General features: G+C 67.3%; 55 protein-coding genes (1 of these 55 only partly in view). 18 read left to right on the forward strand and 37 right to left on the reverse strand.

The genetic code is table 11. The features are described from left to right. Nucleotides 1–135 precede the first annotated feature (135 nt). Nucleotides 136–687 carry a dihydrofolate reductase family protein gene (locus U5N23_RS13260; RefSeq protein ID WP_322593278.1) on the reverse strand — a complete coding sequence of 184 codons (552 nt, stop codon included), beginning with the start codon at nt 685–687 and terminating at the stop codon, nt 136–138. 227 nt (nt 688–914) lie between these two features. On the opposite strand from U5N23_RS13260, the gene U5N23_RS13265 reads away from it, so the two are divergent. Continuing rightward, nucleotides 915–5,036 (forward strand): calcium-binding protein, encoded by a 4,122-nt coding sequence (locus tag U5N23_RS13265; protein ID WP_322593279.1) that lies wholly within the window; start codon nt 915–917, stop codon nt 5,034–5,036. A 100-nt stretch (nt 5,037–5,136) separates the two neighbouring features. Here the strand turns inward: U5N23_RS13265 and U5N23_RS13270 are convergent, their stop codons facing one another. Continuing rightward, on the reverse strand, nt 5,137–5,571 hold the full coding sequence (locus U5N23_RS13270; protein WP_322593280.1) for a phasin family protein: 435 nt from the start codon (nt 5,569–5,571) through the stop codon (nt 5,137–5,139). A gap of 111 nt (nt 5,572–5,682) precedes the next feature. Further along, entirely contained in the window at nt 5,683–6,120 is a 438-nt protein-coding gene (locus U5N23_RS13275) for a universal stress protein (RefSeq protein WP_322593281.1), read from the reverse strand. Nucleotides 6,121–6,391: 271 nt separating this feature from the next. Here U5N23_RS13275 and U5N23_RS13280 point away from each other — a divergent pair, with 271 nt between their 5' ends. Then, the gene (locus U5N23_RS13280; RefSeq protein WP_322593282.1) at nt 6,392–7,663 is read left to right on the forward strand and encodes a DUF4010 domain-containing protein; all 1,272 of its coding nucleotides are present in this window, start codon (nt 6,392–6,394) and stop codon (nt 7,661–7,663) included. Between the two features lie 174 nt (nt 7,664–7,837). Here U5N23_RS13280 and U5N23_RS13285 read toward each other — a convergent pair whose 3' ends face one another. Next, nucleotides 7,838–8,041 (reverse strand): DUF2892 domain-containing protein, encoded by a 204-nt coding sequence (locus U5N23_RS13285; RefSeq protein ID WP_322593283.1) that lies wholly within the window; start codon nt 8,039–8,041, stop codon nt 7,838–7,840. 474 nt (nt 8,042–8,515) lie between these two features. On the opposite strand from U5N23_RS13285, the gene U5N23_RS13290 reads away from it, so the two are divergent. Then, a complete protein-coding gene (locus U5N23_RS13290) occupies nt 8,516–9,868 on the forward strand; it encodes an MBL fold metallo-hydrolase (protein ID WP_322593284.1) in 1,353 nt (450 codons plus the stop codon). Nucleotides 9,869–9,988: 120 nt separating this feature from the next. Here the strand turns inward: U5N23_RS13290 and U5N23_RS13295 are convergent, their stop codons facing one another. Continuing rightward, the gene (locus tag U5N23_RS13295; RefSeq protein ID WP_322593285.1) at nt 9,989–10,369 is read right to left on the reverse strand and encodes a hypothetical protein; all 381 of its coding nucleotides are present in this window, start codon (nt 10,367–10,369) and stop codon (nt 9,989–9,991) included. Nucleotides 10,370–10,440: 71 nt separating this feature from the next. Continuing rightward, the gene (locus tag U5N23_RS13300; protein ID WP_322593286.1) at nt 10,441–10,929 is read right to left on the reverse strand and encodes a hypothetical protein; all 489 of its coding nucleotides are present in this window, start codon (nt 10,927–10,929) and stop codon (nt 10,441–10,443) included. Between the two features lie 376 nt (nt 10,930–11,305). On the opposite strand from U5N23_RS13300, the gene U5N23_RS13305 reads away from it, so the two are divergent. Next, complete coding sequence (locus tag U5N23_RS13305) at nt 11,306–13,249, forward strand: hypothetical protein (RefSeq protein ID WP_322593287.1); 1,944 nt, start codon at nt 11,306–11,308, stop codon at nt 13,247–13,249. Nucleotides 13,250–13,278: 29 nt separating this feature from the next. Here the strand turns inward: U5N23_RS13305 and U5N23_RS13310 are convergent, their stop codons facing one another. From U5N23_RS13310 to U5N23_RS13330, 5 genes are all read right to left on the reverse strand, one after another. Next, a complete protein-coding gene (locus U5N23_RS13310; RefSeq protein WP_322593288.1) occupies nt 13,279–14,223 on the reverse strand; it encodes a hypothetical protein in 945 nt (314 codons plus the stop codon). 69 nt (nt 14,224–14,292) lie between these two features. Continuing rightward, a complete protein-coding gene (locus tag U5N23_RS13315; RefSeq protein ID WP_322593289.1) occupies nt 14,293–14,604 on the reverse strand; it encodes a hypothetical protein in 312 nt (103 codons plus the stop codon). 150 nt (nt 14,605–14,754) lie between these two features. Beyond that, nucleotides 14,755–15,474 carry a glutathione binding-like protein gene (locus U5N23_RS13320; RefSeq protein WP_322593330.1) on the reverse strand — a complete coding sequence of 240 codons (720 nt, stop codon included), beginning with the start codon at nt 15,472–15,474 and terminating at the stop codon, nt 14,755–14,757. 115 nt (nt 15,475–15,589) lie between these two features. After that, entirely contained in the window at nt 15,590–16,234 is a 645-nt protein-coding gene (locus U5N23_RS13325) for a hypothetical protein (RefSeq protein ID WP_322593290.1), read from the reverse strand. A 240-nt stretch (nt 16,235–16,474) separates the two neighbouring features. Beyond that, nucleotides 16,475–17,581 (reverse strand): alkene reductase, encoded by a 1,107-nt coding sequence (locus U5N23_RS13330; protein ID WP_322593291.1) that lies wholly within the window; start codon nt 17,579–17,581, stop codon nt 16,475–16,477. A gap of 123 nt (nt 17,582–17,704) precedes the next feature. On the opposite strand from U5N23_RS13330, the gene U5N23_RS13335 reads away from it, so the two are divergent. Then, the gene (locus tag U5N23_RS13335) at nt 17,705–18,670 is read left to right on the forward strand and encodes a LysR family transcriptional regulator (RefSeq protein WP_322593292.1); all 966 of its coding nucleotides are present in this window, start codon (nt 17,705–17,707) and stop codon (nt 18,668–18,670) included. Between the two features lie 114 nt (nt 18,671–18,784). Here the strand turns inward: U5N23_RS13335 and U5N23_RS13340 are convergent, their stop codons facing one another. The 3 genes from U5N23_RS13340 to U5N23_RS13350 are packed head-to-tail and all read right to left on the reverse strand — an operon-like array spanning nt 18,785 to nt 20,045. Next, nucleotides 18,785–19,195 carry a GNAT family N-acetyltransferase gene (locus U5N23_RS13340; RefSeq protein ID WP_322593293.1) on the reverse strand — a complete coding sequence of 137 codons (411 nt, stop codon included), beginning with the start codon at nt 19,193–19,195 and terminating at the stop codon, nt 18,785–18,787. After that, entirely contained in the window at nt 19,165–19,407 is a 243-nt protein-coding gene (locus U5N23_RS13345) for a hypothetical protein (protein ID WP_322593294.1), read from the reverse strand. The genes U5N23_RS13340 and U5N23_RS13345 overlap by 31 nt, the downstream gene beginning before the upstream one ends. Further along, nucleotides 19,404–20,045 carry a TonB family protein gene (locus U5N23_RS13350; RefSeq protein WP_322593295.1) on the reverse strand — a complete coding sequence of 214 codons (642 nt, stop codon included), beginning with the start codon at nt 20,043–20,045 and terminating at the stop codon, nt 19,404–19,406. The genes U5N23_RS13345 and U5N23_RS13350 overlap by 4 nt, the downstream gene beginning before the upstream one ends. A 221-nt stretch (nt 20,046–20,266) precedes the next feature. On the opposite strand from U5N23_RS13350, the gene U5N23_RS13355 reads away from it, so the two are divergent. Next, a complete protein-coding gene (locus tag U5N23_RS13355; RefSeq protein ID WP_322593296.1) occupies nt 20,267–21,901 on the forward strand; it encodes a TonB family protein in 1,635 nt (544 codons plus the stop codon). 86 nt (nt 21,902–21,987) lie between these two features. Here the strand turns inward: U5N23_RS13355 and U5N23_RS13360 are convergent, their stop codons facing one another. The 5 genes from U5N23_RS13360 to U5N23_RS13380 all read right to left on the reverse strand — a co-directional run bounded on the left by U5N23_RS13360 (nt 21,988) and on the right by U5N23_RS13380 (nt 26,833). Further along, on the reverse strand, nt 21,988–22,434 hold the full coding sequence (locus tag U5N23_RS13360) for a GFA family protein (RefSeq protein WP_322593297.1): 447 nt from the start codon (nt 22,432–22,434) through the stop codon (nt 21,988–21,990). Nucleotides 22,435–22,634: 200 nt separating this feature from the next. After that, nucleotides 22,635–23,027: an immunity 22 family protein gene (locus U5N23_RS13365; protein WP_322593298.1), complete on the reverse strand. Its 393-nt coding sequence runs from the start codon at nt 23,025–23,027 to the stop codon at nt 22,635–22,637. Between the two features lie 26 nt (nt 23,028–23,053). After that, on the reverse strand, nt 23,054–24,937 hold the full coding sequence (locus U5N23_RS13370) for a M14 family metallocarboxypeptidase (protein ID WP_322593299.1): 1,884 nt from the start codon (nt 24,935–24,937) through the stop codon (nt 23,054–23,056). Nucleotides 24,938–25,105: 168 nt separating this feature from the next. Continuing rightward, entirely contained in the window at nt 25,106–25,654 is a 549-nt protein-coding gene (locus tag U5N23_RS13375) for a DUF4124 domain-containing protein (protein WP_322593300.1), read from the reverse strand. 99 nt (nt 25,655–25,753) lie between these two features. Further along, the gene (locus U5N23_RS13380) at nt 25,754–26,833 is read right to left on the reverse strand and encodes an endonuclease/exonuclease/phosphatase family protein (RefSeq protein WP_322593301.1); all 1,080 of its coding nucleotides are present in this window, start codon (nt 26,831–26,833) and stop codon (nt 25,754–25,756) included. A 253-nt stretch (nt 26,834–27,086) separates the two neighbouring features. On the opposite strand from U5N23_RS13380, the gene U5N23_RS13385 reads away from it, so the two are divergent. The 5 genes from U5N23_RS13385 (at nt 27,087) to U5N23_RS13405 (ending at nt 34,254) form a co-directional block, all read left to right on the forward strand. Next, nucleotides 27,087–28,124, forward strand: a complete 1,038-nt coding sequence (locus U5N23_RS13385) for a zinc-dependent alcohol dehydrogenase family protein (RefSeq protein WP_322593302.1) — start codon at nt 27,087–27,089, stop codon at nt 28,122–28,124. Nucleotides 28,125–28,168: 44 nt separating this feature from the next. After that, entirely contained in the window at nt 28,169–28,762 is a 594-nt protein-coding gene (locus tag U5N23_RS13390; protein ID WP_322593303.1) for an NAD(P)H-dependent oxidoreductase, read from the forward strand. A gap of 94 nt (nt 28,763–28,856) precedes the next feature. Further along, nucleotides 28,857–29,927: an Acg family FMN-binding oxidoreductase gene (locus U5N23_RS13395; RefSeq protein WP_322593304.1), complete on the forward strand. Its 1,071-nt coding sequence runs from the start codon at nt 28,857–28,859 to the stop codon at nt 29,925–29,927. Beyond that, on the forward strand, nt 29,924–32,710 hold the full coding sequence (locus tag U5N23_RS13400; protein WP_322593305.1) for a cation-translocating P-type ATPase: 2,787 nt from the start codon (nt 29,924–29,926) through the stop codon (nt 32,708–32,710). Before U5N23_RS13395 ends, U5N23_RS13400 begins: the two co-directional genes overlap by 4 nt. Next, nucleotides 32,707–34,254 carry a DASS family sodium-coupled anion symporter gene (locus U5N23_RS13405; protein WP_322593306.1) on the forward strand — a complete coding sequence of 516 codons (1,548 nt, stop codon included), beginning with the start codon at nt 32,707–32,709 and terminating at the stop codon, nt 34,252–34,254. Before U5N23_RS13400 ends, U5N23_RS13405 begins: the two co-directional genes overlap by 4 nt. A gap of 15 nt (nt 34,255–34,269) precedes the next feature. Here U5N23_RS13405 and U5N23_RS13410 read toward each other — a convergent pair whose 3' ends face one another. The 7 genes from U5N23_RS13410 to U5N23_RS13440 all read right to left on the reverse strand — a co-directional run bounded on the left by U5N23_RS13410 (nt 34,270) and on the right by U5N23_RS13440 (nt 40,454). Continuing rightward, nucleotides 34,270–34,653, reverse strand: coding sequence for a chaperone modulator CbpM (locus U5N23_RS13410; protein ID WP_322593307.1), 384 nt, complete (start codon nt 34,651–34,653; stop codon nt 34,270–34,272). Further along, nucleotides 34,634–35,563, reverse strand: coding sequence for a J domain-containing protein (locus U5N23_RS13415; protein ID WP_322593308.1), 930 nt, complete (start codon nt 35,561–35,563; stop codon nt 34,634–34,636). The genes U5N23_RS13410 and U5N23_RS13415 overlap by 20 nt, the downstream gene beginning before the upstream one ends. A 196-nt stretch (nt 35,564–35,759) precedes the next feature. After that, on the reverse strand, nt 35,760–35,924 hold the full coding sequence (locus U5N23_RS13420; protein ID WP_322593309.1) for a DUF2474 family protein: 165 nt from the start codon (nt 35,922–35,924) through the stop codon (nt 35,760–35,762). Beyond that, entirely contained in the window at nt 35,921–36,925 is a 1,005-nt protein-coding gene (gene cydB / locus U5N23_RS13425; RefSeq protein WP_322593310.1) for a cytochrome d ubiquinol oxidase subunit II, read from the reverse strand. Before cydB ends, U5N23_RS13420 begins: the two co-directional genes overlap by 4 nt. 10 nt (nt 36,926–36,935) lie before the next feature. Beyond that, entirely contained in the window at nt 36,936–38,348 is a 1,413-nt protein-coding gene (locus U5N23_RS13430) for a cytochrome ubiquinol oxidase subunit I (protein WP_322593311.1), read from the reverse strand. Nucleotides 38,349–38,496: 148 nt separating this feature from the next. After that, a complete protein-coding gene (locus U5N23_RS13435) occupies nt 38,497–39,150 on the reverse strand; it encodes a BON domain-containing protein (protein WP_322593312.1) in 654 nt (217 codons plus the stop codon). 179 nt (nt 39,151–39,329) lie between these two features. Beyond that, on the reverse strand, nt 39,330–40,454 hold the full coding sequence (locus U5N23_RS13440; RefSeq protein ID WP_322593313.1) for a HAMP domain-containing sensor histidine kinase: 1,125 nt from the start codon (nt 40,452–40,454) through the stop codon (nt 39,330–39,332). A gap of 465 nt (nt 40,455–40,919) precedes the next feature. On the opposite strand from U5N23_RS13440, the gene U5N23_RS13445 reads away from it, so the two are divergent. Then, complete coding sequence (locus tag U5N23_RS13445; protein WP_322593314.1) at nt 40,920–41,606, forward strand: PRC-barrel domain-containing protein; 687 nt, start codon at nt 40,920–40,922, stop codon at nt 41,604–41,606. Nucleotides 41,607–41,663: 57 nt separating this feature from the next. Continuing rightward, on the forward strand, nt 41,664–42,464 hold the full coding sequence (locus tag U5N23_RS13450) for a DUF1269 domain-containing protein (protein ID WP_322593315.1): 801 nt from the start codon (nt 41,664–41,666) through the stop codon (nt 42,462–42,464). 127 nt (nt 42,465–42,591) lie between these two features. Here U5N23_RS13450 and U5N23_RS13455 read toward each other — a convergent pair whose 3' ends face one another. The 4 genes from U5N23_RS13455 to U5N23_RS13470 form a co-directional block, all read right to left on the reverse strand. After that, a complete protein-coding gene (locus U5N23_RS13455; protein WP_322593316.1) occupies nt 42,592–43,245 on the reverse strand; it encodes a BON domain-containing protein in 654 nt (217 codons plus the stop codon). A gap of 145 nt (nt 43,246–43,390) precedes the next feature. After that, a complete protein-coding gene (locus tag U5N23_RS13460) occupies nt 43,391–44,206 on the reverse strand; it encodes a GGDEF domain-containing protein (protein ID WP_322593317.1) in 816 nt (271 codons plus the stop codon). Then, entirely contained in the window at nt 44,206–45,693 is a 1,488-nt protein-coding gene (locus tag U5N23_RS13465; RefSeq protein WP_322593318.1) for an ATPase domain-containing protein, read from the reverse strand. The genes U5N23_RS13460 and U5N23_RS13465 overlap by 1 nt, the downstream gene beginning before the upstream one ends. Further along, nucleotides 45,690–46,088: a hypothetical protein gene (locus U5N23_RS13470; protein ID WP_322593319.1), complete on the reverse strand. Its 399-nt coding sequence runs from the start codon at nt 46,086–46,088 to the stop codon at nt 45,690–45,692. The genes U5N23_RS13465 and U5N23_RS13470 overlap by 4 nt, the downstream gene beginning before the upstream one ends. Nucleotides 46,089–46,446: 358 nt before the next feature. Between U5N23_RS13470 and U5N23_RS13475 the strand changes: the two genes are divergently transcribed. After that, nucleotides 46,447–47,166: a Crp/Fnr family transcriptional regulator gene (locus U5N23_RS13475; protein WP_416208607.1), complete on the forward strand. Its 720-nt coding sequence runs from the start codon at nt 46,447–46,449 to the stop codon at nt 47,164–47,166. Nucleotides 47,167–47,323: 157 nt separating this feature from the next. After that, entirely contained in the window at nt 47,324–48,025 is a 702-nt protein-coding gene (locus tag U5N23_RS13480; protein ID WP_322593321.1) for a Crp/Fnr family transcriptional regulator, read from the forward strand. A gap of 28 nt (nt 48,026–48,053) precedes the next feature. On the opposite strand, the gene U5N23_RS13485 is transcribed toward U5N23_RS13480, so the two are convergent. Beyond that, entirely contained in the window at nt 48,054–48,695 is a 642-nt protein-coding gene (locus U5N23_RS13485; protein ID WP_322593322.1) for a BON domain-containing protein, read from the reverse strand. 126 nt (nt 48,696–48,821) lie between these two features. Continuing rightward, nucleotides 48,822–50,171, reverse strand: a complete 1,350-nt coding sequence (locus U5N23_RS13490) for a DUF2142 domain-containing protein (protein ID WP_322593323.1) — start codon at nt 50,169–50,171, stop codon at nt 48,822–48,824. 197 nt (nt 50,172–50,368) lie between these two features. Here U5N23_RS13490 and U5N23_RS13495 point away from each other — a divergent pair, with 197 nt between their 5' ends. Continuing rightward, nucleotides 50,369–50,551, forward strand: coding sequence for a hypothetical protein (locus U5N23_RS13495; RefSeq protein WP_322593324.1), 183 nt, complete (start codon nt 50,369–50,371; stop codon nt 50,549–50,551). Nucleotides 50,552–50,882: 331 nt separating this feature from the next. On the opposite strand, the gene U5N23_RS13500 is transcribed toward U5N23_RS13495, so the two are convergent. Genes U5N23_RS13500 through U5N23_RS13515 form a run of 4 tightly spaced genes read right to left on the reverse strand, consistent with a single transcriptional unit; the run spans nt 50,883 to nt 52,852 of the window. Further along, the gene (locus tag U5N23_RS13500; RefSeq protein WP_322593325.1) at nt 50,883–51,200 is read right to left on the reverse strand and encodes a hypothetical protein; all 318 of its coding nucleotides are present in this window, start codon (nt 51,198–51,200) and stop codon (nt 50,883–50,885) included. 35 nt (nt 51,201–51,235) lie between these two features. Then, nucleotides 51,236–51,628 carry a hypothetical protein gene (locus U5N23_RS13505; protein WP_322593326.1) on the reverse strand — a complete coding sequence of 131 codons (393 nt, stop codon included), beginning with the start codon at nt 51,626–51,628 and terminating at the stop codon, nt 51,236–51,238. A gap of 59 nt (nt 51,629–51,687) precedes the next feature. After that, nucleotides 51,688–51,870 (reverse strand): hypothetical protein, encoded by a 183-nt coding sequence (locus U5N23_RS13510; RefSeq protein WP_322593327.1) that lies wholly within the window; start codon nt 51,868–51,870, stop codon nt 51,688–51,690. 28 nt (nt 51,871–51,898) lie between these two features. Beyond that, nucleotides 51,899–52,852 (reverse strand): alpha/beta hydrolase, encoded by a 954-nt coding sequence (locus tag U5N23_RS13515; protein WP_322593328.1) that lies wholly within the window; start codon nt 52,850–52,852, stop codon nt 51,899–51,901. 477 nt (nt 52,853–53,329) lie between these two features. Between U5N23_RS13515 and U5N23_RS13520 the strand changes: the two genes are divergently transcribed. Beyond that, on the forward strand, nt 53,330–53,479 hold the full coding sequence (locus tag U5N23_RS13520; RefSeq protein WP_322593329.1) for a hypothetical protein: 150 nt from the start codon (nt 53,330–53,332) through the stop codon (nt 53,477–53,479). 45 nt (nt 53,480–53,524) lie between these two features. Then, the gene (locus U5N23_RS13525; RefSeq protein ID WP_322591857.1) at nt 53,525–54,568 is read left to right on the forward strand and encodes an aminoglycoside phosphotransferase family protein; all 1,044 of its coding nucleotides are present in this window, start codon (nt 53,525–53,527) and stop codon (nt 54,566–54,568) included. Between the two features lie 60 nt (nt 54,569–54,628). Here U5N23_RS13525 and U5N23_RS13530 read toward each other — a convergent pair whose 3' ends face one another. Further along, nucleotides 54,629–54,666 carry the 3' portion of a hypothetical protein gene (locus tag U5N23_RS13530; protein ID WP_322591858.1) on the reverse strand. It continues 478 nt past the right edge of the window, so the window shows 38 of its 516 coding nt (coding positions 479–516); its start codon lies beyond the right edge, outside the window; the stop codon is at nt 54,629–54,631.

The raw sequence follows: 54,666 nt of genomic DNA on the forward strand, positions 1-54,666 counted from the left end.
CAAGGGCATAAGCGTCGGACTTTAACGCCCCGCAAAGTTCGCTGCCGGGAGCACGCCGGGCCCGCCGCACGGGACAAGTGGTCCTCCTGATGTCAGCCTTGGCGCGAGGGCGTGGATTTTCGTCCCCGCAGCCCGCTACCTCCTCGGCACATACCGCATCGCCACGGCTCCGGAGCCAAACTCCACCCGGTCCACCAGCGCCAGGTCGACATGCTTCGACAGCCCCGCGAACAGGGTCGGCCCATGGCCCGCCACCCGGGGGTGTACGACAAACTCGTACTCGTCGATCAGCCCTAGCTGCGCCAGCGCCATCGGCAACTGCACGCCCCCGGTGAACAGCCCCTTGCCCGGCTGCTGCTTGAGCTGCTGGACGGCGCTGCCCAGGTCGTCCCCGTGCAGCAACTGCGCGTTCCAGTCGGCCTGGGCCAGGGTGCTCGACACGACGTACTTCCTGGCTGCGTCAATGGTCCGGGCGAAGGGGTCCGTCCAGCCAGGCCGTGGTTCGGTTGATGCCGCAGGCCGGAAGGCGGCCTCCATCATTTGGTAGATCACCCGCCCGAAGAGCAGGGCATCGGCCCGTTCGAGGTTTTCGACCGCGTGGCGGTGCAGCTCCTCGTCCGCAGGCATGGCGCGGTGGTCGCAGCACCCGTCCAGGGTGACGTTGATGGAGTACCGGAGAGGGCGCATCGCAGGGGAGGGGGTAGGAATGGGATCCATTCGCAGTGTATTGCGCCATGCCAGAAATGAGTCTGCCTTTTTTGAAGCCAAGGCAGGGCCGAACCACGATGATCGGGTGTAAAGCCTGCCACTGTTACCTCTTCTGGGGGCATCCAGGGGACATGGCGCCACTATGATCAGAGCACTGTTCCGCATCTCCGCGGCCCATACAACCATAAGCCTGCAGGAGAAGCCCCATGGCGGTCAGTACGCAAGAGCAGAAGCTGCTCATCAAACTCGTCATCAGCATGCTGGGCATCTCCCCCGGCAGTGCCTACATGCCGCTGGTGGAAAAGGTCTACGAAGACCTGGGCCGCAGCCTGCCCGATCTGGCCTCGGCGCTGGCGGGGCTGCCGCAGTTCCAGGCGCGCTACCCGGCCGGCATGGCGGGTGATGCCTTCGCCACCCAGTTCCTGGCCGGCATGGGCCTGGCGGCCGATACAGGGCTGCACCGTCTGGCGGCGGATCTTTTCAATGCCGGCGTGTCGCCGCAGCAGATCATGCTGGCCGCCGTGCAGGCCCTCGACTCGCCCACTTTGCCGGCGCAGTACGCCGCCGCACGCGCGCTGCTGGACAACAAGGCCGAGGTGGCCTACTACCACACCCAGATCGCGGGCCGCACCGAAACCGACTTCGCGGCCCTGGCCAAGGTGCTGGAGAACGTGACGCAGGACCCGGCCTCGGTGGCCGCGGCCAAGCTGGTGCTCGACCAGCCGGCTTCGCCGGGCGCAGGCGGCGGCGGTGGACCACCACCGGTGTTCGCGGTGACCAAGGGCGTGGGCGATATCGCGTCCTTCACCAGTGCAGGCACGCAGGTCGACGTGACCGAGGCGGGCGGCACCTTCACCTTCACCAGCAGCGGCGGCAGCGCGGGCACCGCCACGCTGACGGGCCCGTTGGCCGGCATCATCGTGCCAGGGGGCACGACCGTGGCCATCGCCAGCGCGCTGGCCAATGGCAAGGCATTCTCCGGCGCGGGCACCGCCCTGGTGGTGGCCAATGCCGGTGGGGAAGACCTCACCACCTTCACCGGCACCGGGGTCACCGGCTTTGCCCTCACCAGTGGGCAGAACTACACGCTCACGGCCGCGCAGGCGGCCATCGGGCGCATCGGCACCGGCGGGGCGGCGGGCACGCTGACCGATGCGGGTACCACCAGCGTGCGCGACACGCTGGCCGCCCTGGGCGGGGGCGTCGCCGCCACCTTGAAGGCCAATGGCGCGGACAGCGTGATCGCCACCGCAGCGCCCGCCGACATCTCGGCCATTTCGGTCGCCGGCATCGACAGCATCGTGCTGGCCGCCGGCAACTACACCATGGCGGCGGCGCAGGCCGCGCTGGCCAACGGCACCACCGGCACACAGATCGTGACCGTGACCACCCAGGCCAGCGGCACGCTCGCCGCCAGCATCGAATCCTTCGTGCTGGGCAACTTTGCCAACAGCGTAGTGTTGGGCGCGCCAGCGCAGAACGTGAGCAGCGCCGCAGGCACCGGTACCACGCTGGCCATTGCCGGCGCCACGCCCACCGGCACCTGGGCGCTGGGCCACGCCAGCGACGACACGCTGGTCGCCACCGACGGCGCCGACCTTCGCCTCGTCAACGGCGGTGCCGCCACCACGGCCGACAAGCTCACGCTGACCGGCGGCATCACCATGACCCAGGCGCAGCACGAGGCGCTGGCCAGCATCGCGGCGCCCGGTTCGTCGGACAGCGTGACCATCACCAATACTGGCACCGTCACCGCCCGCGCCGATGTGGAAACCTACAGGGTGGCAAACTCCAGCGTTCCGAACACCATCCTCATCACGCATGGGGCCACCAACGTGACGGGCGGTTCGGGTGAGGCGACACTGGTCGTCGCCCCCGGCCTGGCAGTCACCGGCAACTACATCCTGAACGGCTTCTCCGGCGCGATCAACGCGGGCAACGGCGTGAACCTTTCGGGTGTGAACAGCGGTGGCGCCACCACGGCCAACGACCTCACCATCAACGGTGCGATCAGCATGTCGCAGGCGCAGCACGCGGCGTTTACCTCCGTCAGTGCCACCGGCGGTTCGGACGAGGTGTCCATCACCACGGGCGGGGCCGTCACCGCAAGGTCCGGCATCGAAACCTATGTCCTGTCGGGAGGCGGCGCCAACACGCTGACGGCGCTTGCCGTCGCGACAAAAATCACCGGCTTGGCGGCCCACGCCACGACGGTGGACGTCGGCAACCTCAACGTGCTGGGCAGCACCTGGCTGCTGGGCCACACAGGCGACACCATCGTCGCGTCGGGCACCAATGCCAATGTCTCCGGCGTGAATGCCGGCGCGGCCACCCAGGCAGAAGACCTCACGCTGACCGGCGGGATCACCATGACGCAGGCCCAGCACGAGGCGCTGACCAAGATTTCTGCGGCGGGCTCGACAGACTTCGTGGCAATCGTCACCGGTGGCGCGGTCACGGCCCAGGCAGAGGTGGAAACCTACACCGTGTCGAGTGGCAGCTCGAACTCCGTTACCGTGCTGTCAGGCACCAGCGTCAACGGCATCTTGAGCTACGCCACCACGGTGAACGTGGGTGGCTCCACGGTCACCGGTAACTACCAACTGGGCCACGCTGCCGACGTACTTGTTGCGACCGACGGTGCCAACATCGTGGGCGCCACGACCAGCTCGGTAGAGAAGCTGGAGCTAAGCGGCGCCATCACCATGCGGGCCAACCAGTACAACCAGTTCACCGGCGGCATTGCCGCCACGGGCAACGACGACAGGGTCATCCTCAACAGCGCGCTCGGCAGCGGCGAGACCCTGCACGCGGCGGTGGAGAGCTTCACCCTGGCCGCATTCAACAACTCGGTCACGCTGGGGGCGGCGCAGGCGATCAATGCGCAAGCCCTTACTGCCGGCCAGACACTGGCGCTGGCCGGCGGATTTGCGGCCAGCGTGGCCCTCGTGGGCGGCAACCTGACGGCCAGTGGCGCCACGGGCAACCTCACGGTGACGGGCGGGGCCGGGGCCAACACCATCACGGTGGGCGTCGGCAACGACACCGTCAACGCCGGTGCCGGTGCGGACCTCATCACCGGCGGGGCCGGTGCCGACACCCTCAACGGCGAGGCCGGCAACGACAGCTTCCACTACGAAGCGGCCGCCGACTTCTTCACTGGCGGCGCCGTGGTGGACCGCATCGACGGCGGTGCCGACACGGATTCGGTCAACATCGTCGGCGCCATCGTGCTCGACACAGCCAGCGACCTCACTCGCATGACCACGGTGGAGCAACTCCAGGCGAGGGCGCAGTCGGCGACCGCCAACGCGCACAGCATCGTCGTCAGCTCCCAGGGCTTGCTGGGCGACCTGACCACCATCGACCTGTCTGGTGACACCAACGGCACCTCTACGGGCGTTATCGACATGCGCGGCATCACCCGCGACCTCACGCTCAAGGGCGTGGGCATGGGCCCGAACAGCTTTCATGGCGGCTCGGGTGCGGACACCATCGTCGGCGGCAGCGGCAACGACAGCTTCTTCATCGACAACGTGGCGCATGCCGCCAATGACTCGGTGACCGGCGGCGGCGGCAACGACCGCGTGGTGTTTGCATCCACGGCAGGCGCGACGCTGGTGGTCAACGACAACTTCAGCGGCATCACCTCCTTCTGGACCTCCACGGGCGCTGCGGGTACCAGCACCGGCACGACCAGCGAGAACATCAACGCCAGCACCCGCACGCAGGGCGGGGTCACGCTGAACGGCAACACCGGCGCCAACACGCTCACGGGCACGTCGAGCGCCGACACCCTGGTGGGCAACGGCGGTGCCGACGTGTTGCGCGGCGGCAGCGGCAATGACACCATCACCACCGTCGGCAGCGCCGCCACCTATGTCTTCGAGGCAACGGCTTCCAACAACGGCAATGACACCCTGGACGGCGTGCTCAGCACCGGCAAGTTCGATTTCTCGGGGTTTCTCGGCGCAACGGGCGCTCTACTGAACGCTGCGGTGGACGCGACAGTCCTTGTTGCCGGCCTGGACCTTTCGACTGGGAAGAACATCGGTATACGCTACGGGAGTGCTTCCCTCGGCACGGGCGACATCCGTCTGGCGACCGATAACAGTGTGGCGGGCGAGGTGGCCATAGCCAACGACGGCAAGGCGGTGATCTTCTCGTTCGCAAGTAGCAGTACCGGCAACAACGCCAATGGGACCATCTACTACGTGGAAGACGTCCTTCCAGGTGTTGGCGAGCAATGGGCCGTGTATATGGTGGGCACGATGAGCGGCAGCAACGCCACCATTCTGCAGATGGTGAACGAGGACATGTACCTGTAGGAGTCTGCCGGCCGTCAGGTCTGCGGGCTCTTGTCTCCGTGACGGGCGTTTCTTGGCTGCGCCGCCGATCATCCGGTTGCGGACTGGGATAAATGCGCTCTCAGGAGCGCGTGGTTGCAATTCCCCGTCCGGTCGCGCGATCAATAGCGGATGCTGCTTCCAGCAAGAAATCGGGGTAAGCACACTGATTGCGAAACCCCAGTACCGAGGTTTGCATGTCGAGCGCAAGCAATCCCATCTGTTGCCAGTACCGGGCAGCACTTTCCATCCCGAACTGAAGCCACTCGGTTTGCAGTGCCACGAGATCGCGCGGGGTGCATGGGCCCTTGGACTTTTCGGCAATTGCTGCATGCCGTTGCGCCACTGCCTGAACGGTGTGTGCCTGTGCCTTCCACATGCCGTCAAGGCCGTGGCACAGTGACGTGGCGCAGTCGGCTATGGCTGCAGACTGATGCTGCTGCACAGCGTCCCAGAACCCGCGCAAGGGAGTTGCCGAGGACGGCGCTGACGGGAGGGGGAGGGAGTGGACGGTCATGGTCGTTCGTTCCTTGTTGTCGGCTTGGAGGCTTGGCACCTGCATGGCTGGCCTGCTTCACGTTGGTCAGCATTCACGTGCTGAGGGATGCAAACGTTCGGTGCGAGCGCTCTATTCGCCGCCGCGCACCACGAGCACGGGAACGGGGGCGGTGCGAATGACCTGTTCCGCGCCGCTCCCCAGCAACACCCGTCCCAGGCCCTTGCGCCCATGGGTTCCCACCACGATCAGGTCCGCCTTCCATTCGCGGGCCTGAATGGCGACCGTCTCACCGAGCCGGATGCCCGGGATCTCCGCCAGGAGGGAGTCCGAATCCACCCCCGAAGCACGGGCGGTCACCATCGCATCGGCCAGCAGGCCGTGCGCCTGGTTGCGTGCAACCGAAAGCAGATCGACGCTGTAGTCGTAGCCGGAAATCAGTGCCAGGTCGTCGAGGGCGTGCATGATGCGCACCATGGCGCCGCCTTCCCGCGCCAGCCCGAGCGCGGTGGTGAGTGCCTTGTTGGAGGTCTGGCTGCCATCAACGGGAACAAGAATGCGCTTGAACATGGGGTTCTCCTTGGGGGGACTTCATCATGGATGGCCCGAGTCGCTGCCCCTTTGACCTTGGTCATCCTTGGCCGATACCGCTGGCCATTTTTTTCGCCGTGCTGCCGGGCGTGGCCGGGGGGCGGCAGCGCTGCGGCGATGTGGTGTTTCTTGATCCGGGTCAAGCCCTTGCGCCGCGTGGGGCGCGATGATGGTGTCCTGCGCGCTGCCTCTGGGGACTTGAAGGGTGCTGCGCCTTTTCGCACTGCAAGGCCATGAAGAAAGGTATGCGATGGATTCGACTGCCAGCAGCCAGGCGACGGTGCTCCCGGTGCTGGGTCTGGCCGTGGCGCTGGGTGTCGGCCTTCTCATCGGCACCGAGCGCGAACGGCGCAAGGGGCAAGGCGACGACCGCGAAGTGGCCGGTGTGCGCAGCTTTGCGGTTGCGGCGGTCGGCGGGGCGTTGGCGCAAAGCCTGCCAGTGCCAGGACTGGTGCTGGTGGGTGCGCTGCTGGTCGCCATGCTTGCGGCGATTGCCTATTTCAAAAGCCGCTCGAAAGACCCGGGGCTGACCACCGAGATGGCCCTGTTCGTGACTTACATGATCGGGGTGCAATCGGCCATTTCGCCGCCGCTGGGCGCAGCCTGTGGTGCCGGCCTGGCTGCGCTGCTGGCCGCGCGCAGCCACCTCCACCGGTTCGCGACCGAGCTGCTCAGCGAGCAGGAACTGCATGACGGCTTGCTGTTGATCGCCCTGGCGCTGATCCTGTTGCCGCTGGTTCCATCACGCCCGTTGGACATGCTGGGTGGCATCAATCCGCGCCCGCTGGCCGCGATGGTGCTGCTGATCCTGGCGATGCAGGCGGGCGGCCAGGTCGCGCTGCGCAGGTTGGGGCCGCGCGGCGGGCCGCTGCTGGCGGGGCTGGTGTCGGGCTTTGTATCGAGCACGGCGTTCATTGCATCGCTGGGCAGCCGTGCGCGCCTGCAGCCTCAGCAATGCCCGCTGCTTGCGGGCAGCGGTGCGGTCTCGGCATCCGCCACCTGGCTGCAGGCGCTGATGCTGTCGGCGGCGCTGTCGCCCAGCGCTGCATGGGCGCTGCTGCCCACCGCACTGGCCGGTGCGGTGGGGGCGGCTGCGTGCGGCGTGGCGCTTGCCCGCCATGCCGCTGCACCCCCGCCCGATGCGCTGCCGCAGCGCCAGGGCACGGCCTTGCGCCCGCGCGAAGCGATTTTGGTCGCACTGGTACTCGCCGGTGTGACCTTGCTGGTAGGAAACGCCCAGCGCCATTTGGGCGACACGGCAGGCAGCATCGGCGTGGCGTTGGCAGCGCTGCTCGATGCCCACGCCTCCATCGCTGCGCTCGCCGCCATGCATGCCGCTGGCAGTGTGGCTACCGGTCACTGGATCGCAGGCGTGTTGGTGGCCATCGGCGCCAACACGCTGACCCGCTGCGTGGTGGCCGCCGTTGCGGGCGGCACAGGGTTCGCCGTGCGCATTGCAGGGGCGCTGTTGGCCAGCCTGGCCCTGGCAGCACTGGCCGCGTGGTGGAGCGTGCCGGGATGAAGATCCGCTGCCCGGCCAGGCGTGGTGCGGGGTCAGTCGAAGGTGATCCACGCCACGAACATCCGCACCACCAGCCATAGTGCGGCCGCCGCGCACACCACGCCCAGTGCGCCAATGATCCATAGACGGGGCGTCATCGTGTGGCCCCTCCACCAAGATGGAGCACGGCGCGGGTCATGGCTTTTGGCGCTTGAAGGTGCTGAAGTCGATCAGGGAGTAGATCGGGCAGGTTCCCATGACACCGGTGAGAAGCAGCACCAAACCGATATAGCCCCAGGGGCCAATGGTTCCCATGGCGGCCAGGCTGATCAGCAGCACGCCCGCAGCCAGCCTTAAGGCCCGGTCCAACACCCCGACATTGCTTTGAAGAAATGACATGGCAGCTCCTTGATGGTCATGGCCCATGGTGCGCGTCCTGGCCCTGGCCCCATTGAGGCAGGTCAATCAATAGTCCACTGAAACCGAGGAATCGGCTGTGCGCCGGGGAGGCAGGGGGATGCAGCGCAAGGCGCGGGCTGCGGCCAAGGCTGGCCGCCTTGGCCAAGCCCGCAACGCGGCGATGAGCCCGCTGCCACCCCGGCCCGAAGGGTGAGGGCCTGGCAGGGCCGCACTCGTCGTTGCCGTGCTCGCCGGGTGTGCAACCCGGCTGCGCCCGGCGCCTAGATTGCGGCCCTGCCAGACCCTCACGCACAGCCGATTCCTCGGTTTCAGTGGACTAGCCCAATCCAGGGCCCGTCTGCCATTGACCCAGGTCAATGGTGTCGAGGGCCGATGGGCCTAAGGTGTGTGCACGGCAGGGCTTGGGCGTGCGTCGTCCAAAGCCACGGACCACCACAAGGATCGGAGACAGGCATGCGCATCGACTTTCTGGGCGGAACAGGCACCGTCACCGGCTCGAAGTACCTGCTGACCCACCATGGGCGCCGGCTGTTGGTCGACTGCGGCCTTTTCCAGGGGCTCAAGCAACTGAGGCTGCACAACTGGGATCCGTTGCCGGTGGACGCTGCCAGCATCGACGCCGTTTTGCTCACCCATGCGCACCTGGACCACAGTGGCTATGTGCCGAGGTTGGTGAAATCAGGATTTCGCGGAAAGGTGTATTGCACCGCAGCCACGCGCGAGTTGTGCCAATTGCTGCTGCCCGACTCGGGGTGGCTGCAGGAAGAGGACGCAGAGTACGCCAACCGCCATGGCCATTCCAGGCACAAGCCTTCGCTGCCGCTCTACACCCAGGAGGACGCCCGCGTGGCACTCGAGGCGTTCGAGGTGATCCCCTTCGGCCAAGAATGCTCGCCCTGGAGCGGCTGGTCATGGCGGCTGCAGCGTGCGGGTCACATCCTCGGGGCTGCCAGTGCGCGCATCGCCTGGGACGGGGGGAGTCTGCTGTTTTCGGGAGACGTGGGGCGAAGCGACGACCTGCTCATGCGGCCGCCGCAAACCGTCGAAAAGGCAGACTACCTGGTGGTCGAGTCCACCTACGGCAACCGCCAGCATCCCGAAGAGGACGGGCTCGTCGAGCTCGCTTCGGTCATCAACCGCACGGCAGCCCGGGGCGGCATCGTGGTCGCACCCGCATTTGCCGTGGGTCGGGCGCAGACCTTGATCCATGCCATCCAGTTGCTCAAGGCCGCGCGGCGCATTCCGGACCTTCCCGTCTACCTCAACAGCCCGATGGCGGCGGACGTGACCGGCCTGTACAAGAACCACGCGGACGAGCATCGCCTGGGGGCGATCGAGTGCGAGGCGATGAGCGTGCAGACCACCATCGTCAACACGGTGGAGGAGTCACGCCGGCTCAACAGCCTGAGCTATCCCTCGGTCATCGTCTCCGCCAGCGGCATGGCCACCGGCGGAAGGGTGCTGCACCACCTGAAGGCCTATGCGCCAGACCGAAAGAACGCGATCCTGTTTGCGGGTTTTCAGGCCGCGGGTACCCGGGGCCAGGCGCTGGTGGACGGCGCAGACGCCATCAAGATCCACGGCGCGTACGTGAAGGTGCGGGCGGAGGTCACCAATCTGGCGCAATTTTCTGCGCACGCGGACCGCCGCCAGCTGCTCGACTGGCTCGGTGTGCAGCATTCACCGCGCCGCGTCTTCGTGACCCACGGAGAGCCGGTGGCTGCGGATGCGATGCGCCTGGCCATCGAGGAAACCTACGGCTGGGACTGCACCGTGCCCGAGTACCGGCAGTCCTTTGAGCTTTGATGGGCCACCAACGGCGGCCGGGCAATCTTGCCGCCTGAGCACCGGGACACGCCGCTGCTTGGTCAGAACCCGCTCAAATGGCCGCGAGCGGCAGGAGCCTGCCGCTACGGGTGCCCTGGCTCACCCCGGCACAAACAGCAACTGCCCCTCCTTCGACGGCCGGTAGGTGAAGCGCCCGGTCTGCACCACCTTGCCGCCCATGCGCGCCTGCCAGGTGTAGTTGCCCACACGCGTGCCTGCGTTGCCGAAATCGCTGGGGTAGTGCACGGTGCCCGCACGCTCGCCATCGCTTTCGGGCTCAGCCGTGGCCGTGCTCGTCTTGCCATCGGGCATGGTGACGGTGAACTCCACGGGCACCTGCCGGGCCGCCATCTTGTCGCTCACGCTCAGCCCGATGGCTGGGCGAGCGGAGTAGAGCACCGTCGTCTGCGCCAGGGCCGGGCCCCCCGCGGCGAGGAGCAGCGCGGCGACGACTGCGGTGGAACAAAGGGACCGCTTCATGAAAGCCTCCTTTCCTGTCTGCATGGTTGCTTGCTTGCTTGATCGTTCGTATGTTCGTTCGTTCGCTGCCGTCAATCGCCACACGCCACCGTGCGCAGCTTGGGCACCGAGGCCGGCTCCCACGGGGCGCGGCCAATGGTGTTGCCACCGCCCCAGCCGTATTCGTAGCGCTCGCCACCGGCGAGGGTGCCGAAGGCGCTGATGCGGCCCTTGCCCACGTCGAAACCCCAGGCCTGCTGCAGCCGGTCGATGTTCAACGCAGTGCCCGGGGCCAGCGTGCGCACCAGCTGCGTGCCGTGAAAGCCATCGTTCACCGAATCGCGCGGGTGGGCCGACAGCACCAGCGTCTTGGCGTCGCGCACCGTGTACAGCCCCGCCTCCTGCACCAGCACCACCTGCGCCGGTGCGCGCAGCGGCAGGCAGCCGCTGGCGCTCAGGTCATCCTTGCCCTGGCAGGCGGCCAGCAGTGCCACACAGGGCAGCAGCGCTGCGATCTGCAAGGTCGTGGGGAGGGTAGCCGCTCGTGGGCGGCGTGCGGCAACGTTGGCATCCTTGTCCATGGATGCACTGTGTCCCAACCAGCGACGGCACCGGGTAGGACAACTGCGTCTTGGTGGCCGGGGTCGCCAGCGCATCCAGGGCTGGTAGCAGCTCGCCGCCTGCTTGGCGCTGTCCCGAATGTTCTCTGCCGCCGGCCCGAACAGCAGCTTCTTCTGCTCATCCGCCATGGGTTTGCGCAGGTCTGCGGCGGCGTGCCGATGCGAGTGCCAGCCTCGGCTTTCATACTGCCCTCACACACTTCATCCACCCCTCACAGACGGCCCGGACACTTTCTTCCTTCTGCAGGCGCCGCGGTCCCGTTGCGGCGGCCTGGACTTGCCACCTGAAAAACCAAACCCTGTGAACCTTGCAAACACACCTTCACCCCCTTGCGCTGTGGCCAGCAGCCCTGCCGCCCCTGCGCTGCGCCTGACACGCGGCATCGCGCTGGCCTGGATTCTTGCCAATGCAGCCACGCCGGTCCTGAATGCAGTGGGCTGGACCGTGCTGAACAAGGAGGTTCGGCCATCCGATCCGCTCGCCTCGTGGCTACCGTTCGCGTTGGCTCTGCTGGGGGCCCTGGCATTGGCCGCGCCCATGCTGCTGCACACCTCGGTGCTGCGGCGTGCGCTGCCAGCGTTGCCATGGTGGCGCATCGCCGTGGCCATGTCCCTTGCCTGGATGGCGGGAAAAATCGCCGTGGCGGGCCTGTCGAGCGTGGTGCTCGTCCTCTTGCGCAACGTACTGCCCCTCCTGGGGCAGCACCCGGGCGACTTCAATGGCCGTTTCTGGTTGCCCACGGCCGGCCTGGTTCCCGTTCTGGTGGCGGCTGGGATGGTACTGCCGGCCTGGGTCTTTGCCCGCATGGCGCAGGTTCGCCCCGCGCTGCCGCTGCGGGCGGTGGCGGGGGCAACCCTGGTCACCGCAGTCCTGTGGGTGCTCTGGGTGCAGGCCGGGGTGAGCATCGACCTGCTGTTCCGCAGCGCCATGAATGGCTGGCCGTGGCCCAAGCGCGCCTCTGCGCTGGTCGTCCAGGCGCTGGAGCACGCCATCTGGGCGGCGGTGGCGCTGTGGGTCTTCGCGCGGGGGCTTCCCGCCCCGCAGGGCCCAGTGCTGCAGTCAACAACACCGCAGGGCGGCCGCAGGCTGGGCGCAGCCGTGTTGGCGGGCGCGTTGCTGGTCCCCATGGTGGTGGCCGCGCTGGCGCCGGGCGCGACCGGGCGGCTGCAGTTGGCCGTGCAGCGTGCGCTTTCGCCGCCGCCCGCCCAGGACGAATCTGAAGGCGAGCCACTGCTCCAGTACGCCTACAGCGCCCCGGTGCAGGTGCGCGAAACGCCGCGCAGGGCGTCGGTGTCGCCCGATGGCCGATGGATCATCGCCGTGGCACGCAACCGCCAGGTCATTGTCATCGATGCGGCCACGGGCGCGCTCGCGCACCGGCTGCAGGGTGAGCTGGGCGTGCATGAATCACCCGACTGGGCCTGGAGCCCCGATGCACGGTGGCTGGCGTTGCGCACGCAAGGGGACCGGGTGCAGAGCCAGTTTTCCCGCCACCAGGTCGCCCTGCGGCTGTATGCTGTGCCGGGCTTTGCGCTGGCCGGCGAGTACCGCCACGCGGGGGCGCCGTGCCTTGCCGACTCCCTGTCCATCCAGAACGCAGTGCTGTTCGCGCCGGATGGCCAGGGCCTGTGGTTCGCCTGCGGGTCTGAGCACCCGCCCACGGCCACCAGCCTGCTCGCGGTGGGGTTGGGTGTGCCGTCCTTGCAGGTGCAGGCGCAGCGCCGCTACGGCGATGCGGCGCCATGGCATGTGGGGGGACTCCAGGAGGTGGGCGGCTCGGTCTGGTCCTGGCATACCGACCAGAAGCCTCCCTATGCGCGCTTTCGCGACCTGGGCAGGGACAGCACGCCGACAGTGCTGCAGCCCCCCTCGGACGACCCGGGCCTTGCGCCGGACGGAACATTGCAGGGGTTCGCATTCGACCAGGCGCAGGGTGTGGCCCGCTTCAATGCCTGGACCGAGGGGCGCCAGCGGCTGCGCACATTCGACATGCGCACAGGCACGATGCTGTCGTTGGCGGACGGCCCGCTGCCTTCGGCGCATGCGGCCTACAGCCTCACCTCCGGCGCCAACGGCCTGCGGGTGGAGCGCCGCGCACATCCGGCATCGCGCGCTGGCGAACTGGTCGTCGTCGACGCGGCAAGCGGCCAGGTGCGCCAGCGCGTCCGCACCGTGGCGCAGTACCCCCTGGCCTTCAGCGCCGATGGCCGGCTGCTGGTGACCCACGCGGATGGCGAGCTGCGGGTGTATCGGGTACAGCAGGTACAGAAATCACCCTAGACACCCTGCCGCCTGCATGCTTGTCGGGCTCAGCCGTTCACCAGCAGATGCTTCCAGGCAAAGCCCTCAGGGTTCCAATGGCCCACATAGCAGCCGGGGAAATTGTGCGCCACCTGCAGCGAGGCCTTGGGCCGCAACTGGTGCAACTGCCGGTACTGCGCCTCGGTCAGCTGCGCATTGCGCAGCACCATGGCCCACAGCTGGCCGCCCACGGCCGACTGGAACAGCGCTTCGTAGTCGTCGAAAGGGGTTGCGGGCCAGTCGCCCTCGGGCTGCATGAACGGGCCCAGCACATCGCTGAAGTCGAGTTGGCGCAGGGCAGGGTAGTGCGCGGCATGGCGCGCAAGATGGCCGATGAAGCCATTGGGGTTGTGGCCGGCGCCGATCTTCAGGCGGCGCAGCGCGGGCAGCGGCACGCCAAAGAAGGCCGGGTCGGGCGTCTGGGGCAGCTCCAGCGATTCGAGCGCGGGCATCAGCGCGACCAGTCGCCCCACATCGCCCGCATCGTCCAGGATCTCGCCTTCGCGCACGATGCACACCGCGTTGTGCGCCGTGTTGTCGGCCTGCGGTATGGCCAGGTGGCGCAGGTGGGGGAAGGGCACGCCGCGTTCGATCAGCGGCGTGAACACCCATTCGCGCGTGCCGTTGGCGCCCTCATCCGGCCCGGTGAAGGTCAGCGCGTGCAGCGCCTGGGCAACGGCGGGCTCGGCCAGCGCATCCAGCAGCTCGGCAAAGATGGGCTGCTCCGTATCCCCGGTGCTGGCGGCCAGGCCGTGGTAGTGCACATGCCAGCGCTCGCCGATGGGCGCGAACATCAGCTGGTGGCTGGCCTCCAGGGTGGCGGGGGCAACTTGCACAGCCTCGTCGCTGCCACCATCGCTGTCGTCCGCGTCCGCCTGGCGCTGTTCTGCATCGAGGTCGGCCAGGCGCTGTTGCAGGGCGAGCAGGCGGCGAAGAACGGGGGATGTGGCCATGGTGTTCTGGGTGAAAAGATGCGAAGGCTTGGCAGTCTAAGGGACTGCTGTGCCAGGCCTCAACCCAGTTCAGTCCGCCGCGCCTTGCGGGCTGGCCGCGTCCCGCGTTTGTGCCTTCCTCAATGATCGATTGCCCCAAAAGAACAGGGCCCACGCCACCGGCAGGATGAAGATGAACACCACGCCGCTGCCACAACCGGGCCCGCACTGGGACCATTGGTAGATCAGCAGTGCGGGCAGGCCGGGCGATACCAGCGTGCTGGCGGCGTGGATACACACGCCCTTGGCCAAGTCCTGCCAATCGAACCGAGCGCCCCGCAGGTGCTCTATCCACAGCAGCAACAGCCTTGCGGGCGAGGGACAGAACACCAGAAACAGCATCAAGCCGGAAAAAACGGCTTCCGCGAAGGAGGATGTTGCTGTTTGCATGGTGGTTGACTCTAAGCGATCCAGAGGCTTCCTGCGAAGCCCCCAATCCGCATCACACGGCGCTGCTACGCGAGTGCGCTACCGACCTGCCACCGGGCCCACTTATTGCGCCGCCTGTTTGGCGCTGTCGCGAATGCTCTCCGCCGTCTGCCCGAACAGCACCTTCTTCTGCTCATCCGTCATCGGCTTGCGCAGGTCCCTAAGCAGCTCCAGCCCGCGCTGCACGGCGGGGCGCTCCATCAAGGTGTCGTGCCAGCGCTTGAGGTGGGGAAAATTCTCCAGCGGGATCTCGTAGGCCACATGCAAGCGAATCCAGGGCAGGCTGGCCATGTCGGCAATCGAATACGCGTCGCCGGCCACATAGGCGCCCGTGCGCGCGAGCTGGCCGTCGAGCACGCCGTACAGGCGGTTCACTTCCTTGCCATAGCGGTCGATGGCATAGGGCACCTTCTCGGGCGCATACACCTTGAAGTGACCGTTCTGGCCCGACATGGGGCCCAGGCCCCCCATCTGCCACATCAGCCACTGCATCTGCGCGTAGCGCTGGCGCAGCTCGGTGGACCAGAATTTTCCGGTCTTCTCGGCCAGGTACATCAGGATGGCGCCGCTCTCGAACACCGACACCGGCGCGCCGCCGCCCGGCGGCGCGTGGTCCACGATGGCCGGCATGCGGTTGTTGGGGCTGATGGCCAGGAAGTCGGGCTTGAACTGCTCGCCCTGGCCGATGTTCACGGGCAGGGTGCGGTAGGGCAGGCCGCATTCCTCCAGCATGATGGAGATTTTCCAGCCATTGGGCGTGGGCCAGTAGTGCAGGTCGATCATGGGGCGCTTCATCGGTAGTGGTTGAAGGAAGCGGCAGCGTAGCAGCCTTGGGGGAAGGCTGCAGGGGAGGGCGGCAAGACCGTGCAGTGCTTGCCATTCTTGGTACGTCGGCAGCCTATTTTTTGAATTCGCTGAGCACCTTGTAGGTGATCTCGGTGTTGGTCGCGTCGATGACTTCCAGCCGGGCGCCCTTGTAGCCCAGAATGTTGGACTCCGACAGATCGTATGTCACGTCGTTGCTGAAGCCCAGGCGCGCCTGATTGCCGCTGAACTCTCGATACCCGAGCGTGATGCGGTTACCGATCTTTCCGCTGTAGATGAGCGTCTGCTGGAAATAATTGGCGCTGAGCTGGATGGCCCTGTCGATGGAATGGTCCAGGTCGCTGCAGACGGTGCGCGACAGGCAGACAGTGCGCGAGCCATTGGGCTTGGTAAACACGAACAGGTTTCCGCGGTGGGGGCGCTGCGTCACCGGGTTGTGGAACGCCACGCCGCTGAAGCGGACGTACTCCCTGCTCTGGCTGGTCGCCGTGTACTTGCCCTGGTGGACTATGTAGTCACCCAGCTTCTGGTCGGTGGGGATGACGATGGCCGGCCGGCTCATCCCGGTGGCCTGGGTGAGCAATGGTTCACCGATTTCCTCGGTGGCTGTCACGCCGTTTTCCGGAAACGTGTAGGACCCGAAGGTCGTCGTTGGGGCGGATCTGCAGGAGGCCAGTGCCAGGCAGGCGATTACGAGGGCGGTGGTCGTCGTTTTCATGGGCGGGTTGGAGTGGGGGAGGGCTCCCTCGCGTCGTCATTGCCTGCAAGGCGCGGGCCGGCGGGTGTACCGGCCGTTGAATTTACCGTGCGACTGCAGCAGCCTGGGGCAAGGAAGCTGAGCTCAAAGGGTAGCAGAATCCATGGCGTGGCAACCATGGATGCGGGCAGAGGAGGCACCAACCCCGCCCCGCAGCTCGCGCCAGAAATACGCCGGCGCGAAGCGACTCAGGGTGCTTGCTTATGCCGCCTGCGCGGCCGTGAACTTGGTATAGCCTTCGGCGCCACCGCCAAAATAGCCCGCTGCCGGCGCATTGAACAGCGGCAGCCGGTGCTGCAGCCGCACCACCAGGTCCGGGTTGCCGATGAAGTCGCGGCCAAAGGCCACCATGTCGGCGTGGCCCGAGGCGGTGGCGTCGACCGCTCGCTGGCGGTCATAGCCGTTGTTGGCGATATAGGCACCACCGAAAGCGGTACGCAGCGCCTGGTTGTCGAAGCGGCTGGTGCCGTCTTCGGCATGCATCTGGCCCTCCACCACGTGCAGGTAGGCCAGGCCCATGGCGCCCAGGCGCCGGGCCAAGTAAGCATGCGTTTCCATGGGCGTGCTGTCCAGCGGCGTATCGCCAATGGCGGTGGACAGCGGCGACAGGCGCAGGCCCACGCGGTCCGCACCCCAGACGCCGGCCACGGCCTCGGTCACCTCCAGCGCCAGGCGCGCGCGGTTCTCCATGGAGCCGCCATAGCGGTCCTCGCGCCGGTTGGTGCTGTCGCGCAGGAACTGCTCGAGCAGGTAGCCGTTGGCCGCATGCACCTCCACCCCGTCGAAGCCCGCAGCCTGGGCGCGCAGCGCGGCCTGGCGGTAATCCTCGACGATGGCGGCGATCTCGTGCAGTGTCAACGCGCGCGGCATGCTGGGCGCCTCGAAGCCGGCTTCGGTGAACACGTTGCCGCCTGCCTGCAGTGCCGAGGGCGCAACGGGTGCGGCCCCGTGCTCCTGCAGGCTGGTGTGCGACATGCGGCCCACATGCCACAGCTGCAGCACGATGCGGCCACCGGCCGCATGCACGGCGTTGGTCACCTGCTTCCAGCCGGCCACCTGGGCATCGGTGTAGATGCCGGGCGTCCACGCATAGCCACGCGCCTGGCGCGAGATGTTGGTGGCCTCGGCGATCAGCAGGCCGGCCGAGGCGCGCTGGGCGTAGTAGCGGGCCGCCAGGGGCGAGGGCACGCCGTCCGCACTGGCGCGCGAACGCGTCAGCGGGGCCATGGCAATGCGGTTCTTCACCTCGATGGCACCCAGGCGGGTAGGGGTGAACAGGGTTTCGGTGGTGGCGGAAATCGTGGTCATGGCGGGTCCTTGGATAGACAAAAGTGGATGAAGAAGGGCTTGCACAGGACGAAGGATGCGCGCCACTGACAAATTCATCCAATTTATTTGCTGGATTCCAGATATACGGTTAAAAGCATATCTATGCGCTACGACCTCAACCTCCTGCCCGTCTTTCTGACCCTGATGGAAGAGCGCAGCGTGACCCGTGCTGCCGAGCGCCTGGGCACCACGCAGCCCGCGCTGTCCAACGCGCTCACGCGGCTGCGCACGCTGCTGCAGGACCCGCTGTTCGTGCGCGAGCGCTACGGCATGCAGCCCACCGCGCGGGCCCAGGCCCTGGCGCCGCAGATCGCGCAGGCCCTGGGCGTGCTCGATGGCATCGTGCTGGGCCAGCAGGCCTTCGACCCCGCCAGCGCCGACCAACTGGTGACCATCGCCGCCAACAGCTACATGGAGTTCGCGCTCATGCCGGCCATCGTCGCGCGGCTGCGCGCGCACGCTCCCGGCATCCGCCTGCGCCTGGTGCCGTTCGGCACCGACCTGGCCGAGACCGGGGTGGTCTCCGGCACCACGGCCCTGGTACTGGGCCGCATCGTGGACGCGCCGGACAACCTCGTCGTGCAGCACCTGGGCGATGACGGCCTGGCCTGCGTGGTGCGGGCCGGCCATCCGCAGGTCGTCGGCAACAAGCTGACGAAGAAGCTCTACGAACAGCTGCGCCACGTCAACGTGCTGCCGCCGGGCCGGCTGCGCGCCGGCCTGTTCCAGGCGCTGGAGCGCCAGGGCCTGCAGCGCGATGTGGCCGTCTCGGTCACGCATTTCCTGGCCCTACCGGAGATGGTGGCCATGACCGACTACTGCACCACGCTGCCGCGGCTGATCTGCCGCCGCCTGGCGCACGATGCGCGGCTCCAGGTGCTGCCGGCGCCCGTGGACCTGGGCACCTTTCCGCTGCACATGGGCTGGCATGTGCGCTACCGCGACGACCCGGCGCACTGCTGGCTGCGTGCGCTGGTGGCACTGGTGGCGCAGGAACTGGTGGGGGAGGGCCGGGCCGGGGAAGAGGGCACCGCCGTACCGGCAGCGCGTCGGCGTGCCCGGCGCTGACCAGACTCCTCATACGGATTTGCATTCGATCGTAGAACTAGGCGGGAGCCGCAGACAGTGCTGTAGCACTGCAAGGCGGACCAACTATCGTTTACGGTTGAAGGCAAATCCGTATCAGGCCGCGAACGGCTTGCTCATGTAGACGGTGAACCCGCCCATGAAGGGCTCCTCGCGGTCCACGGCGAATCCATGGTGCAGGTACAGCTGGACATTCGACGCAAACTGCTTGTTGGTATAGAGCCGAAGCCCATCGAGGTGCAGACCCTGTGCAATCCGCTGCGCCTGCTCCAGCAGGATGCGCGCGCACCCACGGCCCTGGAAGGCGGGCGAGACCGCTAGTCCACTGAAACCGAGAAATCGACTGTGCGCCGGGGTAGCAGCGGGATGCAGCGCAAGGCGCGGGCTTTGCCAAGGCTGGCCGCCTTGGCAAAGCCCGCAACGCCGCGATGCGCCCGCTGCCGCCCCGGCCCTCACGCACAGCCGATTTCTCGGTTTCAGTGGACTGGGTTCTCGATCAGCAGCCATTGCGGCTCGGGGACCATCTCGATCAGGCCTGCGAGCACGCCGTCTACGTGCAGCAAATCGACCCAATGCTCCCTGACGGCTGCCGCGTAGTCCACTTTCATCGGCAAGGGCTCCCGCCAGATCACCGGCACCCACTTGGCATAGGCGGCGCGGGTCAGCAAGCCCACACGCGGTGCATCGTCGGTGGTCGCGCGCCGGATCTGAAAGTTCATGGCGCCGCAACCACGAACAGAACCTGCGCCACACCTGCCTCCTGAGCTGCGGCGATCATCCGGGCCACATGCCCGTAGGGAGCGTCTTCATCGGCGTAGATCTTCAAAGAGTTGCGGCCCTCCTGTACCTGTGCCTTCAATTGCCCAGGCATGTCGGCCAGGCCCATCGGCCGGCTGCCCAGGTACACCATGCCTTCGCGCGTGATGCTCACGCGCATCACGGAGGATGGCTCCACCGGCGCTGGCAACAGTGAAATGGCCTCGGTTGCGATGAGCGGCTTGGGCGGGCCTTCGAGCCTGAAGCCCACGGGAAGCCTGGAGCGGATCGCCACTGCAGCGCCACTGCGGCGGGCCGGATGGAACCTAGCCTGCGCGACTGCGCGCAGGGCCTCAGCGTCCAGCAGATTGTGGCCAGAGCTGCTGTACACCTGTGCCCGGGTGACATCGCCTGACGCGCTGGTTTCCACCGCGACGATGGTCACCCCCTCGATCTCGTGTCTGCGGGCTTCTGCAGGGTATTGGAGCTTGAGCGGTTCGGCCAGCCGGGGTGGCTGGATGGACTGGGCGAACGCGCCAGAGCCGAGGCCCCAGGCTGAGATGGCCAGGATGGTGAACAGCCGTGATGGATGCCAGCGCATTGTTTCTCCCTCGTATTGGGTGCGAGCCCGTTGCAATCTGCCTGGCATTGCCGCGGCGCCCTCCTGCTTCGGACTGTATCGCGTGTTGTGCAGAGGCCGTGCATTGCGCCGCCGCCGGGGGCGTTCCCCCGTCATCTGGGCGTGGTACATACTGCGTGGTGGCAGCGCATGAGGCCGCTAAAAAAGCAAGACGGATCAGACTTCGAGGGAGGGTGCAACACATGCACGATTTGGCATATGCCGTGCGTCCGCGCGGGCGCAGGGGGTGGGTGGTTCATTGCGCGATGGCGTTGGCGGGCGTGTTGGCCATGGGGAAGCTCTGTGCCGCATCCGGGGTTCCGGTTCGGGCGTGTTCGCACCAGGATATCGAGGCCCAGGCCACTGTGGATGTTCTGAGAGTTCACCTGGATACCTGCGGCGACCCTGGCCCGCGCTCGTTCGGGATTGCACGGCTCAATGCCAGCGAGCCACCGCAACCCGGTGAGAAGTTTCGGATGCAAACGGACCGCCAGGGGGAGGCGGTGCAGACCCTCTACTCTGCGCGGGTGCTCTTCGCGCCCGACCAGGCCTACCTGACAGATGCCGAGTTCGATAGCCTGGATCAATTCATCCGGGATGCCTCGCAGGCATCGCAGGTGCTTTCCGTGTCGCTGGTTGGCAGGGGCGATCTCATGGAAACCATGCAAAGCTATCCTCGCAACATCGGCCTGCTGCGGGCCAGGCATGTCCTGAAGTACCTGCGCGCTGCAGGTTTGCCGCAGACGGTGCCTGTCACCCTTGTGCAGGGTTTTGCCGAGGCGTCCAAAACGGCTGAGGACCGGGCCAAGGGCCGGCACGTGATCGTGCACCTGAAGGCCCTGAGGGTGCCGCCCTCTGTCGATGCTCCGGCTGTTGCCACCGTCGCCCCAGGCAGGCGCAGGGGGCTGGTGGTGGCGCCGTCCATCGCCCGTGTAGGCAAGGACGTCATGTCTGGGTTGGTCACTGCAACTTCCGCCCGCGAGCGGCTCCACAGCGAGGTCAACTCTACCAATGCGGCAGTGCTGCAGGAGCTGGAGCGCCTGAAGTCGCAGTTGAGCGCGCGGCTTGATGAAGGCATGCATTCAACCCGTGACGCGGCATCGGTGACGCTGCTGACTGAGGTAGACGCCGACGGCAAGGTCCAGCAGGTGTGGGTGGGTCAGTCCCGTGGTGCGTTGACGGCGGCACAGCGGATGATGGAGTTGGCACTGGCCACGCCTGAGCTGGGGCCCGTGTCTGATGCAGCACTGGCGGCCGGTGCGCAACGGTTGCTGGTTCGGGTGGAATGGGAGGGCAACCTGCCCCCGCCTGGGACGCTGGTGTACGAGTCCTTCCGGCCGCCGGTCTATCCCCTGCGCGCAAAGCTGAAGGGCCTGCAGGGCGAGGTGCAGGTCAGGGCGCAGGTGCAGCCAGACGGGTACCCCACAGAGGTGAAGGTGGCGCGAAGCTCCGGCCATGCTGAACTTGACCAGGCCGCCGTTGAGTCGGTCCAGCAAAGCGTGTTCTTTCCCACCCGCATGCCGGGTCCGGTGTCGGACACCATTCCTGTCCGGTTTGCGCTGGAACCCTCGGCCGACAGCTATGCCAGCCGCGTGCAGCGTCTGGTTCGGCCCTACATCGTGGTGCCTGAGAAGATACCGGGCAACCCCATGGCCGAGGTGGAGGTCAGGCTGTCACAGGATGGTGCGATACAGGCGCTGAGACTGGTATCCCCCAGCGGCAACGCCCTGTGGGATACTGCGGTGCTTCGTGCGCTGCGGATGGTACAGCGGGTTCCTGCGGATATGGACGGCAATGTTCCTCCCCGGCTGTCGATAGGCTTCAGGCCCAAGAACTGACAGCGCAGGCGCTGGCGTCAGAGGGAGGGTTTGCTTGAACGCCCTGCGAACAAATTTCGCCGGATGTCATCTTCCACCCCCCGGGCTTACGCGCTACCTGCCGCCCCAGGTCCGTGCGGCCATTCGCCCCCATGCCACGCAGGCACCGAATCCGCATGGATGCTGCGCAACGCCTTCGCCGGCACGAACGGCGTATCCAGCGTCCCCAGCGAGAACGACATCCACGCCGCTGCATCGCCGTGCTCGCTGTGCCAGGTCAGCGGCGAGCCGCATTCCGGGCAGAAGCTGCGCGTGACGCCCGGCGATGACGCGCGGTGCTTCACCAGGTCGGCGCCGCGCGTGAAGGAAAAGCTGCCCACCGGCACATTCCCATAGGATCCGAAGGCCGCGCCATGCGCCTTGCGGCACATGCCGCAGTGGCAATGCGAGGCGCCCTTGATCTCGGCGCGGGCCTCGTAGTGGATGGCGCCGCACAGGCAGCTGCCGCGGTAGCTTGGTTGCGGGTGGGAGGGGGTGGTGTTGTCGGGGCCCATGGGCGCCATTCTGCCCCGACACCACGGATTGCACCGGCTCAGAGGCTGAGAGTTTTTTGGCCGTGCCCGAAAGGTGCGCCACAACGCCTCGGATCTAGGCGCACAGCGCAGCCATAGCTCGGGCTATGGCGAGCATTTGCAACGACGAGCCGGGGTGTTTTGGCGTGCAAGGCGGGCTTGGACGAAAGATTTTCAGCCTCTCAGATGCGGTGTGTGATGGTCCCCAGGTACTTCAGCCACATCCCTTCACCCTGCACCGATCGCGGCTGTTCGATCTGGTCCTGGCGGATGAAGACGAAGAAGTTGGCACCGGCAATGCCTTGTGCCGCGACCCGGTGGGCCAGTTCGTCGGCCCATTGGTCGCTGTACGAACAGCCATCGACCAGTTGCCCGGTGGTGCTCGCCTCACCGTCCCAACCGTACTCCAGAAAGTCATGGTCGTACCAGTTGGCGCCCTGGTCGCGTGCAAAGGCGGAAATGGGGGCGTGGTCGCCCTGGTCTTCGCCGCCAGGGGCCTCGGCGAAATAGCTGTCCACCTGTTCCTGCGAAGCCCGGCCTACCCAGAAGTGGCTGGTCAAGGTGCTGCTTGGCATGCGCGTTCACCGGTGTAGCGTGTGGCTCACTCCGTCTCTTCAAACACCAGCGACGGCGTGGACATGATGCGCACCGTCTGCGACAGGTCTTCCACCAGGCGGTTCGCAAAGTAGCTGTTTTGCGTATCGGGCTCCAGCGCGGCCACGGCCAGGTGGGCCAGGGGCTGGTTCAGGGGCACGTAGTAGCTGCCGGCAGGCACGTCGATGGCGGCGCGCACGGGGGTGACCTGCACGCGGATGATGTCGGCGCTGTCGCTGATGGTGCCCAGCACATCGCGGCGCTCGGACGATTCGCGTGCGGTCTCGCGGTAGGTGTCGGCCAGCAGCGAGCCGCCTTCGCCGATGCGCAGCACCTGCAGGCCCAGCAGCTTCAGGCGCTCGACCACCGGGGCGGCCTGTTGCGACACCCAGTAGCCGCAGGGGCGGGCGCGCGATTTGAGGGTGCGCAGGTTCAGCGACGAATTCCAGTCCACGCGCACGGGGCGGTCCATGCCGGTCTCGGGGTCGATGAAGACCACTTCGCGCTGCGTGGGGGTGGGCCCGGCCTCGACCACCACGTTGTCGCGGCAGGCCTTGGCCGAGATGTCGCGCACCACGAAGGCGCGCACCTGCTCCAGGTTGGCGGCGCGCTCGGCGGTGGAGCGCAGTGCGCTGGCGATGGCCGTGACCTGGGTGTGTACGCGCCGCTGAATGTGCAGCGCGCCGATGCCCACGCCGCGCGTCTCGACCAGCAGGCTCACGGTGTTCTTGAGGCCGTGCACGTTGCGGCCCGTGTCGGGCTGCACGCCGCCCATCGACAGGGTGCGGTCGTCCGCGCCCGTGGCATTGGTGTAGTACCACTCGCTGGACAGGCCCTGGGCCCTGAGCGCGGCCACCATGGGCTGGTGGTACCACTCCTGCGAGGCCTTGGTCAGGAACTCGGGGTAGTTGGCCGTGGTGGTGTACTGCAGCAGTGCGTCGTAGCGCTGCACGGCGTTGAACTTTTCCTTGTAGCGGCCGGCCACGGTGTACTCGTGCGCGTCCACCACCAGGATGGGGCGGTAGTCGCGCACCAGGCGCGCGATGGCCTGGGCCTCGGGCGTCTTGAGCAGCAGGTGGTCGCGGTTCATGTCGATGCCGTTGGCCGTGGCACGCGTGTCGGCCTGCGCGCCATCGGGGTTGGCGCGCGGCACCACGATCACGTTGATGCGTTCGAGCAGCGGCTCCAGCAGGCCCTGGCCCAGCTCGCGGGCGATGACCAGCAGGGCCTCGGCACCGGCCGGCTCATTGCCGTGCTGCTGGCCGATGAGCACCACCGTCGGGCGCTTGCCGGCGTCCACGCTGGCCGGGTCGTCGCCGGCTGCGCGGGTGAGCAGCAGGCCCAGCAGGGGCTCGCCGCGCTGCGAGGTGCCCAGGCGCAGCACGCTGGCGCGCGAGGGGCCGCCTGCCGTGCCCGAGGCCACGGACTGCAGCCACTGCTCCACCTCGGCATTGGTGGTGAAGGCGCGGCGGTCGGGCGCCAGGCCCGGCGTGCTGTAGCGCACCGTGGGGTCCGGGAAGCGGGCCATCACCGCCGGGCCATAGGGCGGGGTGGCCAGGGGCTCGTTGCGGCCCACGATGGGCGCCGTGGGCGGCAACGGAGCGGCGATGACGCCCGTGGCGGCGCTCTGTTGGGGGGCGGGCGCCTGCTGGGCAGAACCCAGGGGCGCGGGCACCACCTTGCCTGGCTGCGCCCGGGGCACCGGGGCCGGGGCATTGGGGCGCTGCGCGGCAGCACCCGGCGCATTCCAGGGCGGTAGCGGCGTGCTGCTGCAGGCCGCCAGCAGCACGGCCACCAGGGCGGCGGCGGCCGTACGGACCGGCCAGCGGCTGGCGCGGGCGTCGGGTTGCTGGGGCGGTGTGGAGGTAGGGGCTCTTCTGGGCATGGTCATATTGGTCTCGTAGCCCGCACGCAATCCGGGGCTTGGTCCGGCATCTTACTGGGCGCCTCGTTACCACTTGTGTCAGCCGGCACGCCGTGTTGCAAAGCCTGGGCTGGCGCGGTGCCCTGGGTGCCGAGGGGTTTCTCGGGTGCAGATCAGGAGAAGGTCAGGTGAAGATCAGGTGCACAGGGTCTGGGCGCCCACGCGCGCGCAGCGCTTTCCGGTGGCCGAATCGACGTAGTCAGGCCCGCTCTTCATGTGCACCCCGCCCTTGTTGTCGTGGCAGACGCCGGCATCGCAGTAGATCAGGACCACGGGCGCAGCTGCCGTCGCGCCAGGCGCCTTGCCGGCCACAGGCGGTGGGTTCGCGCCCGCCGGCTCGGTGCCGCAGGCGGCGGCCACCCGCGTCTCCTGGGCCTGCACGCGGATGCGCTTTTCTTCGGGCGACAGGGTGCGCAGGCCGACGAGGTGGGCCAGCTCGCCCTTGGCTGCGCGGCAGGGGGCGGAGTTGGCTGTACCAGCCCCCTGGGCCCGGTTGCGCGCCTGCTCCCAGGCCACTTCGCGCACGCTCGGGTCGGGCAGGATCACCCCGCCCGTCTGGCTGCGGGTGCAGGGCTGGTCGCTGTAGACCATTTTTCCGTCCGCTTGTTTGCAGCGGTGCACCTGCGCGCCTGCGGACAGGGCCGCAAGGCCCAGGCAGGCCATGGCGATGCTTTTCCAACGCATCTGTCTGTTCCTCTTTTTTCTCGGAGGAATGTAGCACCGGCATCTACCGCCGTGCGCAGGCAAATGGGTGATCTTTGCCCTCTGCGCGAGGGTGCCCTTCTAGCCCGGTGGCTGGGCCGCAGCAACCGGGCCGGGGGCAGGCTGCGCACGCTGCGGCTCCATCTGCAGCCGCAGCAGCGCACGCACGAATCCATGGTCCGAGCGTGTGCGGTCGCGGCCTTCGTGCAGGTGGTCGTTGAAATACTCCACCCGGCGCACGTCGCCCAGGCTGTTGCGCCCGCGCGCCAAAAACTCCTCGCTCACCAGGATCTGGTCCAGCACCGAGGGCGAGCCCTGGTGGATGTGGGAGAAGGCCACGTCCTTCTTGAGCGCCATCTCGCCCTGCAGATCGTAGGCGTTGAACAGCGCCACGTCGCGGGCCGAGCGGTCGTAGGCGATCTCGTTGGTGGCGCAGATCAGCTGCGTGGTCACGCTGTCGGGCGTGTCGTTGAAGTCGCCCATCACCACCAGCGGCACACTGGTGCGCTGCAGCAGGTCGATCACCAGGCAGCGCAGGGCCATGGCCTCGGCGCCGCGCATCACCAGCGAGCGCAGCGAGGCCAGGGCGCCCACCTTGCGGTCGTCCTTGTCCTCCAGCGCATGGCCCTGCGCGTCCTGCAAGAACTTGGGGCGCTTGGATTTCAAGTGCGCCGTGAGCACGTTCACCCGCTGCCCATGCTTCATGCGCAGCGTGGCCACCAGGGGCGGGCGCTCGAAGCGCGTGTGCGGCCCCAGCCCCGGCACGTCGACCTGGAAGGCCGGCGGGAAGTGGGCGAACGACTGTAGCGCCTCCACCTTGAGCCGCGTGGCCAGGCCCACGCGCGGCGTGCCCTCGGCACCATGGCGCGTGGCATCGTTCTCGGCGCCGGGCACCGCCACAAAATCGTAGCGCAGCCCGCTGTGCGCGATGGCCGCCTTCAGCGCCGCCTCGTCCCACACCTCCTGCACGGCCAGCACGTCGGCGTTGAGCGTGCGAAACCGGTCGCCCAGCCAGGCCACCTTGCGCCCGTATTCGGCCTCGGTGTAGGCATCCTGGTTGGGGTAGAACAGGCGCCCGGGGCTGGCCAGGTTGAGCACATTGCAGGTGGCCACCATCAGCGTGTCCAGGGGCGGGGCGGTGTCGGCAGGGGTGGGGCGCATGGGGTGGTGGGGCAGCAGGTGGGGAGTGGGGAGGAGGGCACTTGCCCGGGCGGTGTCTGCAAAGGGCCCATCCTAGCTGGCTTTGGTTGCAATGGCCCTGCAAGCCCTGTGTGCAGCAGGTTTGATCAGGATCAAACGCCGGCGCAATAGAGCAACTCCCTGGGGGATTCGTGCGCCAGCGCACTGACAGCTGTCGGGATGGCGCAGACAGTGGACTGGCACCCTGATGACCACCCCACAAGGACCCCTCACCATGCTCGCCCTCGTGTACCACGGCCCCGGCCAGAAAAAGCTGGACGAACGCCCCAAGCCCACCGTCCAGGATGCCACCGACGCCGTCGTGCGCATCACCCGCACCACCATCTGCGGCACCGACCTGCACATCCTCAAGGGCGACGTGCCCACCTGCCAGCCCGGCACCACCCTGGGCCACGAAGGCGTGGGCGTGATCGACTCGGTGGGCCCCGGCGTCACCACCTTCAAGGCCGGCGACCGGGTGCTCATCTCCTGCATCAGCGCCTGCGGGCGCTGCGAGAACTGCCGCAAGGGCATGTACTCGCACTGCAGCACCGGTGGCTGGGTGCTGGGCCACCGCATCGACGGCACGCAGGCCGAGTTCGTGCGCATCCCGCATGCCGACACCAGCCTGTACCCGATTCCCGACGGCGCGGACGAAGAGGCGCTGGTCATGCTCAGCGACATCCTGCCCACCGGCTTCGAGTGCGGCGTGCTCAACGGCAAGGTCCAGCCCGGCTCCACGGTGGCCATCGTCGGCGCCGGGCCCATCGGGCTGGCGGCCCTGCTCACGGCGCAGCTGTACTCGCCGTCAGAGATCATCATGGTCGACCTGGACGACAACCGCCTGGCCGTGGGCAAGCGCTTTGGCGCCACGGCCACGGTCAACAGCACCGATGGCACCGCCGCCCAGCAGGTGATGGCCCTGACCGGCGGGCGCGGGGTGGACACGGCCATCGAGGCCGTCGGCATCCCGGCCACCTTCACGATGTGCGAAGACATCGTGGCCGCCGGCGGCACCATCGCCAACGTGGGCGTGCACGGCGTCAAGGCCGACCTGCACCTGGAGCGGCTGTGGTCGCACAACATCACCATCACCACGCGCCTGGTCGATACCGTGTCCATGCCCATGCTGCTCAAGACCGTGCAGTCCCGGCGCATCGACGCCAGTCAGCTCATCACCCACCGCTTCCGGCTCGCGGACATCCTGCAGGCCTACGACACGTTTGGCCGGGCCGCAGAGACCAAGGCGCTGAAGGTGATCATCGAGGCATGAGCGATCCACAGGCCAGTAGGGAACGGCCTGCCGGGATCCCTCCCATGCCCCTGAAACGAGTCCTGCTGATCCAGGGCCACCCCGACGCGAGCGAGCCCCACCTGTGCCATGCGCTGGCCCAGGCCTACGCAAGCGGCGCGGGCGATGCGGGCCATGCCATACGCCAGGTCGACGTGGCCGGCCTCGACTTTCCGCTGCTGCGCAGCCAGAAGGCGTGGGAGGCCGGCGAGCTCCCACCAGCACTGCAGCAGGCACAGGACGACATCCGCTGGGCCGAGCACATCGTGTTGTTCTTTCCCCAGTGGCTGGGCGACATGCCGGCATTGCTCAAAGGCTTTCTGGAGCAGGTGGCCCGGCCCGGCTTTGCATTCACGCGGGAGGCCGGTGGCAACACCTTCGGCAAGAAGGGCCTGACGGGCCGCTCGGCACGCGTGGTGGCCACGATGGGCATGCCCGCCATCGTCTACCGCTGGTACTTCCGGGCCCACAGCATCAAGTCGCTGGAGCGCAACATCCTCGGCTTGTGCGGCATCTCGCCGGTCCATGAAACCCTGATCGGCCTGTGTGGCGACCTCAAGCCCGCAGACGCCGCGCAATGGCTCGCCAGGTTGAACCGTCTTGGCCAGCGGGCCCAGTAAGGAACTTGCCATGCATCGACGCCAATTCGCCAGGGTAACCGGTGGCGCCGCCCTAATGGCCGCAGCGGCTGCTTCGGCGGGCTGCAGCCAAACCATGCCCCCGGCTGCGATCGCGCCATGGCAGGGCCCCGGGCAGGAGGCCGATGTCCGCCGGTGGATCCTGGGCTACGCCATCCTGGCGCCGCACTCCCACAACCTGCAGTCGTGGCGCGTGGACCTCGGCACGCCCGGCGAGATGCTGCTGCGTTGCGACCTGCATCGCCTGCTGCCTGCCTCCGATCCGTTCTCGCGCCAGACCATGATGAGCCACGGCACATTTTTGGAGCTGCTCGACATGGCCGCGCGCGAGCGCGGGCTGCGGGCCGAGATCACGCTGTTTCCCGAAGGCGAGTTCGCGCCAGGGCAGATCGACCAGCGCCCCGTGGCACGCGTGCGGCTGTCGCCCGACCCGGCGGTGCAGAAAGACCCGCTGTTCGCCCATGTCCTGCAGCGCCGCACCAACCGGCAGCTGTACGACCTCCAGCGCCCGGTGCCGGCCGCCGCATGGCAGGCCATGGCCGACGCCGTCGCCCTCTATCCATCGCGGTTGGGCTTCGTGGGCATGGACCAGGCCGGGCTGATGGCCCAGCACCGCGACATCGCGGCGCAGGCGTGGCGCATCGAGATGGTCACGCCGCGCGTGGTGCTCGAAACCTACCAGGTGCTGCGGGTAGGGGCCGCCGAAATCGAAAAGCACCGCGACGGCCTCTACCTGCTGGACCCCACGGTCGTGTGGCTCAACCGCTTCGGGCTGTTCGACCGCAGCAAGGCCCCGGCCCCCGATGACTACGCCACCACCAGCCAGATCGAGGATTTCGGCAAGAAGCTGGCCTCCACGCCTGCCTTCCTGTGGATGGTGACCGAGGGCAACGACCGCCGCACACAGATTGGTGCCGGGCGCGCCTATATGCGGGTGCAGCTCGCCGCCACCGCACAGGGTCTGGCGATGCAGCCCCTGCAGCAGGCCCTGCAGGAATACCCCGAACAGGCCGCCCCCCATGCCCGCATCAGGCGCCTGCTCGGTGCGCCAGGGCTGGCGCAAACGGTGCAGATGTGGGCGCGCGTGGGCTATGCCCCGCCGGTCGATCCGGCGCCCCGCCGGGGCGTTCCGGCGCTGTTCGCATGACAGTGCCGCCACCGCCCGACTTTACGACCCAGAAGGCCGACGACCTGGCCAAAATGCTGGGTACCGATCTGCAGCACGGCCTTGCCGTACACGAAGCAGCGAAGCGCCTTGCCCAGGACGGCCCCAACGAACTCCAGGCCACCCCGCGCACCGCCGCCTGGCGCCGCCTGCTGTCGCAGTTCCAGGACCCACTCATCTACCTGCTGCTGGGCGCGATCGTGGTGTCGCTGCTGGCGTGGGTGTTCGAGGGCCTGCACGGCTGGCCTGTGGATGCCATCGTCGTCACGGCCATCGTCCTCCTCAACGGGGTGCTGGGCCATGTGCAAGAAGCCAAGGCGCACGACGCCGTGGCCGCGCTGGCGCGCATGAGCGCGCCCACCGCCTCGGTGGTGCGCGGCGGCCAGGTGCAGCGGGTGCCGAGCGCGCAGTTGGTCAAGGGCGACCTGCTGGTGCTGGCCGAGGGCGATGCCACGCCCGCCGATGCGCGCCTGGTGCGCGCAGCCGCCCTGCGCATGCAGGAGAGCTCGCTCACCGGCGAGAGCGAGGCCGTGCTCAAGGACCCCGCGCCCCTGCCCGGCCCCGCCGCACTGGGCGACCAATTGAACATGGTGTTCAAGGGCACCTTCGTCGCCCAGGGCAGCGGCAGCGCGCTGGTCGTCGCCACCGGCATGGCCACGCAGATGGGCGCGATTGCCGGCATGCTGGCCGCCACGGTGGAGCAGCCCACGCCGCTGGAAAAGGAGATCACCCACATCGGGCGCATGCTGGGCGTGGCCGTGCTGGCCATCGCCGCCGTGGTGGTGGGCACCATCTTGCTCATCTCCCGGCCCGACAGCATGGCCGAGGTTGTCGGCGTGCTGCTGCTGGGCGTGGCCCTGGCCGTGGCGGCCGTGCCTGAGGGGCTGCCCGCCATCCTCTCGGTGGTGCTGGCCCTGGGGGTGCAGCGCATGGCCGGGCACCACGCCATCATCAAGAACCTGTCGTCGGTGGAGACGCTGGGCGCCACCTCGGTCATCTGCACCGACAAGACCGGCACGCTCACGCGTTCGGAGATGACGGTGGTACGCATCATGACCGCCTCCGGCGCCACCGATGTCACGGGCGTGGGCTACGCTCCCGAAGGCCAGGTGCAGCGGGCCGGCACGCCCTTGCAGCCGGGCGCGCTGCACGCCGAACAGGTGGTGCTGCTCAGCGGCGGCAGCCTGGCGGGCAACGCATCGCTGCAGCAGGCCGACAACGGCGCGTGGCAAGTCCACGGCGACCCCACCGAGGCCGCGTTCCTGGTGGCCGAGCACAAGCTCGGTGCCTCGGCGCGGCGCAAAAAGCGGTTCGAGCGCATTGCCGAGCACCCCTTCACCTCCGAGCGCAAGCGCATGTCCACCATCGAGCGGGACCTGGAGCACGGCGGCGAGCGGGTGCTCATCTGCAAGGGCGCGCCCGACGTGCTGCTGGGCCTGTGCACCCACGCCCGGGTGGGGATGGACGTGGTCGCGCTGGACGCCACCTTGCGCGCGAAGATACTGGCCGATGTGGACACCCTGTCCGGCGACGCCCTGCGCACGCTGGCCGTGGCCTACCGCCCCCTGGGCGCGCACGAGGACCTGCAGGCGGTGGATGCGCTGGAGCGCGGCCTCATCTTCGTGGGCACGGCGGGCATCATCGACCCCCCGCGCGAAGAGGCGGCGGTGGCGATCCGCGAGGCACGGCGCGCCGGCATACGGGTCATCATGATCACCGGCGACCACCCGCGCACGGCGGCGCGCATCGCGGCCGACCTGGGGCTGGTGCCGCCCGGCGCCACGGCACTCACCGGGGCCGAGCTCGATGCGCTGGACGCTGCGGCCTTTGCCCAGGCGGTGCGCCACACCTCGGTCTATGCCCGCGTGGCGCCCGCGCACAAGCTGCGCATCGTGGCCGCCCTGCAGGCCGACGGCCACATCGTCGCGATGACCGGGGACGGCGTGAACGACGCCCCCGCGCTCAAGGCCGCCGACATCGGCGTGGCCATGGGCGTGACCGGCACCGAGGTGGCCAAGGGCGCGGCCCGCATGGTGCTGGCCGACGACAACTTCGCCACCATCATCGAAGCGGTGCGCGAGGGGCGCGGTATCTTCGACAACATCCGCAAGTTTCTGCGCTACCTGCTGTCGTCCAACATGGGCGAGGTGCTGACCGTGTTCCTGGGCGTGGTGGGGGCCGGCGTCATCGGCCTGACCGTGCCCGGCGGCGCGCTGGTGCTGCCGCTGCTGGCCACGCAGATCCTGTGGCTGAACCTGATCACCGACTCCTGGCCCGCACTGGCGATGGGCATGGACCCCACCAGCGACGACGCCATGGCGCGCAAGCCCCGCCACCCGGGTGAGCGGGTGATCGACGCCGCCATGTGGTGGGGCGTGGTGCAGATCGGTGTGGTGGTGGCCGTGGCCACCCTGCTCACCATGGACATGTACCTGCCCGGTGGCCTGATCGAGGGCGACCGCGACCTGGCCAATGCCCGCACGGCAGGCTTCACCGTGCTGGTCTTCGCCCACCTGTTCAACTGCTTCAACGCCCGCTCCGAGACCGCGAGCGCCTTCGCCAACCTGGCCACCAACCCCTGGCTGTGGGGCGCGGTGGCCCTGTCCGCCCTGCTGCAGGTGGGCGTGGTGCACCTGGAGGTCCTGAACCTGGCCTTCGGCACCGCGCCACTGTCGCCAGGCCAATGGCTGGTCTGCGGAGCGATGGGCAGCACCGTGCTGTGGTTCAGCGAGCTGCGCAAGCTGCTCACAAGGAAAAAATCATGAAACTCGCTGCGCCCACACTCCCTGACCTCGGACCCGCGCTGCCCGTGCCACCCGAGCCTCCCGCTCCGGGCCGGCACCTGGTGAAGACGGCCGGGCTGTTTCTGGCCGTGGCCGCGCTCCTTGCCGTGTTGTGGATGCCCGCAGCGCAGGGCCTGCCGCCGGCCGGCCAGGCCATGCTGGCGATCCTGGCGTTTGCCGTCATCGTCTGGATGACCGAGGCGCTGGACTACGCGGTGAGCGCCGTGGTCATCGGTGCCCTGATGATCTTCCTGCTGGCCGCCGTGCCCGATGCGGCCCGGCCTGCCGGCGCAGCCATGGGCACAGGCGCGGCGCTGGGTCTGGCCCTCTCGGGCTTCTCCAACAGTGCGGTCGCGCTGGTGGCGGCCGCCTGCTTCATCGCCGCGGCCATGACGGCCACCGGGCTCGACCGGCGCATCGCGCTGCTGGTGCTGTCCCGGGTCGATGCGCGCACCAACCACATCGTCATCGGTGCCATGGGGGTGGGCTTTCTGCTGTCGTTCATCGTGCCCAGCACCACCGCGCGGGTGGCGTGCCTCGTGCCCATCATGATGGGCTTCATCCTGGCCTTCCAGGTGGACAGGCGCAGCCGCTTCGCCGGCCTGCTGGTCATCACCGCCGCGCAGACCGCCAGCGTGTGGAACGTGGGCATCAAGACCGCCGCCGCACAGAACATGGTGGCCATCGGCTTCATCGAAAAGCAATTGCAGGCCAGCATCACCTGGCTCGAATGGTTCATCGCCGGAGCACCGTTCTCCGCGCTGCTGAGCATCGCCGTCTATTTCATCATGACGCGCATGATGAAGCCCGAGATGAAGGAGATCGCGGGCGGCCAGGCCACGATACGGCGGCAGCTCGACCTGATCGGCAAGACCAGCAGCAGGGAGTGGAAGCTGCTGGCCATCGTGCTGGCGTTGTTGGGTTTTTGGGCGACCGAGAAGGTGCTGCACGACTTCGACACCTCGTCCACCACCATCGCGGCGATCGCCCTGATGCTGCTGCCCCGCCTGGGCGTCATGGACTGGAGGGAGTCCCAGCGCGGCTTTCCCTGGGGCACGGTGGTGCTGTTCGCGGTCGGCATCAGCATCGGCACGGCACTGCTCAAGACCCAGGCCGCCGGGTGGCTGGCTCACCTCATCGTGCAGAACCTGGGCCTGCAACAGGCCAGCGCGTTCGCCATCCTGATGCTGCTGTCGCTGTTCCTGATCGTGATCCACCTGGGGTTCGCGAGCGCCACGGCACTGGCATCGACCATGATCCCCATCATCATGAGCGTGCTCCTGGCGGTGCAGACCCCGGGCATCAACGTGGTCGGCATGACCATGCTGCTGCAGTTCGTGGTGAGCTTTGGCTTCATCCTGCCCGTCAACGCACCCCAGAACATGATTGCCTACGGCACCGGTACCTTCGATGCCCGCGACTTCGTGCGCACCGGCATCGCCATCACGCTGGCGGCCACTGCGCTGCTGGTGATTTTCTCCCTGACCTATTGGCCGTGGATGGGTTACATGACCAAGGTTGCCTGAAGATCCTGGCTGTGTTCAGGACGGCCTGTACTCGGCCGTGACATCGATCGGCTCTGGCATGGCCTGTGGCAATGCGCCATGGGGGCGCGCTACCTGGCTTTCCAGTGTCCTGATGCGGTGCGTGAGCACCTCGATGCGCTGCAGCCCGTCCATCAGCAGCACCACCGTGAAGATGTCCAGGTCATAGGTGACGCGCAGCTTGACCGCGGCCCGCAGCGGCACGAGGCACTGCGCGCTGAAGTGCTGCTCCTCCTGCTCCGAGGTCAGTGGCGCGATGGCGCCGTAGTCGACCAGCTCCGCCAGCTCCTGCGCGGTCAGCCCGCTTGCTCGGGACAGGTCGGACAGGCTGACGCTGGCGCGCTGGTCCAGCCAGTGCCAGTCATGTGCTTGTGGGGCCATGGGCATGCTCCAGGGTGGTTGCTTCACGGGGGTTGAAATCCGATGCACCGGCCAGTTCCTGGAACAGCTCCCGCTCGCGGGCAGAAAGCGTCTTCGGAATGTCCAGGTGCACCACGGCATAGAAGTCTCCGCGGCCGCCATGGCCATTGGCCAGGCCTTGCCCGCGCACCCTGAGCTTGCGGGCGTGGCAGGTGCCCGCAGGCACCGTCAGCAGCATGGGGTTGCCCAGGGTGGGAATCTCCACCTGCGCACCCAGGGCCGCCTCCCAGGGGCTGAGCGCCAGGTGGAAGTACAGGTCATGTTGCTGCACCTGGAACAGCGGGTGCGGCGCCAGGGCAATGTGCAGGTAGATGTCCCCGTTGGGGCCGCCCTGGTGCCCTTTGCCACCTTGCCCACGCAGGCGCAGCTTCTGGCCATCGCGCACGCCCGCCGGAATCGTCACTTCCAGCGCACGCCCGGCGCCACCGTCATCAAGCTCCAGGGTGAGCTTGGCTCCCTGGTGCGCCTGCTCCAGGCTGATGCGGGCCGTGGTGTCGAAATCGCGGCCCGGCGCGGGGCCTCGGTCGCTCTGGCGGCCCGCCCGCCCGTGCCCCATGGCCGCCAGCAGGTCGGCCAGGTCCATGTCCGCGAATGTGGGGCCGCTGCTGCCAGCAGAGCGGTCCCAGGCCGGCGGCGGCTGGAACTCCTCGCCGGGGGCATGCTTGCCGATGTGGTCGTAGGCACTGCGCTTTTCCGCATCCTTGAGGGTCACATAGGCTTCTGCCAGCTCCTTGAATTTCGCCTCGGCATCGGCATCCTTGGAGAGATCCGGATGGTACTGGCGGGCCAGCTTGCGGTAGGCCTTCTTGATCTGGTCGAGGGTGGCATCGCGCGGCACACCCAACGTGGCGTAGTAGTCTTTGTATTTCATTTTTCAGCCCAGGCCAGCGGTGCTTTTGCTGCCCCTGGCGAAGTGTCGTCCGCCCAGAAAATCAAGAGCCTTCAAAGCTCATAGTGGATCTCCGCAAGCGAGTGACAGCACATCTCAGGGTATGTTCTTCAGTGAGTGCTGTCTGTGCGGTAGCCGACGCTTGCCATCGAACGTCGCGCCCGTTGGGGCACGCAATTCAGCCCTTCAGCACCCAGCGCAACACCATTGCCACCCCCAGCAGCGCGGTGGTGCTTGCACCCCAGATGCCGGCCATCCAGAGCAGCCGGTTCCACAGCGGCAGCAGGGGCTCGTCGGAGCGTTGGGTGGTGATGGCCGGCCAACGAAAGAGACGGGGTTTCATGCGTGGTACCCGTCTGCGGCGACCTTGCCGCGAAACACCCAGTACGACCAGGCGGTGTAGCCCAGGATCATGGGCAGCACGAAGGCAGTGCCCCAGAGCATGAAGACCTGGCCGCTGCGGTCGGTGGCCGCGTCCCAGATGGTCACTGCACCTGGCACGATGTACGGGAACACGCTGACACACAGGCCCACGAAGCTCAACAGGAAGATGCCCAGCGTGAGCAGGAATGGCGCTGTCTCATTGCCCGCCCTGAGGCTGCGCACGAAGGCCACGCTGGCCAAGGCCACCAACACAGGCACCGGGGCCACCCACAGCAGGTTGGGCCAGGCCAACCAGTTGCTGAAGTAGTCGGCACTCAGGAACAAGGTGGCGATGCTGACCGCCCCGATGGCCGCCAGCGTGGCGCCGCCCAGCCACCAGGCCATGGCAATCGCCTGGCGCTGGAGCGCGCCTTCGGCCTTCATCACCAGCCAGGTGGATCCGAGCAGCGCATAGGCCACGACCACACTCACCCCGGTGAGCAGCGAGAACGGTGTGAGCCAGTCCCACCAGCCGCCGGCGTAGGCCCGCCCGCTGATGGCCACACCCTGCAGCAGCGCGCCCAGGATGATGCCTTGCGAGAAAGCGGCCAGCAGTGATCCGCCGGTGAACGCGAGATCCCAGAAGCCGCGGTGGGCCGGATCTCGCCAGCGAAACTCGAAGGCCACGCCGCGAAACACCAGGGCCAGCAGCATGGCGATGATGGGCGCGTAAAGGGCGGAGAAGATCAGGCCGTAGGCGAGTGGAAAGGCCGCCAGCAGGCCGCCGCCGCCCATCACCAGCCAGGTCTCGTTGCCGTCCCACACCGGCGCGATGCTGTTCATCGCGGTGTCGCGGTCTTGGCCCACCTCGAAGGTGTTGAAGAGGATGCCGATGCCGAGGTCGAAGCCGTCCAGCACCACGTAGATGAAGACAGCCACCACGATGATGAGGGCCCAGACCAGCGTCAGGTCGATGTTCATGCCGTTTCCCTTATTCGGTGGTCAGGACGTCTGGCCGCAAGGCCACGGCGGGCGTGGTGCCGGCGGCGCGCGCGGGGATGTTGGGCGGGGCCGATTCATGCACCATGGGCGGCTTGGCCATCAGCTTCAGGATGTAGAGCACCCCGGCCCCGAAGACCGCGAAGTACACGACCACAAAGGCCACCAGCGAAGCCGCCACCGCAGGCGCTGACAGCGGCGAGGCCGACTCGGCGGTTCGCATCAGTCCCTGTATGGTCCAGGGCTGACGGCCCACCTCGGTGGTGACCCAGCCGGCCAGCACCGCAACCAGGCCCGACGGTCCCATGGCCAGTGCGAAGCGATGCAGCCACTTCCAGTCGTACAGCCGGCCCCGGGCGCGTGCCAACAAGCTCAGCATGCCCAGACCGGCCATGAGGAAGCCCAGGCCCACCATGGTGCGAAACGCCCAGAAAACGATGCCCACCGGCGGATGGTCGGCCGCCGGCACCGTGTCCAGGCCCGCCATGGGGGCGTCGAGGTCGTGCTTGAGGATGAGCGAAGACAGCTTCGGGATTTCCAGCGCATAGTCGACGCGGCCCTCGGCGCTGTTGGGAATGCCGAACAGGATCAGCGGCGCACCTTGCGGGTGGCTCTTGTAGTGACCTTCCATCGCCATCACCTTCACCGGCTGGTGCTCCAGCGTGTTCAGGCCGTGCAGGTCGCCCAGCACGATCTGCAGCGGTGCAACGATGGCCGCCATCCACATCGCCATCGAGAACATGAGCCGCGCGCGTGGGTTGGTGCGGTCCTTCAGCAGGTGCCAGGCACCGACGGCGCCCACCAGAAAGGCGGTGGTCAGATAGGCGGCTGACAGGGTGTGCGCCAGCCGATAGGGAAAGCTCGGGTTGAAGATGATGGCCAGCCAACTGCCCGCCGGGATGAACTGGCCGTTGGCGTTGATCGCGTAGCCCGTCGGGGTCTGCATCCAGCTGTTGACCGACAGGATCCAGAACGCCGAAACGAAGGTGCCCAGGGCCACCATCAACGTGGCGGTGTAGTGCAGCCGCTTGCCCACGCGGTTCATGCCGAAAAGCATCACGCCGAGGAAGCCGGCTTCCAGGAAGAACGCGGTCAGTACCTCGTAGGCCATCAGCGGGCCGATGATCGGGCCGGCCCTGTCGGAGAACACGGCCCAGTTGGTGCCAAACTGGTAGGACATCACGATGCCCGAGACCACCCCCATGGCGAACACCAGTGCGAAGATCTTGATCCAGTAACGGAACAGGTCCATGTAGTCGGCGCGCCCGGTCTTCAGCCACAGGCCTTCGAGCACTGCCAGGTAGCTGGCCAGCCCGATGGTGATGGCGGGAAACAGAAAGTGGAAACTCACCGTGAACGCAAACTGGATGCGTGCCAGCAGGAGTGCGTCGGGCAGCTCAAACATGGTGAATTCCTTGTTCTATGGGTTAGGAGCCTGTAGGGCTTGGAGCGTCGAAAGCGATTTGCAGTCGGCGACTTCCAGGTCCGACAGGCTCCTGGTCAGGCCGCCTGGTCTCATGGCCTTGCCAACCCGCTGGCTGGTTGCACGGGCATCAGTGCGCCAAGGTCAGGGTGTCGATAACGCTGCTCACGCCCGGAGTGCCCCACGCCGAATTGGTCGCGATCTCCCGGTCCTCCCAGCTGTTGACCGTTCCGGCCAGGGTGACTTCCGTCCCGCGCAATGTCACGGTGACTTTCTTCGCTTCCGAGATGGACGAGCGCATCAACGCAGCCTCGATGTGCGACTGAACCGCGCTGGCAGTCACCGCAGGCTTGAGCTCGATCTTGTCGCTGACACCTACGACACCGGTGAGATGCCGCACGGCCTCTGCCGCCGCCCGCCGTTGGTACTGCCAATTGACGCAGCCCGACAGCGTGACCCAGCCGTTTTCGACAATCACATGGACAGCACCAGGAGGAACGGACGATGTCCAGCCCAGGACGTTCTGCGCCCATCCGGCAATCTGCGCGTCGCTGCGCTTGCTCCCGCCAGGCAGCCGAACCTTGAGTTCAGTGGCTATGGCGTGAACGCCCGAGACGCGTTGCGCCGCGTGCTCGGCGCTCGTCTTCTCGGAGTACGAGTCGACATGCCCCGCCAGGGTGACCACGCCGTTCTCCACTTCCACGCCAATGTGGGCAGCGCTCACCGACGGCTCCCAGTCGAGCTCCGCGCTCACATCTTTCTGCAGTTGGCTGTCGGTCTTCATGGGTGTTCTCCGAATCGCGAATGAAGCGTGAGCTTGGCACCCAGGTGCCTCTGGGTCTGTGCGCTGGCGAACGTCTCGGCGCATGGCGGCACACGAAAATGGCAGGGGGCTCCCGGCGTGGGCATCGCCACTCCTCCGAAGCCGACCGGGGCCGGAGACGGTGGTCCCTGCTGCAAGGCCTATGGCATGGAATGCCGGGGCAGCGAGATGGTGAACACGCAGCCTGAGCCCGGAACATCGCGCACGGTCAGGGTGCCGTGGTCGGCTTCGATGCTTTGGCGGGCAATCGACAGGCCGAGTCCCAGGCCCGCGCGGTTGTCGTGGCTCTGCCGGAACGGTATGAACATCCTTCCGGCGCCGCCTGCGGGCAGGCCGCCGCAGTGGTCCTCGACGTCCATCAGCACATGCTCTCCGAGGGCATGGGCCGTCAGCGTCACCACGGTGTTCTCGTGCGTGAACTTGAAAGCGTTCTGCAGCAGGTTGGCCAGCGCCGCGTGCAGCAGTTCGCGGTTGGCTTCGACCGCCAGCGCAGGGTCCACCGCACTGACTTCCAGCACGGCGCCTTTGAGGCCTACGTCCAGGCGCGCGGCCAGTTCGACGTCGGAGATGAAGGTGGCGACGGAGAAAGCCTGGGGCCCGTCCGAGCCCTCGCCGCGCACTTCGGCGGTTGCTCTGCTGATCAGCAAGCCCAGCGTGGACAGGCTGCGCTTGAGCACTGCGCCGGTGGCGCCGCTGATGGCCATCTGGCCCAGCTCCAGCGCCCGCACTGCCAGGGTGGCCGTGCCCAGGGCATTGCGCAGCTCGTGCACCAGAAATCCGAGGCGTTGCTTCTCGCCAGCGAGCTGTTGCACGGACAGCTGCGCGTCGCGCTGAAAGCTGAACTCCGTCACCGCGTCGGCGATGGCGTTGTCCAGGCACCGGTTCAGGGTCCTGAACTCCGCCACGGCAAAGGGCGCATCCCGCTCGAACGCCAGGTCGGTGATGGCCTGGCACAGGTCGCCGTAGTCGTGGACGACCTGGTCGACGGTGTAGCCCAGCAGCAGCAATTCCTTTCCATGTGCGGTGGCGCTCACGCCGATCTCGGACAGGGCCCCCGTGTCGCCGCCCGAGGGGCCCGAAATGGCAACGCTGGTCGCGGCATCGTCATCCTCCTCAGCCGCCAGGGTGCGGGTGAGCTGGTCCAGGAACAGGGGCACCCCATGGGCCAGTTGCTGGTCGGTCGCCTTGCGCCGGGGGCGCTCGGCCACCTTGCGCTTGCACCGCGCAATCAGTTCCTCGCGGTTGTTGGACAGGAAATGGTGCATGGAAACCTCTGTGTGAGGCACGGTGTGGATGGACAGGGCGGCAGCCCGTGCTTGCGGGGGCTTCAAACCCAAATAAGCCCGCTGCAGCGCGGGCCGCGCTTGCATTCCGAAGGGTGCCCAGGCAACGCCGATGACTGTTCCAAGCGGGTCGCGGCACGCGATCACGTCTGCCCCGATGTGCGCCGCGCGGATGGACGGCTCCCATTGCAGCCCTGCGCTCACGTCCTGCGGCAGTTGGCTATCGGTTTTCATGGGGCCCCCGGGGTCTTTGAGTGGACCCTGAGCTTGACCCCGTCCGAGGCCTGCGGTCTGTGCGGTGGCGAACCTTGGGGCTGGGGCTGCGGTGGGTTGTCTGCAGGCGTGCGTTGTCGAACAGACGGAGCACCCCGAAGTCCTTACAAGCTCGTGCAGGGGTGCATCCGCAACCCGTTGCGCAATGGCAGCAAACATTCGAGGAACTCCACCATGAAGATTCAACCCTCCCCCCTGGCCTTGGCCGCGCTGGCAGCCTGCAGCGCGCTGTGCCTGAACACGCCCGCCTGGTCCCAGGTTGCCGGTGCAACCACCACGCTCGACGCCACGGTGACCGAGTCGGTACAGCTTGCCAGGGGCTGGAGCGTCAAGAAGACGCTGATGGGCAAGACCATCTACAACGACGCCGGCAAGAAAGTGGGCAAGGTCGATGACCTGATCATTTCTCCCGAACGAAACGTCTCGTACGTCATCGTCAGCGCCGGCGGCTTTGTCGGCATAGGGCGCCACGACGTGGCGATTCCGGTGTCCGAGATCCAGGACCATGCAGGCAGGCTGGTGATGGCCGGCGCGACGAAGGACTCGATCCAGTCCATGCCTGAGTTCAAGTATGCCAACGACACGAGCAAACGAGACCAGTTCCTGTCCGATGCAGACAAGGACATCGCCCGCGCCAAGGCGAAGGTGGCGGACCTGGAGAAGCGGGCGGGTGTCGCTGCCACCGATGCCAAGGCCAGGATCGACCAGGAAATATCCTCTCTTCAAGGGGATGTGAAGTCCGCAGAAGCCAAGCTGGCGGAGATGAAGCAGGCCACCGTGGCCCGGTGGAAGGAGTTCGAAGCGGGTGTCAGTGCTGCAACAGCCCGCCTGCGCAAATCCATCGATAACGCCACCGGCTGAAAGCCATCGCGGGTGGTGGGTGCGTGGTTTTCCAACGGGCAAAGAAATGGATTGGCAATGAACAAGATGTTGGTATCGATCTTCGACAACGAAGTGGCAGCGCAGTCAGGCTTGCAGGCCCTGCGCAAGTTGCATGAAGCGGGTGACATCACGCTGTACTCCAGCGGGGTGTTGCTCAAGGACGCCGATGGCACCGTCCGAGTGAAGAAGACCCTGGACCCGGGGGGCATCGGCGCCGGTGTCGGCCTGGCTGTGGGGGGAATGATCGGCCTGCTGGGCGGCCCCTTGGGTGTGGCGCTGGGCGCGGTCACCGGTTCGGTTGCCGGCGCGATTCACGACTTCTGGGTGGCAGGGGTTGGCCGCGATTTCATAGAGGAGACCGAACGCTTTCTGACCCCCGGAAAAGTCGCTCTGGTGGCCGAGATCGAAGAAGAATGGGTCATTCCGGTGGACGCGGCGCTGGAAGCCGTTGGCGCGCAGGTGTTCCGGCGAAGCCGCACGGAAATGGTCGAGGAGCAGTTCGACCACGACGTCGCTGCGCTCAAGTCAGAGATCAATGAGCTGCAGGCCGAGGCGTCCCGTGCCAGCGGCGCTGCCAGGTCAGGATGGCAATCCAGGATCGCCAGTACCAGTAGCCGCCTGGACGCCTATGTCCAGCGCGCGAAGGACCGGGTCGATTTCCTGGAGACGGAGGCCAGGGACAAGGCCATTTCGTTCAAGAACCAGCTCAGCCGCGCCAAGGGAGACGCCGCCACACTGATCGAGGCGCGCGCAGAACTCGTCAAGGGCTCCTACCACAGGCGTGCAGCCAAGCTGTCGCAGGCATGGGGCCTTGCCAAAGAGGCTGTGGCGGTGTGAAGCGGGCAGGCGGCGGACGGGGCTGAATACCCCGCCGTGCTGCAGTGCATGGCTTTGCTGAACATGGGGCTGCTCAAGTGACGGGGTGGCCAACCGCCCCCCACGCGGGGCGGTCAGCGCTGCAGGTTCAATAGGTGACGACGATGTTGTCCACCACGTTCTGTACCCCAGGCGCGCTCCAGGCCGCATGGCCTGCCAGGTCCCGTTCAGCCCAGGTGTGGGCTGTCCCGGACAGATAGACCTCAGCGCCTTTCACGTTCACCGTGATCATCGCGGCATCGTTGTGGGCACGCCGCTTCAGTGCCGCTTCGATGTCGGACTTGAGCACCGTCACGGAGACCACGGGCTTGATGGTGATTTGGTCGCTGACCCCCGTGACGCCCATGAGCTTGCGGATGCTGGAAGTCACCTCGCGCCGCTCGAAGTCCCACCCGACCTGGCCGGTCAGGGTGACCCAGCCTTTTTCAACCATGACCTGGATGCTGTCCTTGGCAAGCGAGGACGACCAATTGAGCAGGTCGTTCGCCGAGCGGGCGATGTCTGCGTCGTCCCGCTGGCTCGGGCCTGGGAGTCTTACCTCCATCTCCACGGCCAGCCCGGTGACGCCAGCGACGCGCTGGGCGGCGCGTTCGGCATTCCACTTTTCGGTGTAGCTGTCGACATGGCCCGCCAGGGTGACGATGCCATTTTTCACCTCAACACCGATCTGGGATGCGTTGACCGCAGGTTCCCAGTGGAGCTCGGCGGTGACGTCCTGCTTGAGTTGGGAGTCGCTTTTCATGGTGGTTCCTGAGTGGGGAGGGGCCTTCAGTCTGCGGCCCCTGTGCCCACCCATCTGTGCGGTGCCGCGCTTTGCAATCGATGCGAAGGATCTCCCGCAAGCCCCGGCCACTGGCTGGTTGCGCCGGGCCTTGTGAGCTCCAGGTTCACTGGTCGCTGGCGGGTTCGGGCGGTGGCAGATCTTCGTCCTTCATCCTCTTGGCGCGGTACATGGCCGCATCTGCGCGAAGCATCAGGTCATTGAGCTCCAGCCCGTCGTCCGGGTAGACGCACACGCCGATGCTGGCAGAAATGACCAGTTGCTCGTCTCCCAGTGTCATCGGCGTGGCAATGGCGGCGGCCACCTTGTCGGACACCAGGTTGACGTCCGAGACGTCGGCGATGTCGGTCAGCAGGATCACGAACTCATCGCCGCCATAGCGGCTCACGGTGTCCACGTCGCGGATCGAGGCTTCCATGCAGCGGGCGGTCTGCTGCAGCACCGTGTCCCCGGCCGCATGGCCGAGCGTGTCGTTGATGGACTTGAACTTGTCCAGGTCGATGAACAGCAGACCCAGGCGGGTGTGGTGCCGCTTGGCGTGAGCGATGGCCTGCACGAAGCGGTCGTGCAGCAGGGCACGGTTGGGCAGTTGCGTGAGCCCGTCGAGCTCTGCCGAGCGCGACAGCGCGGTCAGCTCCTGCGTGACCTGATCTGCATCGGCCTGGCTTTGCAGGGCGCTGATGACCAGGTGCGCGTTGGCCTCCACCAGGTGCTGGTTGGCGGCGGGATCGACCAGCGCCTTGGCGTCTTCCAGCTCGGTGTGCAGGTCGGACAGCAGGCCGCGCGCGTTGTCGATCTGCAGCACCAGTTCGTTCAGCTCCTGCGAGGCGATGCGCAGGTCCGTGGCCACCAGTGCCATGGCATGGACCACCGGCGCCGCCTGCAGGTCCTGCGCGGCCTGATCAGCGTCTGGCTGCGGCATCAGCGGGCTCCCTGCGTGGCGGCCACGCGCGGGGCCGATGGGCGTGTGGGGCGTGGGCCCAGCAGGCCCTCGTAGCCCGCCATGCGGTCTTCGATGTGCAGGCCATCGTCGTCGATGCGAAACAGGTGCATTGCGTCGGAGTGCGCGCTGGCGCGGATCTTCACCACGGCGATCATGCGGCGCAGGCGGCTGTCGATCTCGATGTAGCGCTGCATGATGATGGCATCGGTCAGAAAGGCCGTGCCGTAGGGGCTGAAGCGCAGGTCGGTGTAGCGGTCTTCCAGCTCCGACGTCATGAGCACCGTGACCCCCTTGCGGGCCAGTGCGGTGACCATGCGCGACAGCGATTCGCGAAAGTCGTCCCTGAACGTGGGGGCCAGCGCCAGCTCGAACCCCGAGAGCGAATCGATCACCACGCGGGTCGCTTTCAGGCGCTCTATCTCGGCAACGAGCAGGTGCACGATCTCGTCGATGGACAGGTCTGGCGCGCGGCTGTCCACGATGCCGACCACGCCCTGGGCGATGAGTGCGGCCACCACAGGGTTGCGCGAGCCGCTGGGCTGCTGCTCGAAGGCGGCGATCACGCCGGTCTCCCCCTGGCGGGCGCCCTCGGCCAGGAAGGCCGCCGCCAGGATGCTCTTGCCCGAGCCCGAGGGGCCGGCCACCAGCACCGAGTAGCCACGCGGCAGGCCCCCGCCGAGCATGGTGTCCAACTGCGGCACACCGATGGACAGGCGCCCCGCACGGTCCCCCGCTGCTGTGCCTGGGGCAGGCGCCTGCGGTTCCTGCCCCACGGGCGCAAAGACACGGATGCCATCGCTTTCGATGCGAAAGGTGTGCAGCCCCGGCAGGGTCGGCTGGCCACGCATCTTCAGCACCTCCATCTTTCGCACCATGGAGTTGCGCTGCACGCTCTGGCGCAGCCAGATGAGCCCGTCGGCCACGGTGCACACCGGATTGGCATCGGTTTCGTTGAAATACTCGCCGATCAGGAAGGTGGTGGCTTGCCAGCTGGTCATCAGCATGCCCAGCTGGTGCACGAACTGTTGAAGTTCTGCCTGCGACTTGCCCAGCACCTCGTTGGCCAGCACCACGGATCGGAACGAGTCCACAAACACCAGCGCCGGGCTCTGCTTTTGCACCGCCTCAGTGATGCGCCACAGCACGGTGTCCAGGTCTCCCTCCAGGGTGGCGTCGGACAGGTTGATGAACTGGATGGCGTGGTTCACCTTCTCGCTGTCGAAGAACCCGAACTGCTGCTGGTAGCGCAGCATCTTCAGCGGTGGCTCGCCCAGCACCGTGAAGTACAGGGCAGGGCGCTCGGGTGTGGCCAGCGCAAACATCATATGGTGCGCCAGCGTGGTCTTGCCCGACCCGGGCTGGCCGGCGATCAGGTTGAAGGAGAACTCCGAGAGGCCGCCGCCCAGCACCTCGTCCAGGCCGGGGACCCCGGTGGCCAGTTGCCTGATCGTCACTTTGCTCTTCATGTCTGGGAGTCCTGCGCGGGCGAGCCGCTGAAGATGGGGGACCCTGCGGAGCCAAGCAGCCGCTGGGAGAGGGCGCTTCCAATCAGGCTGTCCAGCAGCTCACGGAAGGTTTGCAGCGATGCATCGGTGGCGGCAGCCGCTGCGTCCGGATCCTGCTGTGCGAGCACGCGCCGCAGGCGCTTGAAGCTGACGGGCTCCTCATCCTCGTGTGCCTCGATCAGGCAAGGATGCGCGCTGCCGGCGACGTTCAAGGTGCGCCGGTACAGCGCGGCAACCCCCCTGTGCCCCAGGATCGGGGTCAGAACCTCGACGATCGTTTCCCAGCGGGCCACTGCGGCGGTGGCGACGAGCTGTGCCCGCTCTGCGGCTTGTTTTTCCGATTCGTTGGGCTGCATGGGCAGGTCTTTCACTGATGTCCTGGCTTGCAGGCGCGCCTGCATTCGGGGGTTGCATCACGCCTACAGCGGTGGTTTTCAAGGCAGGGTCCGTAACTCCCGAGCGGTGCAACGGTGCTGTCTGAAGCATGGAGGCGCGAGGTGGGCCCGTCCGTGCGCTGTCGCACAATGCCGCAACAAATAGAGACATGGCAGCGCAACGGCACAGCGTGCAGCCTTTTTGGCAATCTATTGCCGGTACCCTGGCGCTATGTGCGATACCGTACAGACATTGGGGGGCAGATACGCCAGCCTCGAAGGTAGCCCAACGCGCGGGTTTTGCCTGCCCCATCGAAATCGTCCCATGAACGGAGCGCCCTTGACCTTGCCCCATCCCGCTTTGCGCAACCAGTTGCTGGCAGCCCTGCCCAAGGCCGAATGGCTGCGCTGGCTGCCTGATCTGGAGCCGGTGAAGCTGCCGCTGGGAGAAGTGCTCTACGAATCGGGCGGCAAGACGCCTTACGTCTACTTCCCCACCAATGCCATTGTGTCGCTGCTGTATGTGCTGGAGGACGGCGCCTCGGCCGAGATTGCCGTGGTGGGCTTCGAGGGGGTGGTGGGCATCTCCATCTTCATGGGCGGTGGCTCCACGCCGAGCCGGGCCGTGGTGCAAAGCGCGGGCTCGGGCTTTCGGTTGCGCGCCGATGTGGTCAAGGAAGAGTTCGCGCGCTCGGGCCCGGTCATGCACCTCATGCTGCGCTACACCCAGGCCTTGATCACCCAGATGGCCCAGACGGCGGTGTGCAACCGCCACCATTCGCTGGACCAGCAGCTGTGCCGCTGGCTGCTCTTGAGCCTGGACCGCCTGCAGGGCAACCAATTGGTGATGACGCAGGAACTGATCGCCAACATGCTGGGCGTGCGGCGTGAAGGCGTGACCGAAGCGGCACTCAAGCTGCAGAAGGCCGCGCTGATCAGCTATGCGCGGGGGCACATCAGCGTGCTGGACCGCCCGGGGCTCGAAGCACGCACCTGCGAATGCTATGGCGTGGTCAAGCGGGAATACGACCGCTTGCTGCCCGGCACCGTCGCAACGTAGTCCTCAGCGCCAGCGCCTATGTGCGCTGACAGACAGTCAACCGCCGCTGCAGCTTCCACACTGGCCAGCCGCCCCACCATCCGAAGACCAGGCTTGGAGTTGGACACGCGGCGCCTGGTTTTCTTTCAGGTGCCGCATGACAAGAGCACAGAAGGCCATGGCATCCACCGAAAACCAATTGATAGAGCGGCTCCCCCAGGCTGCGCGCAAGCAGCTGCTGGACCAGTGCGAGCCATTCGAACTCACCCTGTCGGCCGAGCTGAGCGCGCCCGGCACCCCGCTGAGCCATGCCTATTTTCCGCGCGAGGGCTTTGTCTCGCTGGTGGTGGGGGTGGACAGCCACCCCTCGCTGGAGGTGGGCATGGTGGGGCGCGAGGCCATGCTGGGGGCCGAACTCATCCTGGGCGCTGCCAGCACGCCCTGGCGGGCACTGGTGCAGGGCGCAGGCGCCAGCTGGCGCATCGGCGCAGCCGCGCTGCGCACGGAGACCGCCACCAACCCGGCCCTGCTGCGTTTGCTGCAGGCCAGCGTGCTGGTGCGGCTGCACCAGCAGGCGACGGCGTCTGCGTGCGAGCGCTACCACACCATCCGCCCGCGCCTGGCGCGCTGGCTGCTGATGAGCCAGGACCGCGCGGGCACGGACTGCTTTCACGTCACCCACGAGTTTCTGGCCCTGATGCTGGGCGTGCGCCGGGTGGGGGTCACGGTGGCCGCCAGCGCGCTGCAGGACAGCGGCCTGATCTCCTACCGGCGCGGCGAGATGACGGTGCTGGACCGCCAGGGCATGCAGGCCCAGGCCTGCAGCTGCTATGCCGCCGACAAGGCCATCTACACCGAACTGATGGGGGTGGCCGCATGAAAGCCACCGGGGAGCAGCCCTTGCCGAGTCAGCGCTTGATCAGCAGCTCGTCGTGCACGGATGCGATGCCCAGAACCCCGTAGATCATGACCCGGCTGCGGGTGGCGAAGCTGGCGCTGCTGTTGGAGGCAGCATTGGCCTGCAGCGCGGCACCATCGGCTTCATTGGCTTCACCTGCTACAGGGCGCTGCAGGAACATGGGCTCCGCCCTGTCGGGGCCTGGCATGGGGATGAGCGTCCCGTTGCGCACAAAGCTGGCCCGGGCTGCGCCAACATCGAGCACTTCGCGCTGCCCGGCAGCGGACGCCTGGGCCTGCGCGCGTGTGAGCAAAATGCTTTCGACCCTGATGACGCCGGGCACGTTGGTCACGACGAACAGCGCCAGCTCGACCTGGACGGGGTCATCCGTAGCTCCGCTGAGCAGTGCGGCGCCCTGGACCACGTCAACGGCGATGCGGGTGCTGCCCACCACCGGCGAGAGCAGCAGGGCGGTCTCGATGCGGGCCCGGAGCACGCCATCGTCCAGCGTGGCCTCGATGGCGGCCATGTCGGGCGGCAGCAGCGCCAAGCCATCGCCCCACTGGCAACCCGGAACGGCCACCAGAAGGAACACCCCGACCATGGCGCCGGCCAGGAAGGCGCCCACACGGGAGGTGCTCGTATTCAACATGGCATGGCCTTTGGAGCAGCGGTTGCCAGCGGCAATCATGGGGCCAGTTTGACACTTGCTCAAAGGCACGTCCGTTCGCAAGCGCACGCAGCGCAACCGACTTCATCGCTGGCGCCGACATGGCGGTCAGAACGCCGCCAGCTGGTAGCGCCCATACAGGGTCACGGCCAGCACCAGGAGGAAATACGCGGCCATCGCGCCGCTCACCCCGAACTCGGTGGCCTGCTGCACGGGGGTGCGCTGATGTTCCAGCGGCCCGATCGCCAGCGCGAACAGCAGGGCGGGCATGATGAAGTAGCGCCCCTGCACGCCCGAGATGACCTGCGCGGGGTAGTCGTTCCAGGTGACTGCGATGGCGAAGAAGGCCAGCAGGGTGCTGGTGGCGGCGCAGGCCGTCAGAACCGCGCGCAGCAGCGTGTACTGCCGCTCTTCGCGCCCCGCGTAGGCCGTGGCCAGCAGTGCCAGCGCCGCCAGCACGGCCCAGATCCCGTGCATCGCCGGCCTGGGGATCAGGGTGTCGAGCCAGCCCAGCACCCCGACGAACGAGTAGACCAGCATGTACCCCTTGTCCTTGTCGGCCAGCGTGCTGCCGACCAGGCCGAGGAAGTACAGCGGATCTTCCAGGTAGATCTGCACGATCTGCAGCGTGGTGTGCGAGCGCTCGATGCGCTCATCCATGGTGGTCAGCAGCACGAACAGCGTCCAGCCCAGGCTGGCCGCGCACAGCAGCACGAAGCCGCCGAGCCGGGGCCAGGAGAAGCGCTGGCACAGCAGCAACAGCGGCAGGGCCAGCAAGGGCAGCAGGTTGGTGCGCGAGGTGACCAGCACGAAGGTGAAGCCCAGGATGGCGGCATACCGCCATCGGCAGGGCGCCGCGGTGCCACCGTTGCACTGGGCCTGGTACTGCGCGACGGCCAGCCCGCCGAGCACCAGCGTCATCGCAATGCACAGGCCGTCGATGGTGGGCGACAGGATCTGGAAGGCAGACATCGGCATCAGCACCAGGGCCCGCACCAGCAGGTTGGGTGGCAGCAGGTGCCAGGCCCAGGCCAGCAAGGCCAGCACCGTGAGCGCCACCAGGGCGCGCGTGAAGTCGTAGCTGGCCCGCATCGACCAGTCCAGATGGCGCGAGATGGCCAGGCCGGTGGCATGCGGCAGGTAAATCAGCGGCAGGTAATAGGCCGTGCCGGCGGCATCCACGAAATGCCGGTCGTTTGCCCAGCCGTGGCGCGAGGCCTCGTCCATCAGCCAGCCGGGAGAAACATCGGCCTTGCGGTTTCCGGTGATCGTCGCCATCCAGGTGGCAAAGCGGATCAGATGCAGGTCGGCATAACCCCCGGTATGGCCGCTGGCATCGGGCGCGGGCTTCTCCAGCAGCAATTGGCCGTTCGCGATCATGTCGGCCCGGTGCAGGTGCATTATCTCGTCCGGCGACTGGAAGGCGGGAATCATCCGCGCCATTACCAGCGCAAGCATGAAGGCGAGCAGAAATAATCCGACGCGCACAGTGCGCCGCCACCAGTGGGCGGCGCAAAGGCCGCGCGCAACCCGGAGCGTTGTATTTGCCGCCGCGTTGCCAGGCCCTGCAGCCGAATTGAATAGGTTGGTGTCAAGGGTGGCCTGCATGTGAATATCTCCCTGCTCTTTGGTGTATATGTTTTTCGTGATTCGGTATGGCGCAGCTGGAGGGCCTGCGCGGTTTGATCGGCCGTGCCAATCCCCGCCGCCATGACCATGGAAGAAACACCGGGCTGCAGAAATTCAGGGCGATGGATATCCATCGCCTGGCGCGATCAGAAATTGAAGATGGCGAACATGGCACCCGGAAAAGGGCGCATCAGAGAATGGAAAGGTGAACCATTGTGGATTGGCCCGGGATAATTAACGGTGATTCCCGTCACCTCCCGGTGGTGCCCAGGCCATGGGCGCATTGGCAGGCGCGGGCAGCACGCCGCACTCTGGCTTGGGGCAGGGCACTCAGGGGGGGCTCACTTCAGTTGTCCATTGCGCTGCGCGCCACCCGCGACGCATGAAACTGGCGCTGCCCAGGCCAGTGCCCCCGCGCAAGGGCCGCCAAGCCGCGGATGCGGCGCTTCGCTTGCGTGCGCTGGGGGCGTCCCCCTCCCAGATTGCGAAGCAATATGAGAGAGGGGTGAAGGCGCGAAGCGACTCAGGGGGTGCTTCACTTCAGTGTGCCACGCCGTGCAAGGGTTGCTGCGTGAGCTTGGCATAGGACAGCACCGCGATGAGCTTGTGCAGCAGCGTGCGGTCATCGCTCTCCAGGGGCTGGGCCAGCAGCGGCACCAGGTGCGAGAGCGCCTGCTCGACCTCCTGCGTCGAAAACGTCTGGTCCTCGTACAGGCCGAAGATCCGGTGCAGGAAGAACGAGTCCGCGTGCGCGAGCAGGCGCAGGATCGCCGGCAGCTCATGGTGGTCGATGCTGCCGACAGGGTGGGCCGGGTTGCGGATCTGCGGGCCGTTGCCGGCGATGAATTCGAATGCCATGGGCTGTTGGTGCGTGTGCGTTGCTCGTGAACAGGTCAGATCACCGTCCGTTTGCCTGCGTGGTAGGTGGCCAGGGCCGAGGCGATTGCTGAAGGCCAGTAGAAAAGCGCAATCGCGATCACCGTGGCGACCCAGCCCAGGTAGATGCACCAGAAGCGGCACTGGCCCGTCAGGCTGGCCTGGCGCCAGGTCATCACGGACAGAAGCAGCAGCTGCAGCGGCAGCACCGTCAACAGGATGTAGTGCACCCGCATCGTGGGCGACACATCCGCCCCGGTGAATGCGTGGGCCAGGAACGAGCCTGCGCTTTGCAGGAAGGGCATGCCGGAGGCCGCATCGGGCGACAGAAGAATGAACCAGGCGCCAATGGGCAGCGCGGCGCTGAAGGCAAACTCCAGGCTGGCAATTCGCAGTTCGGACAGCTTCATTTTGGGGGCGGGGCGGTTGGGTTCAAGCGGTGGGGCAGGCTGGGGTGTGCGCATGTCGGTCAGCCTGCAAAAGCCACTGGAGGCGCAGCCGGCGGACGCGGCCGTACTTTGAGCAGCAGCCAGGTCAGCAGCGGCAGTGCGCAGAGCCACTTGGCGAAGTCCACCGCGGTGGCGGCGTTGTACGCCAGTGCCGTGGCCACGAAGGCCAGGCCGCACAGGAGAGGGGTCTTCCAGCGGTGCATGGGGCTCACTTCCTTGGTGGACAAAGATTCAGGCCGCGCAGGCCTGCGCCACGGTGCGCACGGCCCGCTGGTCCAGGACCAGGCCAATATGGCTGGTGCCGGGCACCACGGCCACGGGCACGGGCCGGCCGGCCTGTGCGAACAGGGGGGCATAGCGGTCGGCGTGGAACACCTCGTCGTCCTGCCCGGCCACGATGGACAGCGCCCTGCGTGCCTGGCGGATATCGCCCAGGTAGTTCCCCCGGGGGCGGAAGTTCATCGCCACGGTGTACGAGTAGCTGGGCGTGAGGTGGGGGCGCGAGGCCTCGTCCAGCGCAAAGCGCAGCACCACCAAATGGTTCCACCAGCGGATGCCCAGCTGGTTGAGCAGCCGCAGCGCCACCAGGCGCGGCAGGCCGACCGATGCCCAGCCCCCCACGTCGGGCCGCGCGGTGGGTGCGTTCTGGTGCAGAAAGGGCGCCAGCAGCACATAGCGCTCGAACAGGCCTTGCCGGGCGCTGCCGGCAAAGCGCAGCGCAAAGCCGCCGCCCGCAGAGAACCCCATCAGCGTCTGCGGCCCCGCATGGGGCACTGCGCGCAGGAAATCCTCCAGGTCATCCTCCATCTGCCCCAGGTAGGACGCCTGCCCGCGCGCGCCGGAATCCCCGTGCCCGCGCATGTCCAGGGCCGCGACCTCGTGGCCCGCAGCGGCCAGCGCCTGGGCCAGCACATGCATGGAGCGCGCGCGCGACGAGGAGCCATGCACCAGCACCACACGCTGGCGCGGCGCGGCGGGCGATCCCGTCGGTGCATAGGCATGCCAGGCCAGCCGTGTGCCATCGCGCGCCGCATAGCGTTGCACCGGGGGCAGGCCGCTGAAGTCCACGCCCTCGAACGGGCTGTTCACGCTGGCCAGCGGCGCGATCTCCCGCGGCCCGCCCCAGGCGATGGCCGCGGCCAGGCCCGCGAGCGCGGCAATCAGCAGGATGGCGAGGAGGGTCATCGGCAGGCACAGGAAAGTGAACGTGGGCGCCATTGTGGCGAGATTCCCCGCGCTCGGGCAGCACTCAAATGGGTGATGCGCCAGGCGCTCGAACAGCCCCTCAGAGGGCGTTGTGCTGCCGGTTCTCTTCTGCATCGATGAATTTACAAAGGGCTACACTCATCTCGCGCTCTGGCGGGAGGCACACGATGTTTTCGAGCAGGTGCGCGGCATCGTCAAGGTAGTGACCGCCGTGGCCGCTACACACCAGGGATGGACGGTTGCGAGCCCCTGCGCGAGATCCGCAAGGACAGGCGCTTTCGCACGCTGTCCATCTTGGCGCTCACGGCCAAGGCCATGCAGGGCAACCGTGAGAAGTGCCTGCAGGCCGGCCGCCAGCGACTACATCGCCAAGCCGGTGAACACCCACCAGCTACTTTCACTGATGCGTGTATGGCTGAGCCTCTGAGCCCGGGACCGACGGCAGGCCTTTAGCAGATGTGGGCCATCAGGGGCTGGGGGCAGGAGCAGGACATGCGCTGGGCGCGGGAGGCGGGCTTCGACCACTACCTGGTCAAGCCCGTCAGCCCGGAAACGCTCATCGGGATGCTCGCCGACCTGGCATCGGCGCTGGCCGCTGCGGGCTGAGGTTCGGCGACAATCACCCGCCGATCACCAGACCCCAAGGAACCATTGGACCCATCGATCCTCGCGCGCCTGCTGGCGCCCGCCTTTCTGGCCGCGCAAATCGAGCGGCACCTGCAGCTGGGGGGCGCCTCCCTGCGGTCCGCAACGCCCAGGGACATCGATGCCCCGGGCTACCTCTCCGACCTGGTGGGCGTGGTGCTGGACTGGAGCGATCCGGTCGCCAGCGTCCCGGCGCGCGCCGTGCTCAAGGTGTCGCACCCCGGCTACGGCCAGCCGGAGCTGCCGTTCTACGAGGGCATCGCCGCGCACCTGGGCAGCCCTGTCATCCCCCGGTTCTTTGCCGGCGGCGTGGATGAACCCACGGGGCGCACCTGGCTGCTGATGGAGGACCTGTCGGAGTCGCACATGCGGCCCAGCGAGGCCCCCCTGCCGCCAACCCTGGAGCGCAACGGGCAGATCGTCGAGGCGCTCGCGCGCTTCCACGCCGCAGGCCGGGATCTCGGCCAGGCGCCGGGCACGGGCGGCACCACGCTGTGGGACCGCCTGCGCGCATCGGACTGGCAGGACGGCGCCTGGCAGCGCCTGCAGGCCCAGGCCGGCGATGCGCTGGACGAGCGCACGCGGGACATGTATGCGCGGTTTCTCCCCGCGTTTGCGGAGCTCGTCGAGCGCGCCGACCAGTTCCAACACCGTACCCTCGTCCATGGCGACGCCCACGTCTGGAACTGGATGGTGCCACGCGACGGCAACGCGGCTGGGGTGGCCAAGCTCATCGATTGGGACGGCTGGCACCAGGGCGTGGGCGTGTGGGATCTCTCGTACATGATGGCGGTGCAGTGGGACCGCCGCGTGCGTGCGCGCTTTGAGATGCCGCTGCTCGACCGCTACCATGCGGCCCTCGTGGCCAGCGGAGTGTCCGGCTATCCGCGCGAGGCGCTGCAGCAGGACTACCGGCTTGCGGTGCTGCTGCACCTGCGCACGCCCCTCGCCCGGTTCGCGCGGGGCATGTCGGCCTATGTCTGGTGGCCCCAGATCGGGCGCATCGCCGATGCGGTGGAAGACCTGGACTGCCTGGATCTGTTGGGATGAAGCACGCCCCCACAGGCACACGGGCGCTGCCGGGGGCGCCGTTCCTGGTCTCGGTGGCGATCATGGCGGTCTGCGGGGGGCTCCTGGTCGGGCTGCGC

The sequence above is a fragment of the Acidovorax sp. genome (assembly GCF_034519795.1).
Lineage (GTDB): Bacteria > Pseudomonadota > Gammaproteobacteria > Burkholderiales > Burkholderiaceae_C > Acidovorax.

Excerpts from the sequence above, each read along its gene's own strand:
- U5N23_RS13490 (WP_322593323.1), bottom strand. The coding sequence starts at position 50,171 with ATGCTTGCGCTGGTAATGGCGCGGATGATTCCCGCCTTCCAGTCGCCG.
- U5N23_RS13395 (WP_322593304.1), top strand. The coding sequence starts at position 28,857 with ATGCCCCCGGCTGCGATCGCGCCATGGCAGGGCCCCGGGCAGGAGGCC.
- U5N23_RS13270 (WP_322593280.1), bottom strand. The coding sequence starts at position 5,571 with ATGACCGTCCACTCCCTCCCCCTCCCGTCAGCGCCGTCCTCGGCAACT.
- U5N23_RS13470 (WP_322593319.1), bottom strand. The coding sequence starts at position 46,088 with ATGCAGCCCAACGAATCGGAAAAACAAGCCGCAGAGCGGGCACAGCTC.
- U5N23_RS13435 (WP_322593312.1), bottom strand. The coding sequence starts at position 39,150 with ATGAAGACCGACAGCCAACTGCAGAAAGATGTGAGCGCGGAGCTCGAC.
- U5N23_RS13515 (WP_322593328.1), bottom strand. The coding sequence starts at position 52,852 with ATGACCCTCCTCGCCATCCTGCTGATTGCCGCGCTCGCGGGCCTGGCC.
- U5N23_RS13480 (WP_322593321.1), top strand. The coding sequence starts at position 47,324 with ATGGCATCCACCGAAAACCAATTGATAGAGCGGCTCCCCCAGGCTGCG.
- U5N23_RS13330 (WP_322593291.1), bottom strand. The coding sequence starts at position 17,581 with ATGACCACGATTTCCGCCACCACCGAAACCCTGTTCACCCCTACCCGC.
- U5N23_RS13275 (WP_322593281.1), bottom strand. The coding sequence starts at position 6,120 with ATGTTCAAGCGCATTCTTGTTCCCGTTGATGGCAGCCAGACCTCCAAC.
- cydB (WP_322593310.1), bottom strand. The coding sequence starts at position 36,925 with ATGAACATCGACCTGACGCTGGTCTGGGCCCTCATCATCGTGGTGGCT.
- U5N23_RS13495 (WP_322593324.1), top strand. The coding sequence starts at position 50,369 with ATGGCGCAGCTGGAGGGCCTGCGCGGTTTGATCGGCCGTGCCAATCCC.
- U5N23_RS13325 (WP_322593290.1), bottom strand. The coding sequence starts at position 16,234 with ATGAAAACGACGACCACCGCCCTCGTAATCGCCTGCCTGGCACTGGCC.
- U5N23_RS13335 (WP_322593292.1), top strand. The coding sequence starts at position 17,705 with ATGCGCTACGACCTCAACCTCCTGCCCGTCTTTCTGACCCTGATGGAA.
- U5N23_RS13295 (WP_322593285.1), bottom strand. The coding sequence starts at position 10,369 with ATGAAGCGGTCCCTTTGTTCCACCGCAGTCGTCGCCGCGCTGCTCCTC.
- U5N23_RS13430 (WP_322593311.1), bottom strand. The coding sequence starts at position 38,348 with ATGTTTGAGCTGCCCGACGCACTCCTGCTGGCACGCATCCAGTTTGCG.
- U5N23_RS13410 (WP_322593307.1), bottom strand. The coding sequence starts at position 34,653 with ATGGCCCCACAAGCACATGACTGGCACTGGCTGGACCAGCGCGCCAGC.
- U5N23_RS13420 (WP_322593309.1), bottom strand. The coding sequence starts at position 35,924 with ATGAAACCCCGTCTCTTTCGTTGGCCGGCCATCACCACCCAACGCTCC.
- U5N23_RS13365 (WP_322593298.1), bottom strand. The coding sequence starts at position 23,027 with ATGCCAAGCAGCACCTTGACCAGCCACTTCTGGGTAGGCCGGGCTTCG.
- U5N23_RS13465 (WP_322593318.1), bottom strand. The coding sequence starts at position 45,693 with ATGAAGAGCAAAGTGACGATCAGGCAACTGGCCACCGGGGTCCCCGGC.
- U5N23_RS13440 (WP_322593313.1), bottom strand. The coding sequence starts at position 40,454 with ATGCACCATTTCCTGTCCAACAACCGCGAGGAACTGATTGCGCGGTGC.
- U5N23_RS13520 (WP_322593329.1), top strand. The coding sequence starts at position 53,330 with ATGTGGGCCATCAGGGGCTGGGGGCAGGAGCAGGACATGCGCTGGGCG.
- U5N23_RS13360 (WP_322593297.1), bottom strand. The coding sequence starts at position 22,434 with ATGGGCCCCGACAACACCACCCCCTCCCACCCGCAACCAAGCTACCGC.
- U5N23_RS13500 (WP_322593325.1), bottom strand. The coding sequence starts at position 51,200 with ATGGCATTCGAATTCATCGCCGGCAACGGCCCGCAGATCCGCAACCCG.
- U5N23_RS13385 (WP_322593302.1), top strand. The coding sequence starts at position 27,087 with ATGCTCGCCCTCGTGTACCACGGCCCCGGCCAGAAAAAGCTGGACGAA.
- U5N23_RS13300 (WP_322593286.1), bottom strand. The coding sequence starts at position 10,929 with ATGGACAAGGATGCCAACGTTGCCGCACGCCGCCCACGAGCGGCTACC.
- U5N23_RS13355 (WP_322593296.1), top strand. The coding sequence starts at position 20,267 with ATGCACGATTTGGCATATGCCGTGCGTCCGCGCGGGCGCAGGGGGTGG.
- U5N23_RS13310 (WP_322593288.1), bottom strand. The coding sequence starts at position 14,223 with ATGGCCACATCCCCCGTTCTTCGCCGCCTGCTCGCCCTGCAACAGCGC.
- U5N23_RS13290 (WP_322593284.1), top strand. The coding sequence starts at position 8,516 with ATGCGCATCGACTTTCTGGGCGGAACAGGCACCGTCACCGGCTCGAAG.
- U5N23_RS13415 (WP_322593308.1), bottom strand. The coding sequence starts at position 35,563 with ATGAAATACAAAGACTACTACGCCACGTTGGGTGTGCCGCGCGATGCC.
- U5N23_RS13370 (WP_322593299.1), bottom strand. The coding sequence starts at position 24,937 with ATGACCATGCCCAGAAGAGCCCCTACCTCCACACCGCCCCAGCAACCC.
- U5N23_RS13405 (WP_322593306.1), top strand. The coding sequence starts at position 32,707 with ATGAAACTCGCTGCGCCCACACTCCCTGACCTCGGACCCGCGCTGCCC.
- U5N23_RS13390 (WP_322593303.1), top strand. The coding sequence starts at position 28,169 with ATGCCCCTGAAACGAGTCCTGCTGATCCAGGGCCACCCCGACGCGAGC.
- U5N23_RS13380 (WP_322593301.1), bottom strand. The coding sequence starts at position 26,833 with ATGCGCCCCACCCCTGCCGACACCGCCCCGCCCCTGGACACGCTGATG.
- U5N23_RS13320 (WP_322593330.1), bottom strand. The coding sequence starts at position 15,474 with ATGATCGACCTGCACTACTGGCCCACGCCCAATGGCTGGAAAATCTCC.
- U5N23_RS13280 (WP_322593282.1), top strand. The coding sequence starts at position 6,392 with ATGGATTCGACTGCCAGCAGCCAGGCGACGGTGCTCCCGGTGCTGGGT.
- U5N23_RS13375 (WP_322593300.1), bottom strand. The coding sequence starts at position 25,654 with ATGCGTTGGAAAAGCATCGCCATGGCCTGCCTGGGCCTTGCGGCCCTG.
- U5N23_RS13350 (WP_322593295.1), bottom strand. The coding sequence starts at position 20,045 with ATGCGCTGGCATCCATCACGGCTGTTCACCATCCTGGCCATCTCAGCC.
- U5N23_RS13460 (WP_322593317.1), bottom strand. The coding sequence starts at position 44,206 with ATGCCGCAGCCAGACGCTGATCAGGCCGCGCAGGACCTGCAGGCGGCG.
- U5N23_RS13265 (WP_322593279.1), top strand. The coding sequence starts at position 915 with ATGGCGGTCAGTACGCAAGAGCAGAAGCTGCTCATCAAACTCGTCATC.
- U5N23_RS13505 (WP_322593326.1), bottom strand. The coding sequence starts at position 51,628 with ATGAAGCTGTCCGAACTGCGAATTGCCAGCCTGGAGTTTGCCTTCAGC.
- U5N23_RS13485 (WP_322593322.1), bottom strand. The coding sequence starts at position 48,695 with ATGTTGAATACGAGCACCTCCCGTGTGGGCGCCTTCCTGGCCGGCGCC.
- U5N23_RS13445 (WP_322593314.1), top strand. The coding sequence starts at position 40,920 with ATGAAGATTCAACCCTCCCCCCTGGCCTTGGCCGCGCTGGCAGCCTGC.
- U5N23_RS13345 (WP_322593294.1), bottom strand. The coding sequence starts at position 19,407 with ATGAACTTTCAGATCCGGCGCGCGACCACCGACGATGCACCGCGTGTG.
- U5N23_RS13510 (WP_322593327.1), bottom strand. The coding sequence starts at position 51,870 with ATGCACCGCTGGAAGACCCCTCTCCTGTGCGGCCTGGCCTTCGTGGCC.
- U5N23_RS13455 (WP_322593316.1), bottom strand. The coding sequence starts at position 43,245 with ATGAAAAGCGACTCCCAACTCAAGCAGGACGTCACCGCCGAGCTCCAC.
- U5N23_RS13285 (WP_322593283.1), bottom strand. The coding sequence starts at position 8,041 with ATGTCATTTCTTCAAAGCAATGTCGGGGTGTTGGACCGGGCCTTAAGG.
- U5N23_RS13340 (WP_322593293.1), bottom strand. The coding sequence starts at position 19,195 with ATGGCTGCTGATCGAGAACCCAGTCCACTGAAACCGAGAAATCGGCTG.
- U5N23_RS13260 (WP_322593278.1), bottom strand. The coding sequence starts at position 687 with ATGCGCCCTCTCCGGTACTCCATCAACGTCACCCTGGACGGGTGCTGC.
- U5N23_RS13315 (WP_322593289.1), bottom strand. The coding sequence starts at position 14,604 with ATGCTGTTTCTGGTGTTCTGTCCCTCGCCCGCAAGGCTGTTGCTGCTG.
- U5N23_RS13400 (WP_322593305.1), top strand. The coding sequence starts at position 29,924 with ATGACAGTGCCGCCACCGCCCGACTTTACGACCCAGAAGGCCGACGAC.
- U5N23_RS13450 (WP_322593315.1), top strand. The coding sequence starts at position 41,664 with ATGAACAAGATGTTGGTATCGATCTTCGACAACGAAGTGGCAGCGCAG.